Below are 54,340 nucleotides of genomic sequence, written 5' to 3'. Positions count from 1 at the left end.
GTTGTTACTACTAAGCGCTGACGAGACCTCCCCGGGTAAGAACGACAACCTTCTGCTCATGTCACTGCTCCATTTACTGTACAGGATTCGGGCAGTATCGGACTTCGCTTTGTTTGGCAAGCTCATCCGTCCTGATTCAGCCTTTGTATGAAGTTTCTGTTCGTCAGTGCAAGCATTTGCGTCCGTCTTCCTTCAGATTCCGCCTCACGGCGGACACCCTTGACTTTCGCTAACAGTTCCTACTGCCAAGTCTGTAGTGGACTTTCACCACCAAGTTGTCGCCCATGCCGGGCGCACCAAAAAAAGAGCTGGGGTTTCCCCAGCTCTTTCACTTTAATTTATTGGTAAATCTACTGAAACAGTTTTTTCTTTTTGTAAATTTTCACTTAATTCTTCAACATAATTAAAGACTGCATTTCCTGCAAGACTTCCATCACCCACTGCTGTGGCGACTTGACGTAATGGAGTTTTTCTAACATCTCCAATAGCGAAGATACCTGGGATTTTTGTCTCCATCGTCTCATTCGTTTCAATCCAACCCTCTGCATCTGTAATACCTAAAGAACGGAATTGATCTGAATTTGGCAACAATCCAACGTAGATAAATACGCCATCAGCTGGGAATTCTGTTGTTTCATTTGTTTTTACATTACGCAAATGAACTGCATTGGTTTTGATAACGTCGCCCTTGATTTCTTCTACAACCGTATCCCAAACAAATTCAACTTTATCATTATTAAATGAACGTTCTTGAAGGATTTTTTGTGCACGTAATGCATCTCTGCGATGGATAATTGTCACTTTGTTTGCGAATTGTGTTAAATAGACTCCCTCTTCGACTGCGGAATCTCCTCCACCCACAACTACAATGTCTTTGTTGCGGAAGAAAGCACCATCACAAACAGCACAATAAGAAACTCCACGGCCATTGAATTCAGCTTCTCCAGGAACACCCAGTTTTTTATGCTCTGCTCCTGTAGCAATGATGATTGAACGAGTCTTGAAAGTTTTATTGCTTGTTACAATTTGTTTAAATTCTCTTCCATCGATGATTTCTTTCACATCACCGTAGGCATATTCTGCTCCAAACTGTTTCGCACCTTCGAACATTTTTGTTGAAAGGTCTGGCCCCATAATACTTTTAAACCCTGAATAGTTTTCAATTTCAGCAGTATTGTTCATTTGACCACCGGGAAGACCTCTTTCTAGCATTAAGGTTTTCAAGTTAGAGCGAGATGCATACAATCCTGCTGTTAACCCACCTGGTCCTGCACCGATTACGATAACATCATAAATTGTTTCTACTGTTTCCATTCTTACAAAAATCTCCTTTCAGTCTACCTACTACTTATATTTTTTGGATTGCTCTGGTTACATTCCGGACATTTCGTATTCAATCATTTCTTTAATTTCTTTTGCTTCATCTAAATATTGTCCATCCGGATCGGTACGAATATATAACTCTGTTAAATGCAGTGCCTTCTCATAATTTTCTACAAAAGCGTAATTGTTTGCTTGAAAAAAATACAACTCAGGATACCGAGTCGGTTTTTCTTCTAGTAATTCATTTAACATATCAATGGATACTTGAAAGTTACCATTATGTTGATATAATAATGCAAGTTGACACTTACCGAAAATTCTATCGTCTTCTGTTTCTGCCAGCGAGACGCCTCTTTCAAAATATTTTTGCGCTTTATCAATATGATTTTCATCATAGGCTTTTAGCCCGCGGTCATAATAAAGACTACTTGAAGGGACTACATGAATAATTGTGCTTTTATTATCTTTAACCACTCTTTTTTCTCCTTTGTCGACCCAAAATTATTATACCACAAAAATACCCCCAAGGGTAGTCTTTTTTACAAAAAGTAAGTAAACGGACGATAGCATCAGAGCTGGGAAAGTTTAATTTTTCCCAGCTCTATTGCACCGATTCTCCCGCAAGAATTACTTTTTATCTTTTTTTGTGCTTTTATGACTTTTTGCCTTCTCGTCCACATTCAGTTGTGTTATGCCGTCAAAATGGGTATCGATTTCCCCTTTGTCTTCTAATTCTTTTGATAATTCTAGGATGAATGCTTTTAAATCGTCCTTGATTTGTGGATGAGTTAATCCGTACTGAATACTCGTTTTCAAGAATCCAAACTTGTCCCCAACATCAAACCGGTCGCCCTTAAATTCATGAGCAAAAACCCTCTGTGTTTTGTTTAAGGTATCTATCGCATCAGTTAACTGGATTTCTCCTCCAGCACCGGGTTCTTGTTTTTCCAAGATATCAAAAATCTCTGGAGTAAGCAAGTACCTTCCAATAATTGCCAAATCACTTGGTGCATCATCTGGATTTGGTTTTTCCACAAACTTACGCACGTTATACAATCCGTTTTCCAGTTCTGTTTCAGGATCAATAATACCATAACGAGAAGTCTCTTCATGTGGAACTTTCATTACAGCAATATTGGATGCATGCGTTTTTTCATAACTATCAATTAATTGTTTTGTTAATGGCACATCGTCTTTCATGATATCGTCACCTAACATGACCACGAAAGGTTCATTGCCTACAAATGCTTTCGCTTGTAAAACTGCATGACCCAAACCTTTTGGATAAGATTGACGGACAAAAAACAAGTTTAACCCAGTAGTTTCTTCCACTAATTCAAGCAAGTCCAGTTTATCTTTTGCTCTTAGGTTTTCTTCCAATTCAGGGTTCGAGTCGAAATGATCTTCAATCGGACGTTTACTTTTTCCAGTGATGATCAAAATATCCTCTATACCTGAATTTATGGCTTCTTCTACAATAAACTGAATAGTTGGTTTATCCACAATAGGTAACATTTCTTTTGCCATCGCTTTTGTGGCAGGTAAAAATCTTGTACCAAGTCCGGCTGCGGGAATAACCGCTTTTCTTACTTTTTGCATAACTAAATCCCTCCATGAATTATTCTGATTTTCCTTCTCTTTGCATCAATTTTAATACGGTGTCTTTCACATCTGCGTCTTTATACAATACATTATAAATTGCGGTCGTGATTGGCATATCAATTTCTTTTTCTTGGGCCATTTCATAGACGGCTTTAGTTGTGTACACACCTTCAACGATCATGCCCATTTCATCTAATACTGTATCCAGATTTTTCCCTTTTCCCAACATATTTCCTGCTCGCCAGTTGCGCGAATGGATACTTGTACAGGTAACAATTAAATCACCTACGCCACTTAAGCCTAAAAACGTTATGGGATCTGCCCCAAATGCCACACCTAGGCGACTGATTTCTGCTAAGCCTCGAGTCATCAAAGCTGCTTTTGCATTATCTCCGAACCCGAGTCCATGAAGGGCGCCAGCTCCTATAGCAATAATGTTTTTAAGCGCGGCACCTAATTCCACCCCTACAATATCTTTATTCGTATACACTCTGAAGTAATCGTTCATGAATAGTTCTTGTACTTCTATTGCTGCTTTACTATCAGTTGAGGCGGCTGTAATGGTTGTAAGATCTTTTTTTGCAACCTCTTCAGCATGACTAGGTCCAGACAAGGCAACGATTGCTTTCCTTTTTGCTGCTGGAATTTCTTCACTTAAGATTTCAGAAATCCGTAAGTACGTATTTTGTTCCAAGCCTTTACTCGCATGAATGATCAGTTTAGGTTCAGTTAATAGTGCTTGCACTTGCTGAGCAACTGAACGCATTGCCCCTGTTGGAACAACGAACAAGATTGCATCCGTATCTGCTAATGCTTCTTTCAAATCCACTGTAGCCTTAATTTCTTTCGGTACCGTAAAGTTTTTTAGGTAGTGTGTATTGGTATGTTTTTCATTTATTTCTTTTATCTGTTTAGTATTATTTCCCCACAAGCGAACGATATGTCCATTTGCCTGTAAAACAGTAGCTAATGCTGTTCCCCAAGACCCTGCTCCTAAAACAGTAATTGTTTTTTTCATTATATTTCCCCTTTTCATCTCATTCATTGTGGGTAAAGGAAAGTCCTTTTTCAATTAAAACGGACAAATCGGCCATCGATTCGATGACTGCATCCGGTTGAAATTGTTCTATTTCTGCCACTGTTTTTTGTGACCAACGAACAAAAACACCTGGAATACCGGCATTCTTAGCCGCTTGAATATCATGTCCATTATCCCCCACCATGATTGTTCGTCCATGTAAGGCATTCAATTCAGCCATAGCGCAGTAGATAGGTTCCGGGTTCGGTTTATAATACGTATAATCATCCCCCCCGATAACTACAGCAAAATACTCATGTAGTCCTAGCACATCAATTCCTTTTTGTAGAACGTCTTTACGTTTAGTAGAAACTATAGCCAAGGTTACACCCTGGTCTTTTAGCCTGGCTAATTCCTCTGCTACACCATCAAATAATTGAATCATGTCATCATGTAATTCGGCATTGTATTCCCGGTAACGCCGGATCAACTCTTCTGCATGATCGGGGTCGAGTAGGCCATAAACATCGTCCAAAGAAGGACCATTGAACTGCCGAACCGATTCTTCATTGTATACTCCTGGAAACCGTTCATTTAGCACTCTCAGATGTGTTCGATTGATTAACTCATTACTATCAGCCAATGTGCCATCAAAATCAAATAATATCGTGTCGTAAATCATTTCTTCTCCTCATTCATAAACTATTTTTTTGCCTTTTCTTCATAAAAGGGCACGGGCGGATACATTTGTGTTCTGCGATAGTACATAATCGCTGCTGCTCCAATAAACAAGAATACTGAGAGGATTTGAGATACCCGTATAGAAGTACTGAAGAAATATAGGCTATCCGTACGCATTCCTTCGATAAAGAAACGTCCAAAGGAATACCACATTACATAAGCCAACGCAACTTCGCCCCTCCTAAAGAAGTGCTCGCGATTTCGCAAGACGATCAGTAAACCGATCCCTATCAAACTCCACAGAGATTCGTATAGGAAAGTCGGATGGTAATATGTCCCGTTAATATTCATTTGATCAATAATAAATTCTGGCAAGAATATACTTTCTAAGAAATCACGGGTAACTTCGCCTCCGTGAGCTTCTTGGTTAATAAAATTTCCCCATCTTCCAATCGCTTGTGCCAGTAAAACATGAGGGGCCAATATATCAACAATCAGCCATGGTGAATAATTTTTCTTTTTACTATATACGAGTAAAGTGATGAATCCAGCTATCAATCCTCCGTAAATGGCAATACCACCTTCCCAAATAGCTAAAATACTACTTGGATTTTGAAGGTAATAATCCAATTCGAAAATGACATAATACAATCGCGCTCCGACGAATCCAAATGGAATGATCCATAAGGCTAAGTCGATTATACTGTCTTCTTCCAATCCTAATTTTTCTGCTTCGCGAATACTTAGCCATACAGCTAAAAAGATACCGAGAGCAATAATAACGCCATACCATTGAACCGATAGTGGGCCCAAGGTGAATGCTGTTGGATCAATAGCTCCTAAAATTGTTTGCATGAATCAACGTCCTCCAAAATTATATATTTTCCATAGAATTCTTCTGAATCAACTTTTCCAAGTTGCGTTCAAATGTCCGTGTAGCATCGTAACCCATCGCTTTTGCTCGCGTGTTCATTGCTGCCATTTCAATAATAATAGCAAGATTGCGACCAGTCCTAACGGGTATGTTTATTTTTTGAACATCCACATTAAAGACCCGTAGACTATCCAAATTCGAACCCAACCGATCGTATTCTTTATTGCGATCCCATAATTCTAAATTCACGACCAAGTCGACTGATTTAGTTAAGCGTACTGCTCCCACTCCGAATAAGTTGACTACGTCAACGACGCCAACTCCTCTAATTTCAATTAAATTTCTTAAAATTTCAGGTGGTTCTCCCACGATCCGGCGTTCGTCTAACATATACAATTCGACTCTATCATCTGCAACTAAACGGTGTCCACGTTGAATAAGTTCCAAGGCTGTTTCACTTTTTCCTATTCCACTATCTCCTGTAATAATAACACCCATTCCATAAATATCTACCAGTACCCCGTGAACAGACAATCTTTCAGCTAACTTTTCTTCTAAAAAATTTGTGATATTGCTTGCTAAACGAGTTGTTGAACGAGGGGATGACAGTACTGGGATTTCTTTTTCTTTAGCAGCTTTAATCAATTCTTCTGGTGGGATCATTCCCCTAGCAATGAGGAAAGCAGGTGTCTCATCTTGACACATTTTCCGCATGACAATTGTCCGCTCTTCACTCGTCATCTTATCTGTGAATGAGATTTCTGTTTTCCCCAATAATTGAATGCGGTCTTGGGGATAATAAGAAAAATAGCCAGTCAATTCCAACCCTGGTCGCGATAAATCACTGACGGGTATATTGCGATTCAAATATTCTTCTCCACTTATTACAGTGATGTCTTCCATTGCGTCCACTAGTTGTTTGACGGATACACTATTCGTCATATTTAATTCCTCTTCTCTATTTACTTGTTTATCTGCTGATTAAATCGTATACATAATCCATTCTATCATATTCCATCGGTCGATTATAGCCGAACTTCTTAGCTTCGATTGTATTGTGCTTTTGATCCCTGTTCGCTTTTTCAAGTTGACATTCAATCAATTAGAATGGTCGTATTAAATTAAAAAAAGACTTGAGGACATGTCCTCAAGTCTCCCTATTATATTCTGTTCGCCTGACGATCACTCTTTCATCGATTGTATGAAGGTATTCAAGATAGACAATGATAAGGCTACAAAAAGCGAAGCCCCAAAGGATGCAAATGCAAAACCGGAACCCACAAAAAAGGCGGTTAAGTTTAACATGATTGCATTTATCACAATACTAAACAGCCCAAATGTAATGAGTGTAATTGGCAAAGAGAGTAAAAACAAAATCGGTTTTACAACCAAGTTTAGGATCCCTAAGACAATACTTGCTCCGATAGCTACCCAGACGCTTTCTACATAAAATCCACCGTACAATCCAGCTAGCGTTAAAAACAAGATTGCATTAATTAAAATCCTTTGCCACCATTTCACTTAAAAATCACTCCAGTCGTCTTCGTCGACGCCTTTAACTTCTTTCCGTTTTCTCTCTGTAGAATCTTTTTGAGTAAAAGCTGTTTTTTTATTTGATTTTTTCTTAGAAATATTATCTTCAGGCAATAAGATCGCCAGTAATATATACAATGGAATAGTGGAACCTACTCCAATAAAAGTCATTACTGCTACAATCACACGAAGAATGGTTGGGTCAATACCAAAGAATTCGCCAATTCCTCCAATTACTCCAAAAAACACTTGATCATCTGATGATTTTGTTAATCTTTTCCCCATTTTTATTCACCTCTGTTAATTAGTATACCAAAAAAATTCGAGTCTGTATTCTCCGAAGAAGTTTGGTTTCAAAATTTTATTTATCCGCATCTTTTAATAATATATTTCCTGCTGTTGTTTTTAGCTCTAATTTTAAAACGTCACCAACAGTTGTTCTTCTAAATTTCATATATTGATTCGTTTTTTCTTTCTTCTCATCTACAATTTCACAGTCACTAATACGATTGTAAATTTTACCAAAATTTGTTTTGGCTTCTCCTTCAACTTCAAATTCTTTAGGAATTGCAATTTTTATCATTCCATTGACTGAGGTAGCTTCCAATCTTTTAAGGTTTTCACCAGTTAACGTTGCTCGAATTGTTCCATTAATTGTTGAAAGTTGGCTACCTATAGAGGATCCTTTCAACACGATATCCCCGTTGATCGAACTAACGAGTAAATCACGTATTTCGCTATCCACTATCACTACGTTTCCATTTGTCCCTTTTGTTTCTAGCATGACAACAGAAAATTCTTCGAATTTCATATCTCCATTTGTGCTCTTGACATAAACGTCTTTTCCTTCAAATTCTTTAAAGGAAACATCTCCGTTCAACATATTTACTGCAGTATAGTCATATATACGTTTAGGAAGATACACAGTTAGGTTGACGCGGACCCGTTTATTAGGAACATAGAAAGTAAATTTATCTTCATCCACTTCCACCGTGCTTCTCTCTTCAAAAGCCGCTTCTGGAGTGGCTTCTTCCATTTTTCCATACAATTTTACATCTGCTTGAATTTTTATTTCTTGGCTATCATGTGCAAAAAACTTTACATTTCCATTTGCAATTTTGAAATCTAAAATGGTAGCTTTTGTATCCTTGAATGAAAATGTTTTAGAAAACTTTGTTGTGGCTATTTTAGGGACGCGTATATTCATTTCTTTCCAATCAACATTGTCCACAACATTTCCAAAGGTCTCTTTCATGACTTTTGAAAATTCTGTTCCGGCTTTAGTTACTTTATCACTTACTTGGCTTACTGTTTCGTTTGCCGTTTCTTTCCATTCAGTTGGAATATCTACTTTTTCAGAAAAACGTTTTGCTTGTGTTTTCCACTGCTTCATTTTTACTGAATGCAATTTTTCCACAAACTCCTCTTTTTCTTCTAGCAGATCATCTTTCTTTTCATCCAAATCTTCCAACTGTTCCGTTAATTCTTCCATCTCTGATGAGTCTTTTCCCTGACCATCATCTAAATCTTCCTTTGTTTCATAAACAAGTATCTGCTCTTGAATTTCCATACGTTCTGCTTCTACCTGATTGATCTCTCTATTTAGACGATCCAATTCAACTGAATAGGCAGATGCCTCATTTGCTAATGCTTCAATTTCTTTCTCATAATCATGCAATTTCTTTTTCGTTTCAACTGACTGTTCAGACTTCATTTCTTCTTTCTCAACATCACTTGAATCAAACTCGTCCTCAACATTTGTTTTTGATTTCTTCATTGTTGTTCCATTTGAAGAAGCTTTTTTACTTTTTTCTAAATTTTCTAGTAAATCTAAGGCTTCCTCAGTCGACAATACGCCCGTTCTTACTAATTCCAAAATCCGTTCACGTTCTTGCATGGATGATTCCTCCTTTAAAAAATTCAATCTAGCCATTATTTTATCGTTATATACAGTATGGAGGAAATTATTATTTTTGTCATAGGTCTTAAGAATGATAAATTTTAGAATTATTTTACCTGCCTATGATAATTACTATTTTATAGGACTATTTTTTGGATATTAAATTTTTTCTACAATAAAATACAAACGGAGATGAACCATTGGTCCATCTCCGTTTGTATTGTAAGTTTATTTTTTTTTCTTGCTTCGTTCCTGATTTCTTAACGTTCGTTCTAAAACTTCTTTTAAATAATGACCTGTGTAACTTTCTTTTACTTCACTTATTTCTTCTGGTGTCCCAGTAGCTAAAACCTTTCCGCCACCTGCTCCGCCTTCAGGTCCCAGATCGATTAAATAGTCGGCTGATTTGATCACATCTAAATTATGCTCAATTACTAAGACCGTATTACCCGCTTCAACTAGTCTATCTAATACTTGTAACAATCTTGCAATATCATCAGTGTGTAAGCCAGTCGTTGGTTCATCTAAGATATAGAAATTTTGTCCGTTGGAACGTTTGTGCAATTCACTCGCTAATTTCATCCGCTGAGCTTCTCCACCTGATAAGGTAGTCGCAGGTTGACCAAGTGTCATATACCCTAAGCCAACATCAATGATCGTTTGCAATTTCCGGTGAATTTTTGGAATGTTTTCAAAAAAGTCTACCGCTTCTTCTATAGTCATATCCAATACTTCTGAAATGTTTTTCCCTTTATAACGAACTTCTAATGTCTCAGAATTATACCGCGTCCCATGACAAATTTCACAAGGAACATAGACGTCCGGTAAAAAGTGCATTTCGATTTTCAAGATGCCATCGCCTTTACATGCCTCGCAACGACCACCCTTAACATTGAAACTAAAACGTCCTTTTTTATATCCACGAATTTTTGCTTCGTTTGTTTTAGCAAATAAATCGCGGATATCATCGAATACGCTTGTATACGTAGCCGGATTGCTCCTCGGTGTTCTTCCAATCGGACTTTGATCGATACTGACCACTTTTTCCAAATTTTCATATCCGGTAATCTTTTTAAATTTACCCGGACGTTGTTTCGAGCGACCGACTTCTCTGGCCAACGCTTTTTTCAACGTCTCATTCACCAAAGTGCTTTTTCCAGAACCGCTTACACCGGTCACAGCAATAAAACGACCCAATGGAAAATCGACAGAGATGTTCTGAAGATTATTAGCTTCTGCACCTTCAATGCGAATCGTACCTAGGTCTTCTCTCCTACGTTCAGAAGGAACTGGAATAAATTTCTTACCTGACAAATAGGCACCGGTCAAAGATTTTTTATTCTTTTCAACATCTTTAGGGGAGCCTATGGCAACAATTTCTCCACCTTTTTCCCCGGCTCCTGGTCCGATATCAACAAGGAAATCTGCAGCCCGCATTGTATCCTCGTCGTGTTCGACAACTATCAGCGTATTTCCTAGATCACGCATTTTTTTCAAAGAATCAATTAAGCGGTTGTTATCACGTTGATGCAAACCAATGGATGGTTCATCCAAAATATACAATACCCCGGATAAATTTGACCCGATTTGGGTGGCTAATCGGATTCTTTGGGCTTCTCCACCAGATAAAGTTCCTGCTTTGCGGCTTAATGTTAAATATTCTAATCCAACATTCTTCAAAAAGTGCAACCGATCCAATACTTCTTTTCGAATGGGTTGAGCAATAGTCTGATTTTTTTCACTCAAGTCAAGTCCTTCGAAAAATGAAATTGCCTCATCAACAGAGTACAAACTGACTTCACCTATACTTTTTTCTTCAACCTTTACAGAAAGTGCTTGAGGATTTAAGCGTAGTCCCTGACAACTTGGACAATTTAGTTCGGTCATATATTGTTGCATTTGATTACGTGTATAATCGCTATTTGTTTCATGGTAGCGACGATGTACATTGTGAATGACACCTTCAAATGGAATATCTGTATCTCGAACATTGCCAAATTCATTTTTGTAAAAAAAATGAAATTTTTTATTGCCCGAACCATATAAAACGAGATCTTTATCTTTTTTTGGTAACTCCTTGAATGGAACACTCATATCAATAGAAAAAGTTTCACACGCTTGTTTTAACATTTGTGGGTAATACTGTGTGCTGATCGGATTCCATGGAAGTAAAGCGCCTTCCTCTAAACTTAATTTTGAATCGGGGATGACAAGTTCTAAATCTACTTCTAATTTTGTCCCCAACCCATCACATTCCGGACAAGCTCCAAAAGGTGCGTTAAAAGAAAATAGGCGTGGCTCTAAATCCGGAACCGTAAATCCGCAATACGGACACGCGTAATGTTCACTGAATAAAACTTCCTCTTGGCCGACTATATCGGCAATGGCATAGCCATCAGCAAGTCCCAGAGCTGTTTCCAAGGATTCGAATAATCGTGACCGTATTCCATCTTTCAAAACGATCCGGTCAATGACAACGGATATGGAATGCATTTTGTTTTTATCTAATTCAATTTCATCTGAGATATCGTACATTTCTCCATCAATTTTTAAACGGACATAGCCACCTGTTTTGATTTTTTCCAAAACTTTTTTGTGCTGTCCTTTTTTTTCATAAATAATAGGCGCTAATATTTGAGCCTTCGTACGTTCTGGATATTCCATTAAACGATCGACCATTTGTTCGACTGATTGACTGGAAATTTCTATTCCATCATTGGGGCATATTGGTGTTCCGACTCGAGCGTACAGCAAACGAAAATAATCATTTATTTCTGTAACGGTCCCCACGGTAGAACGTGGATTATTACTAGTTGTTTTCTGATCAATAGAAATTGCCGGACTGAGCCCATCAATACTATCAACATCAGGTTTATCCATTTGGCCTAAAAATTGGCGTGCATAAGAAGACAAACTTTCCACATAGCGGCGTTGGCCTTCTGCATACAATGTATCAAAAGCCAAAGAACTCTTCCCAGAACCTGACAGACCTGTCATGACCACTAGTTTATCTCGGGGAATTGTTAAGTCAATATTTTTTAAATTATGCGAGCGGGCACCATGCACTACTATTTTGTCATTTGCCATTTCCTGTACTTCCTTTACTTTATATAAATTTTATTCATTGCTGAAAGAGCAAAGTTGAAAAAATTTACAACTTCTAGTTATTTTACAACTGTTGTCCCTTCACAATGTGCTCTATAGAGCAGACTTTACGTTCGCTTCACGATACTGCTTTAGCAGTTCAAAGATAACCATATATTCGCAGAAGTAAAGTTTCCGGATCTGGAAACTTTCGGACAGAGTATGGGGATTCCTATGATGGTCTGAAAGCTTTTTCCACTCCGGTCCCTGCTTATATCTATTGTTATTTTAGCATAATCAAATATCAATTGCGAACGTTTGTTCCACTTCGTGATCTGAAAGGATCTGCTTTGAAAGAGTGTGGAGTTCTTCTTGATTAGTGAAATCTCCACTCAACAAATCTGGCAACACACTCTTTAAAAAATATTGAACACTATTCATGCTTTTAAACAATAATATTGTAGTGAGCGATTCCTGGAAAATTTCCGTGAATAATTTTTCAGGATTTCCTTTTTGTATTTCTCCAAAGGATTCATATAGCAAGTCGATTTTATCTGCGACAGATAAAATTTTCCCCTCTAATGTTTCATCCTTCCCTTCTTTCAACCGTTTAGTATAGATCGCTCTATATTCAGTAGGAATTTCATTATAAATAAAAGACTGGGTCATCGACTCTTCTACATTAGCCAAATGTTCTCTTAACGCAGGGTCTGCATATTTTACAGGTGTCTTGATATCTCCAATAAACAATTCTGTATAATCATGGTTTAAAGCTTTCTCATAGAGTCTACGCCAGTTAATTTCTGATCCTTCTCGCTCTTCAACTGTACCAAGGAATTGGGCTATTTGCGTCACCTTGAATGAATGAGCCGCTACAGAGTGTTCTTCATATTTAAACTTCCCTGGACACCGGTAAATATTTTCCAAATCACTTAAACTTTTAATGTAATGATGCATTCCCATATTGCTCCATCCCCTTCATGAGTAAATTTTTACAATATTAGCACACGTACAGAAATAAAGCAAAGTTTTCATTGGATAATACTGGTAATTCACCTTTTATTCTACTCTGGATCACTTTGTCCGTTCTTCATCATCCCCAATCTATTCGTTTGTGAAGTGCATCGTTTTGTAAGGAAGAAGGAGCCCGCTATTTTTTGACTTTCTCATGACTGTCTACCGTTGTCTCCCTGACACTCACTTTCGCTGAGACAATACCGATAAAACACATTTCCATCTAGGCTACAACCTCTTCAAGCGTGTACAGGTCGAGTGTAGTTTCATTCGTAGAAGATACTCTTCTTGTTAATCATGTGTAAAATGTATTTGCTCCTATTGCAACAAAAGATAAGTAGATGCTTATCTGGAATCTCCAGGATCTACTTAGAACGTCTTTAATATATATTAGTTCGTATGAAATCCAAAGTATTTTTAGACGGATAGTTAAATAAAAAGGGGCGAAAAAGTATAAACTACCCTTTTCGCCCCTTTGTTCAGTTGTTTAAATCATCAATATTATGGTGTGTATTCAATTCTTGTATTTTTCCAGAATTTAAGTACAAAATCCATTCAGAAATGTTCGTAACATAATCCCCTATTCGCTCAACATACGTACTTGCCAACATGTAATCTGTAGCTCCAAGCACAATATCTGGATCTTTTTTCATTTCTTCGATAGATATCCGATGAATATCTCGCGTTAATTCATCAATTTCCAGGTCCTCATTTGCTACTCGGATAGCTTTTTCATCATCAGAATCGACGAAAGCATCTAAAACTTCTTGGACCATTTTCTCTACTCTGTCGCCTGCTTCAGAAATCATTGCCTCTATTTCGTAAATCCGTTTGCTCCCTTTAACTCGGATAGTAGATTTACTAATGCTTACTGCATGATCTCCCATGCGCTCTAAATCCGCACTTGCTTTCATCACAGTAATTATTTTTCTTAAATCGGTTGTTACCGGTTGCTGTAAAGCAATTAATTCAATGCACGCTTGTTCTAATTCATGTTCCATTTCGTTAATTTCTTTATCTTGTTCAATGACTTTTTTAGCTAGTTCTTTATCGTGATTAACAAAAGCTTTGACAGATTGGTGAATGGCTTCATTAACTGCACGCCCCATACGGAAGAAGCTTGCATGGAGTCGATTCAATTCTTCTTCATACGCTCGTCTCATATATTCTCTACCACCTTTTCTTTTCTATTATACCTCAACTATCCAAATCTTCCAGAAATGTAATCTTCGGTTTCTTTCTTTTCAGGATTCGTAAAAATTTTCCGGGTATCATCAACCTCAATCAAATTCCCATCTAAAAAAAAGGCTGTTCGGTCGGAAATACGTGAAGCTTGTTGCATGTTATGCGTAACAATAATAATTGTATATTCTTTTTTTAATTCTTCAAGCATTCTTTCAATTTTTCCACTAGAAATGGGATCTAACGCACTAGTCGGCTCGTCTAAAAGAATTACATCAGGTTCAATAGCCAACACCCGAGCAATGCAGACTCTTTGTTGTTGTCCGCCTGATAAGGCTAACGCATTTTCATCCAGTTTATCCTTTACTTCATTCCAAATCGCTGCTTTTCTTAAACTTCTTTCGACAATTTCATCGATTTTATTTTTATCTTTCATTCCAGCAATTTTTAATCCATATGCCACATTTTCATAAATAGAAAAAGGAAAAGGATTGGGTTGTTGGAATACCATTCCTATTTTTTTTCTTAACTCTACTGTATCGGTGCCTTCATCGTACACATTTTTACCATCGTAATTTACTTTTCCGGTTATCTTCACTCCTGGTATTAAATCATTCATTCTATTGATTAATCTTAGATACGTAGACTTTCCACAACCAGATGGACCAATTAATGCGGTGATTTGGTTATCGTAGAATTCCATTGAGATTCCTTTTAATGCTTCAAAATCACCGTAATATAAATGTACGTTTTCCGTAGAAACGATTTGTTCATTCATCTGCCTCCTCCTTTCTAACCATAATGTCCAGACACGTAATCTTCTGTTGCCTGAATAGTCGGATTCGTAAAGATTTTTCTTGTTTCATCATATTCAAGTACGTGCCCCAAATAGAAGAAAGCTGTTCGGTCACTTATCCGTGAAGCCTGTTGCATATTATGTGTGACAATAATAATAGTATAATTTTCTTTTAATTCAATTAAAGTTTCTTCTACTTGACTCGTTGAAATCGGATCAAGCGCACTAGCTGGTTCATCTAACAACAAGATTTCAGGTTTCAAAGCGATAGCTCGAGCAATACATAACCGTTGCTGTTGCCCGCCTGACAAAGCTAAGGCACTTTGATTGAGTTTATCCTTAACCTGGTCCCATAGAGCCGCTTGTTTCAGACTTGTTTCCACAGCTTTATCAAGTGTTTCTTTCCCCTTTACTCCATGTCTTTTTAAACCAAAAGCAATATTTTCATAAATTGACTTGCTAAATGGATTCGGACTTTGGAATACCATTCCAATTTGTTTTCGAGTCGTATAGACATCCACTTCTGGATCATTGATATTCACATTCTTATACAAGATTTCTCCTGTTACTTTTGCACTTGAAATTTCATCATTCATTCGGTTTAAAGAGCGCAGATATGTCGACTTTGCGCTCCCACTAGGACCAATTAGAGAGGTGATTTTATTTTTTTCGAACTCCAATGATACCCCTTTAATTGCTTCAAATTTCCCATAATAAACATGTAAGTCTTTAGTCGAAATAGCTAAGGGTTCCTTCTCGTTCAACGTAACAATATGTTTTTTATTTAAATCAGTTTCTTCCGGATTGACCGCCATCCCATTTCCTCCTTAGTCTACTTCTATGCTGAAGTAATTTTTTTCTGTATTTTTTTCCCTAAATAACGCGCAAGTAAATTAAATGAGAGCACAGCCAATATTAATACGGCTGAAGCTCCAGCTGAGACATCAGGTCCGTCCGGCATCAATCCTTCACTATTGATTTTCCAAATATGGACTGCCAATGTTTCGGCTGGACGCATAATATTCAATGGACTTGTAATCGACATTGGATTCCAATTTGTAAAATCTAGCGCTGGAGCGCTTTGCCCTGCAGTATAAATCAAAGCAGCAGCTTCTCCAAAGATTCGTCCGGCAGATAAAATTACACCGGTAATGATTCCAGGCATTGCTGCCGGGAGGATTATGCGTGTGACTGTTTCCCATTTTGATAACCCCAAAGCTAACCCACCTTCTCTTTGAGAAGAAGGAATTGCCGTGAGGGAATCTTCAATGGTGCGCGTCAATAAGGGGAGATTGAAAATCATTAATGCCAACGCACCAGATAATATTGAAAAACCAAGTTTAAACTGAACTACAAACATTAAAAATCCGAAAAGTCCCACAACAATTGAAGGGAGAGAACTTAATACTTCAATCGCTGTACGCACAAATGTCGTAAAGGAATTTTGAGGTGCATATACCGAAAGATAAATAGCAGCACCCATTGCTACAGGTGTACTAATTAATAGCGTAAGCAAGAGTAGATAAAAGGAATTATACAATTGGATAATGATCCCTCCTCCTACTTCGAAAGTTTTAGCAGGTTGAGTAAAAAATTCTATTGAAAATTGAGGGACTCCGCGAACTAGTATATAAGTAAGTAAACTCGCTAAAATCAGAACAATGATTCCTGACAAGCCATACAATACATTTACCGCAATTTTATCAGCTTTTTTAGGTGTCATTACTTCATTGCTCCTTTCTTGCCTATCCATCTTGTCAATATATTAAAGAACAATGACATGAACAGTAAGATAGTGGCTAAAGACCACAAGACATCATTTTCTAAAGTTCCCAACACAGTATTCCCCATGTTCATAGTTAAAATACTTGTCAAGGTTGAAGCAGGTGTTGTGAGACTATCAGGGACCAGCGCCGCATTCCCAATAACCATTTGGACAGCCAAAGCTTCTCCAAAAGCACGCGCCATTCCAAAGATCACAGCTGTCAGCAAACCTGGACTTGCTGCTCTTAAAACAACCTTATAGATCGTTTGCCAACGGGTGGCTCCCATTGCAAAAGACGCTTCTCGGTAATATCTAGGAACTGCATTCAACGTATCTACAGCCATACTGGTCGTTGTAGGTAAAATCATAACAAATAGCACTAAAGTAGCTGCCAAAACCCCGAACCCTGTTCCGCCAAATATTTGTCTTATAAAAGGAACAATAACTGTTAATCCAATAAAACCATATACTACAGAAGGGATACCCACAAGCAATTCAATGACCGGCTGCAAATATTTTTTCCCGGTTTTCGGAGAAATTTCGGTCATGAATATGGCTGCACCCAATGCAAAAGGAGTAGCTAGTAATGCCGAGAAGATAGTTACTAAAAATGATCCAGCAATCATAGGGAATGCTCCGACTAAAGGTTCACCTGCATCACTCACTTCTCCTGGGCGCCAAGCAGTTCCTGCAAAAAAATCAATTGCAGAAACTCCGTGTTCGGTAAAGGTGCGTAACCCTCTACTGGCTACAAAAAATAATATTGAAAAAACAATGCTTACTATAAATATCGTGGCAACTAAACTAATCGTTTTTCCAAAACGTTCTTGTTTTCTTTTAGGTGAACGTTTTTTAAAATGCTGTACTGTTTCTTCCATGATCAAATTCCTCCTTTGTTAACGATCAACTAAATTATTGCTTGTTATTTCTCAATATCTGTTACATTCCCATCTAAGTCACGTTCCACTTCCATTTTAGAAACTGGAATATACCCCACACGAGGGACTAGATTCTCTTGAGTCGTGTCACTTAGCATATAGTCTATAAATTCTTTTGTTAATCCTTCCGCTTCACCATTAGTATACATGTGTTGATAGGCCCAAATCACCCAATCATTCGTATAAACATTTTCATCAACGGGTTCAAATCCATTAACATGTAACGCCTTGATGGAGTCATCAAAATACGGAAAAGCAACATAGCTGATTGTTCCTGGGGTAGAAGAAACGATCGAACGCACAGTTCCATTGGCTTCTTGCTCTTGAGTGATCATGCTTTTTTGGCCTTCTTGAAAAATGATAGACTCAAAAGCCCCACGTGTGCCACTTCCACTTGCGCGATTGATTACGACTATTTTTCGATCTTTTCCACCTAATTCCGACCAATTTGTAATTTCCCCTGTGAAAATTTTTGCCAGTTCATCTAAGCTAACGTCGTCGACATCTACCTCCGGATTCACGATAGGACCAATCCCTACAACTGCTACCAGATGATCTTCTAATTTTGAGGCATCAATCTCATCTTTTTGTTCAGCAAAGACATCTGAATTCCCAATATCAACGGCTCCAGCAGAAATTTGGCTTAGCCCTGTCCCACTTCCGCCACCTTGCACATTTATATATTTACCTAGATTTTCAGATGAAAATTGTTCTCCGGCAGCTTCAACTAAAGGCTGCATCGCTGTTGACCCTACTACTGTGATAGATTCTTGTTCAACAACCGGTCCACAGGCACCGAGAAATAGTCCTGCTATAGTAATTGTGGTCGTGGTAATCATCCGTTTTAATTTCATATAAAAACCCTCCTGTGAGCTATATTATTGCAGTCTTTTTTAAGTGTACGAAAAGTTTGTAAATTATCTATATAAAGAATGTAAATTTTATGTAAAGAATATTAAAGTGAGCAAAAAGTAAGGGGAAATCAAAAAAATATCTTCGCTTATCATTAGTATACCAACGACAAGCAAAGATACCTATTAATTTACTCTTTATAGAATAATTAGCTTATTATTTTCTATCTATATAATTATGTGTATTTAACTCGACGATCTCTCCAGTACGCAAGAAGACGATCCATTCGCAAATATTCGTCACATAATCTCCAATCCGTTCTAAATATCCGGATACAAGGATGTAATCCGTTGCTCCTAAAACAATTTCGTTATCTTGTTTCATCTCTTCTATGGAAGAGTGATAGATAGAGTAAGCTAAATCATCTATTTCTTTATCTTTAGAAGCAATTTTTTTCGCTTTTTCTTCATCATATTGTATAAAAGCTTCCGCAACTGATTCAACTCTGTTTGTAACTATTTCAGATAAATTAGCTATGTCCTCTTCAATTGAAAAAGTACGTTTGTTTCCTTTCACTCGAATAGTTGATTTTGCAATGCTTACTGCATGATCTCCCATTCGTTCCAAATCTGCACTAGCTTTCATCACGGTTATGATTTTTCTTAAATCCGAAGATACAGGTTGCTGCAAAGCAATCAGCTCGATACTTCTTTTTTCTAATTGTGATTCCTTTTGGTTAATTAGCGGGTCATTTTCAATCACTTGTTTAGCTAATTCTTTATCGTGATTTACAAAAGCTTTTACAGCCATGTGTATTGCCTCAATTACATTCATACTCATTTGTATATAGCCTTCGTGTAACGCATCTAGTTCTGATTCAAAAGTTTTTCTCACATTTTCACTCCTAACCAAATTTTCCTGAAATATAATCATCTGTTCGTTTGTCATGAGGATTTGAATACATTTTTTCAGTCGCATCAAATTCTATTACTTCTCCATTTAAGAAGAATGCTGTCTTATCTGAAATACGGGCAGCCTGTTGCATATTGTGTGTCACGATAATGATACTGTAATCATTCTTCAATTCATGAATCAATTCTTCCACTTTAGCGGTTGATAGGGGATCTAACGCTGAAGTTGGTTCGTCCATCAAAATGACTTCTGGTTCAACTGCCATAGCTCTGGCTATACATAACCGTTGCTGTTGGCCACCTGAAAGACCGAATGCATTTTCATTTAATCGATCTTTTACTTCTTCCCACAAGGCTGCGCCTTTCAAACTTTTTTCAACAACTTCATCAAGAGTTTTTTTATCTTTAATTCCATGAATGCGTGGTCCGTATGCAATGTTATCATAGATTGATTTCGGAAAAGGATTTGGTTTTTGAAAAACCATCCCTACTTCCGTACGTAATGATTCAACTTTTGCATTGGGTTTAAATATGTCCTCATTTTTATAGTGAATGGAACCTTCCATCTTAACAGAAGGAATCAGTTCCACCATTCGATTTAAAGTTTTAATAAAAGTAGATTTACCACATCCGGAAGGTCCAATTATTGCAGTGACTTGTTTTTCTGGAATTTCTAGCGAGATATTTTTTAGAGCCTGCGTCTCTCCATACCACAAATTAAAATCTTTAATCGTATATACTGGATGGGTATTTTTTACATCATTCATGCTCTTCCTCCTATTAATAACGTTTTGAGTATTTGTTGCGAATCAAAATTGCCAAGGAATTCATTATAATTAGAATCAGGAGTAAAACAATACTCCCTGCTGCTGCGACAGATTGGAACTCAGCTTGTGGTCTACTTGCCCAATTAAATATTTGAATAGGCAAGACAGTAAATCCGTCTAACACCGAATCAGGAACATAGGCTATGAATGTCATTGCTCCAATCATGAGTAATGACGCTGTTTCTCCTACTCCTCTAGATAAGGAAAGTATAGCCCCAGTTAAAATTCCTGGTGTAGCTGCAGGAATCACAACAGTTCGAATAATTTGCCACTTTGTAGCACCCATTGCATAGGCAGCTTCATATTGTTCCTGAGGGATAGACCGTATTGCTTCTTTAGATGCCACAACGATGACGGGCAATATGAGCAGAGCCATTGTAAATCCTCCAGCAAGAATACTTCTACCCATTTGGAAAAAGCGAACAAACATAGTCAGACCGAGCAGACCGAAGACTACTGATGGAACTCCAGCCAAATTAGCTAGATTCAATTCAATAAAACGTGTAAACTTATTTTTTGGAGCATATTCTTCTAAATAAATTGATGTGCTCACACCCAATATCAGGGAGACGGGGATCGTAATAGACATGACCCAAATAGTTCCCATGATAGCAGCTTTAATTCCAGCATCTTCTGGTCTTCTGGAAGCATAGTTGGTAAGGAAATCAATATTCAAATAGCCGATTCCCTGTGTCAAAATCCGAATGATCAATGTCGCTAAAACAACCATCCCGAAGAGTGTTGCGGCGAAAAAGATTCCTTTTGCAAATTTATTTTTTAAAATCCTTTTTGAGATTTGCTTTTCATTTGGTACAATTATTTTATTTTTCATCAATAAACCTCCCTATATCGACGCGAAATATGGTTGGCCAGCACATTCATTACCAATGTAAATATAAATAACGTCATTCCGACTGCATAAATACTGTAATAGATCGTCGAACCATACGTAGCATCGCCCATACTTACTTGAACGATATATGAAGTCATTGTCTGGATAGATTCTGTTGGAGTAAAGCCCAAATTTGGAGTTGATCCTGCAGCAGTTGACACAATCATTGTTTCACCAATTGCACGAGATAAACCTAAAACAAGCGAAGAAACAATCCCACTGAACGAGCCCGGGATAACAACCTTTAAGGCAACTTCTAATCTTGTTGCTCCAAGAGCGAAGGCAGCATCGCGCATGGATTGAGGAACAGCATTCATTGATTCTTGAGACAATGATGTGATTTGAGGAATGATCATTATTCCTACCACAATTCCTGGACTTAATGCATTAAAAATAGACAAATCTTCTATAAATGTTTGAAGAAGAGGTGTTACGAAAGTTAATGCAAACAAACCGTAAACAACCGTTGGTACGCCTGCCAGCACTTCTAAAATGGGTTTCAATATTTTTCTTTTTCTTTCGCTCGCATATTCACTAAGATAAATTGCCGAAGCTAAACCAACAGGTACTGCCACTAACATTGCGATTGCAGCTATTGTAAATGTACCTGATAGTAAAGGCCAAATACCATAGCTTGGATCATTTCCAAAAAAAGGATACCATTCTGTCCCAGTTATAAAATCAATAAAAGAAACCTCTGAAAAAAACAATACGGTTTCTTTAAATAATGTGAATATGATTCCAACCGTAACAAGAATTGAAAATGATGCCATCAATAAAAATAATTTTGGCATGATCACTTCGATCTTGTTCAGAGATGATTGTTTGGCTTTATTTTGTTTGATCCTTTCTCGTATGGGTGATTGCACAATTTAACACTCCTTAAAGATAAGTAAAATGTCCAACGAGGAACTCCACGATGGACATTTTTCTCTACATTACTCATCGATTCATTTGGTCTTCATTCTATATTTTTTATTCGCTTAATTGTTTCGATCCATTCTATTCTCTTAAGTTTTCGAGAGTTTCTAAACTTTCTGTATAAATGGAATCTTCCAAGGCAACATAGCCAACTTCCGTAGCCATATCTCCTGCCATTTCTAAGGTATATTTAGTGAACTCATATACTGTATCATCTTTTATGGATTCGTTATTCACATAGAAGAATAAAGGTCTTGATAATGGTTCATACGATCCATCTTGAACAGTTTCACTACTAGGTGTCACTACTTCGCCTTCACCATTCTCTATTGGAACAATTTTTACATTTCCTTCATTTTCTGCGTAATATGCATAACCGAAGTATGCCAATCCATTTTCAGATCCCATTACGCCTTGAACTAAAATGTTATCATCTTCGGATAAAGAAGCTTCTCTATCAATTTGTTCCCCATCTAAGATTACTTCATCAAAATAATCATAGGTTCCAGAATCTGTTCCAGGACTAAACAATTCAATTTTTTCTTCTGGCCATTCACTTCTCACATCTGCCCAAGTTTCTACATCACTTTCTTCAAGCCAAATGGATTTCAATTCTTCTACAGTAAGATAATCGACCCAGTCGTTGGAAGGATGAACAACTACGGATAATCCGTCAAGAGCAATTCTGAATTCTGTAGACTCGATTCCTGCTTCTTCAAGCATCGTAGCCTCTTCTTCTTTCATTGGACGAGAAGCATTGCTGATATCTGTTTCTCCAGCGATGAACTTTTCCATTCCTCCGCCAGTTCCGGATACACCAATGGTCGCTTGAGCTTCAGGGTATTCCATTGAAAATTCCTCTGCAACAGCTTCCATAATAGGAAATACCGTAGATGATCCATCTACTTGTACTGAACCAGAAAGGCTATTTGTTGTTTCGCCTTCTGCTTCGTTCGTGTCTCCATTCGTCGCTTCATTTCCACATGCTGCTAACACCAAAGTTACTCCTAAGGTTGTTGTCAATTTTGCAATTTTATTCCATTCCATTTTTCATACCCCTTTTATTTTAGATTCGGACAACTCTCTCGTCCACAACTCTTATACTAAAGGTTTGTTATAAATATCGAACGAATTTCCTGTAAACATTCTGTAAACATTTGTAAAAATATAGTTAATTGACTAATTTAAATGTGTACAAGAAAAAAAGACTGAACACATTTTTGTGTCACAGTCTTTTTTATTATGCATTTTTGTATGGCAACGCAGTTTAACTCTATTAGTCCAGAGGTAATCGCACAGTAAACGTCGAGCCTAACCCAAGTTGACTTTTTACTTCGATTTCACCTCTTAGGTTTTCAACTAAATACTTAACAATTGAAAGTCCGAGCCCTGTCCCTCCAGAATTTCGACTTCTTGCTTTATCCACACGGTAGAAGCGTTCAAATATACGCGGTTGTTCCTGTAAAGGTATTCCCATCCCAGTGTCACTGATTTCAATTATGGCTTCTGTTGAGGTTTTATCAATGACAACTGTTACCGTTCCATTTTCTGAAGTGTACGTAACTGCATTCGTAATTAAATTCATCAATATTTGGTTTAGTTGATTGGGATCTACTCGCAGTTTAAAAGATTCTATCTCCCGTACTTGGAGAGAAATCTGCTTTTCCATTGCTTTTTGTTTTACAATCTCAAAAACTGATTCCACCGAATCTTTTATCGATACTTGTTGTTTATTTAAAGGTATTTGATGATGTTCTAATTTAGATAACTGCAGAATATCATTCACCATTAAATCTAACCGTGTGCTTTCTTTATATATGATATTTAAAAATTCAATCAATGTTTCACGATCCTCAAGAGCACCATCTAACAGAGTCTCTGTAAATCCTTTTAGAGCTGTAATGGGTGTTTTCAATTCGTGAGAAGCATTCGCAACAAAATCAGTTCTCACTTTTTCTAACTGCCTGATTTGAGTAATATCATAAAGCAGAACGATTAATTGAACTGTGTTTTTCTCTCGATCAGAGATAGGCAGCACATTTGCATCCACAATTTTTTCATTTGGATAGTAAAAATAGATTTCATCGTGCTGATTTTCCCCGGAAGTATATGCTTCCTCAATTAGACGAGCCAATCCAGAACTTTTAATAATTTCTACATAAGATTTACCGATTTTATCGTATGCATTTTCTGTAAGAACCCCGTTCATCGCAGGATTGACCATTTCAATATTTCGTTCTTCGTCTATCAGTAAAACGCCAATAACCAGATGGTTGATCAATTCTCTTAACTGTTCGTCATTCCGTGTGATTTCCTCTAATTGACTATCTAAACTCGTAGCCAATTCATTCACAGTGTTTCCTAAAGCATCAATTTCTCCAAATGACCTTCCCATATAGCGTGAAGAATAGTCATGATTAGCTAAGTCTTCTGCTACATCTTTTATTTCTTCAATGGGACCAGCTATCTTTTTGGTCCAGCGTGTTGTAAAGAGAGTAGTAACCACTAAAGAGATTCCAACGAATAAAACTAGTGATTGTTCAATTTGAGACACGACCTCACTCATCTCATCAATCGGCTTAGATAATCGTATGATTCCTTGAATTTGATTTTCCACGTCCCGAAGAGGTTCTGCTACATAATACAGTTGCTCATTCGTACTTTCACTTATTCTTGTATCCGTTCCTTTTTCACCTGTATTCAATGCATCTTGTACTTCATCTCTGTCGAAGTGATTTTCCAGAGTAGCCACTTCTGCGTGACTATCATACAAAACGACTCCAGCCAAATTTATTAGCGTTACTCGCTCTGAAATGGCTTGAGAAGCCCACTCCAGATTTTTATTTAATTCTGAAATCGACGCTCCACTATCTAACTCCAAGTTTAATTGACTCGTCAATGTTGCTAATTGATTTTGCACAGATTCTTTCTGCTGTTGAAAAGATGTCTCCTCAACGAGAGAAATAGCATAAAAACCAAATAAAATAGCAAACAGAGAAAAAATACCTAAAGAAATCAATATAATCCTTTTTCTAAGTTGTCTCATTCTTTTGGAACCTCAAATTTGTAACCAAACCCTCGTGCAGTCTTAATATATAGGGGGGTTTTCGTATTCTCTTCGATTTTTTCTCTAAGATGGCTGATGTGCACATCAACTATACGTGTTTCACCAGCAAAATCGATATCCCAAATCGCATTCAAGAGTTGCTCTCTACTTAGAATGCGATTTTTCCTTTTCACTAAATACACAAGCAGTTCAAATTCTTTGGGCGTAAATTCAATCTTGTCTCCACGTACAATCACTTCATACTGGGTCGGATAAATAACGATATCGCCTACACGAATTTCTTCTTGCTGATCCTCTGCTTCTTCCGGTTTGCTTTCATCGGAAGGAGAATTGTTTTTACTTCTCCTCAAAATTGCTTTCATACGTGCAAATACTTCTCTGGGACTAAAGGGTTTAGTCATGTAATCGTCGGCGCCAATTTCCAAACCGATTATCTTATCGATTTCACTATCTTTTGCGGTTAACATCAAAATGGGTGTTTCAATTTTATCTTGTCTCAAACTTTTACAAATTTCCATGCCATCCATTGTTGGGAGCATCAAATCCAAAATGATGAAATCATACTGATTTTTCTTAGCAAGTTGATAGCCTTCTTGTCCGTCTAAAGCTGTATCTACTGCATACCCTTCTTTTTTTAAATTAAAAGATAATAAAGTGAGAATCGACTGCTCATCATCAACAATCAGTACTTTTTTCATGTCATTCCTACTTTCTTGGTATAGTTATTTGAGACAGTGTAACAATTCCCATATCATGAGGGGCGTCATCGTAAACTGCGGTCTCTGCTAATCGCAACTCTCCATCGGCTTGCTTGATTTTCAAATGACAATAAACGCTTGTTTGAGATAGTGCTTGGTATAAAGAGTCGGCATCATATACCTTCTGGTTGTTGCAGACGACAATAGTATCCCCAATCTGTAGTCCCATTTTGGCAGCGGGCGTATCTGGTCTTATGGCAATGACCTTTACACCTTCTTCAGGAGGTCCAAATCGAAAACTCCATTCGCGTTCGCGTAAACGGTGACGGTAAAAAATAATAAACGTTAACAGAAATACCACTCCGGCATTAACTAGACTGAGTATCGGCATCCAGTAAGAAGCGACTAATAGTGCTCCGCTTATTAAAGCTGTGGGAATTAATTCTTTGATGATTTTATCTGTGGCTTCAATTGGGTGTTGTGCTTGAGCCGTATAGCGGAATCCTGCTAATATAGGTAAAAAGAAAAATGAGAAGGTTTCATTTCCTATAGAGAAAACTGGCCACCAATCAAAGAGTGCACCAAAACTTTCGCCTGGAACAACTAAGAGTAACGGTATCAACCAAAAAGGTTTCATTTGATAATTCGCAATGATTTTCCCACGTTTAGAAGAGCGAAAATGAGGGGTATAGTTTTGAGAAGCTACTTTTTTTAATATCATTAATGAAAATAGTAGAAACACCAAAGTGAGTATACCTGTAGACTGACCCAAAGTGAATAGGGTAGCCATTCCCTGATTGATCGGGCTAAACCAACTTGTGGCTATAAACTGTAGACTATTTGGTTCAATCAAATATGTGGCACTTGCCAGTATCAGTGTAGTCAACGAAAAGCTAAAGAGTGGATGGATAAATCTATATCCCATACCAAGTAAAAGAATATTAATGATCTGAAACAATATGATCCAGTCGAGTGTGAACGGCATCCCAATGCCCAATGCAATAAGTGACCCAACCAATCCAGCTACCAAACCTCCCATTAGAAACAGTCTCACTTCTCTATATTCCCGAAAAATAGCTGTACGCATAGTTAATCGTTCATATTTCAATCTTCTTTGTGCTGATAAAATCGCTAATACTATTCCCACAATAAATGTAGGTTGAATAAAAAATAATCCTATTGCGGTCAGTATATTTCCAAACATTACTTGCACCATCCTCATAATTTATAAAAATCTGAATTGCTTTTTAAGGTACATTTCTTCTTAATCTATTGTACCCATAAATAAATAGAATTAAAACAACAAAGTTATTCTCCTGATTTCATTTATTACTATGCGACAAGAACAAAAAAAGAGCAGATTTAATGTCTGCTCTTTTTATCGCTCTACTCATTCATTTTTTAGGGGGATTTTTATGAAACTCGGCCAACAGAACTTAAATTATTAAACCAATAATCCGATTGAATATTTTCCACTACGACACCCTTTGTCGGTTGTGCACTAATAAATTCGTCATTACCTAAATAAATGCCTACATGATCTATTCTTCCCGTCTGATTAAAAAAAACTAAATCTCCGGGTTGCATTTCTATTTGGTTCACTTTCTCGACTTGCATGAGTTGGGAAGAAACAGTGGATTGCATATCGAAACCTGTTTCTTTAAATATATATTCTACCAGACCGGAACTATCAAATCCGTCTTGCGATGACCCTCCGAATACATACTCTATACCAATAAGGTTCACTGCCTGAGCTACTAACTCATTTGATTGTGGTTCATCAAATATTTTTCTGGAAGATACTTCATCTTTTTTTTCTTCGATCTGTTCTTCAGTCTGTTCTTCTATCTCGATATCTTCTTCTTCTATCTCTTCGGAAATATTTTTCATTTCTTCATAAGCAGCTTTTTCAATAGCAGAATTAGTAATGATATCTTCTCTGAACTGAGTAAGTTCATCCGATTGATTCTTGACTCTTTCCAACTGTGCTGCAATGATCCTCAATTCGTTTCCTATTGTAGTGAGTTGATAATCAAAGTCCTCTAGCGTCATGTCCTCTTTTTCTTTTCCATCAGTTTCTTTTTCTGGAACTAAAGGAAACTGGGAAAAGATTTTGGATAAGAATGTTTCCTCTTTTTCAGCTTCAACTGCGGCCTTTTGGGCCTGGCTCCACTGTTCTTTTTCCTTTTTCAATTCGGTATGTCTTTCTTCTGCTTCATGGTAGTGCTTTTTCCATTTTTTTTGCCGTTGTTCTACTTTGTTCTTTGCTTCTACTAACTGCTGTAATTTTACATCTTTATCTATTTCAACTTGCTCTTCAGTTGAGAGATCCCAAAAGTATTCAACTCCATTTGGAAAATTCGTCTGATTTTCTTCAGCTTGAACAGATTCAACTGTTTGGAAAAAGAACATTCCGCTACAAGCTAAAACGATAAGCGATTTGGCAATTGACAGTTTCACTTGGATCCCTCCTTAAATGAATCTTGAGTGAGTCTACTTTCACACTTTTTATACTTTTAAAAATTTTCTGATCGATAAGATAGATCCAATAGCTCCTATTAATATTCCTATCCCTAGCATGAGTGCATTTAAATAAATAAGGAAAGGAGCTGGATTGAGCAACGAAAAGTAAGTCCCGGCTAAATATTTCATAATGGTATCAAACCCATTAATATAAACGAAAGTTATAATACTCACGGGAACCAATGCTCCAATTAAACCGATTATCGCGCCTTCGATAACAAATGGCCAGCGAATGAACCAATTCGTAGCTCCTACTAATTTCATGATTTCAATTTCAGTTCTTCTAGAAAAGATTGTGATTCGGATCGTGTTCGAGATTAAGAACACAGCTGTAAGGATCAACGCTAACACAACAATTGCTCCTACATTTCTTGCTGTACCCATTAATTCAAAGAGTCTATCCGCTTCAGCACCGCCGTAATTTACTTCAGCCACATTATCCATTTCTGCTACCTCACTGGCAACTTCAGCTGTGTCTTCCGGTTTAAGCGTATTGATAATATAGACATCTCGCAATGGATTGTCGTCTCCTTCGAATAAATTAAATTCATCTCCGTATGAACCTACTACTTGATCCAGTTCATTTTTTTTAGAAGAGTATTCGATTGACTCTACTTGTTCGATCTTTTCAAGATTTTCTCCTAAAGCTACTCGTTGTTCTTCGTCAGCAGCTAAATCGACATACACTCTTACACTGACGTCATTTTCTATATCGGATGCTAGCTTGTTAACGTTAAAAAGAATCGCAATAAAACTTCCGACCAATAATAATGTAACTGCTACTGCACTAACTGCGGCTAAAGACATCCAACCGTTCCTTTTCACACTTTTAAACGCTTCTCTAATGTGTCTTCCTGATGTTCTAGCTCTCATATCCGTATTCTCCTTCCGCTTGATCTCGGACAATACGTCCATTTTCAACTGCAAGAACGCGATGCTTCATGCGGTTAACAATGGTACTATTATGTGTAGCCATAATAATCGTTGTGCCTTGATTGTTGATTTCTTCTAAAACTTCCATAATTTCCCAGGCTGTCTCAGGATCTAAGTTTCCTGTTGGTTCATCAGCAATTAGAATACTTGGCATGTTTGCGATGGCCCGTGCTATTGCAACACGTTGTTGTTCTCCCCCAGATAATTCATTTGGGAACATGCGAACTTTGTGCTTCAGACCGACTAATTCAAGAACTTCTAAAACTCTTTTTTGAATGACTTTAGGATTTTTTTCTACTACTTCCATGGCATATGCTACATTTTCATAAATTGTTAAACGGGGAAGTAATTTAAAGTCCTGAAAGACTACTCCCACATATCTTCTTAAATATGGAATATCTTTTTGTTTCATATTTACTAAATTAAATTTACCTACTTGAATTTTTCCTTGGGTGGGTACTTCTTCTCTGTACATCATCTTGACGAAAGTAGATTTCCCTGCTCCGCTGGGTCCAACTACATAGACAAATTCGCCCTGGTCTATCTTAATATTCAATCCATTGATTGCTGTAATACCATTTGAATATTTTTTATAGACATTAGACATTTCAATCATTCTATCACCTATCTACTTTTTAGATTTTTTCTCTCTATCCTACAATTTTCTTCCTATTGCAATTGATCGACTGACAAACTCTTCCCTTAACCTTTCTAATTATATCATTTTTTAAAAGAAAATCTGTTTAAATCATATTACATTCTTATTTCAGTATAAAAAGCAACTGTTATATTTTCGGCAAGTAAATCTTGGCCCTTAATAACTAACTAACATTTCACCATTTCACCGCTAAAAACTGTTTTTTTTGGGTTTTCGTGTTTAATTTATTGTTTTTTTAGTATTTTTATTGGGAATTGAGCACTGACACAAAATATATATAGCAAAAAACTGACAAACAAATGTTTGACAGTTTTTCGACAAATTAGAATCAATTTAATTTGCTTCGCAAAAATGCTTCTATGAATGGATCTAAATCTCCATCCATTACATTATCAATATTACCCGTTTCTTCGTTTGTTCGGTGATCTTTTACCATTGAATACGGATGGAATACGTATGACCTGATTTGTGATCCCCAACCTATTTCCATTTGTTCTCCACGTAATTCAGCCATTTCTCTCTCTTGTTCTTCTACTTCTTTTTGATAAAGTTTTGCTTTTAACATACTCATTGCTTGTTCTTTATTTTTCAACTGAGAACGACCGGCTTGACTGGAAGTCACAAATCCAGTCGGAATATGTGTCAAGCGTACGGCTGAATCTGTTTTATTGATATGCTGTCCTCCAGCACCACTTGCTCTAAACGTATCCACTCGTAAGTCATCGGCATTAATTTCTATATCGACGTCATCATCAATTTCGGGTACAACATCAACCGAGACAAACGAAGTATGTCTTCGACCAGCAGAATCAAATGGAGATATCCGCACCAAACGATGGACTCCCCTTTCAGCTTTTAGAAACCCATAGGCATTATGCCCTTTTATTAAAAGAGTAGCCGATTTTATTCCAGCTTCTTCACCGTCTTGATAATCTAAAGTTTCAACCTTAAATCCTTTTTTATCTGCCCAGCGCATATACATACGCAACAATAAACTTCCCCAGTCTTGCGATTCCGTACCGCCAGCTCCTGGATGCAATTCAAGGATCGCATTATTTTTATCATACGGCTCACTTAATAACATATCTAATTCATATTCTTGGATTTCATGATCTAACTTTTTGATTCCGGATTCCAATTCATCTCTTAATTCCGGATCTGCTTCTTCAGCTAGCATTTCTACTAACATATTTAGTTCTTCTATTTGTTTTTCTAATTTTTTGAATGCTTGATGTTTTTCTTTGATGACGTTAGCTTCATTAATAACTTCTTGAGCATGTTGGGAATCATCCCAAAAACTTGGCTCAGCCATCCGTTGATTGTACTCATCTATATCTTGTTCAATTTTCTCTAAGTCAAAGAGACCCCCTAAAGTCAGTTATTTTTTTTTCGGCATTTTCCAATAAATTTCTAATTTCGCTCATTTCCATTAATAAAATCCTCCTAAAGTGTATTAAAAAGAAAGAGAAAGAGCATTTGCTTTTTCTCTTTCTTTTTATTCTGCAATATTATCCACCCATTGTTGAATTGCGTTCTTGATTTAAAATCGGGCCTTTTTTCCGTTGGTTATCTGTTGGTTGTGCATGCACCGGTCTAGTTGTTCGTTTACCACTTTGCTCTCTTTGAAGATTCTGTCTAATTTGAGATTTCATTAACAAACGAGTAACTTCAAAATCAATAGCCGCAATCATTTCTTCGAATAATTTAAATCCTTCTTGTTGGTATTCGGTCAATGGATTTGTTTGTCCATATGAACGAAGTCCGATTCCTTGGCGTAATTGGTCCATTTGGTCAATATGATCTGTCCACTTACTATCAACTACACGCAAGATGACTACTTTTTCAAATTCAAGAATTTGTTCTTGGCCGTTTAGTTGTTTTTCTTTCTCTGCATAGACATCTTCGGCAATAGAAACGAGCAACTCATTTATTTCTTTAGCAGATTTACCTTGTAGCTCTTCTTCCTTTAAATCTTCCGGAAGACAGATAGACGCATGTGCAAAATCCGCGATGTGTCTCAAGTTCCATTGTTTTTGTTCACCTTGTGTATTCAACTGAACGATTCGTTCAATAGTTCGTTTAATCATAGGCATCGATACATGTTTAAGAGATTCTTCTTCCATGATTACAGTCTGTCTTTCACCGTAAATAACTTCCCTTTGTTCACGCATGACATCATCATACTTCAAGACATTTTTCCGTGTATCGTAATTATTTCCTTCTACACGTTTTTGTGCAGACTCAACTTGGCGACTGATCATTTTGCTTTGAATGACTGCATCGTCTTCTTGAATTTTTAATTGTTGCAATACATTTTGAATGCGTTCAGAACCAAATCGTTTCATTAATGTATCTTCAAGGGAAAGATAGAATTGAGAAGCACCAGGATCTCCTTGACGACCCGAACGACCACGTAACTGATTATCGATCCTCCGTGATTCATGACGCTCTGTGCCTATGACAGCTAGGCCACCTAGTTCTTTTACTCCTGCACCCAATTTGATATCAGTCCCACGACCGGCCATGTTGGTCGCTATTGTTACTGCACCTTTTTGACCTGCACTAGTAATGATTTCTGCTTCTCTAAAGTGATTTTTTGCATTCAATACGGCATGCGGAACCCCCGCTTTGTCCAATTGTTTACTGATATATTCTGATGTTTCTACGGCAACGGTCCCAACCAGAATTGGCTGTCCTTTTTGATGTCGTTTTTTTATTTCTTCTACTACTGCCTTAAACTTACTTTCTAATGTTGGGTAAAGTAAATCTGGTTTATCATCACGAATAATCGGACGGTTGGTGGGAATAGCGACCACATTCATATTATAAATTTCGCGGAATTCTTCTTCTTCTGTTTTAGCTGTTCCGGTCATGCCCGATAATTTCCGATACATTCTAAAGAAGTTTTGGAAGGTAATAGTTGCCATTGTCTTGGATTCATTTTGGATTTCTACGCCCTCTTTTGCTTCGATGGCCTGATGTAACCCATCTGAATAACGACGGCCTTCCATAATACGTCCAGTAAACTGGTCAACGATTTTTATTTGATCCTCATCAACTACGTAATCAATATCCAAAAGCATAATATAGTTCGCTCTTAAACCTTGATCAATATGGTGAACAAGCGTTTGATTTTCAATATCATATAAATTATTTACACGGAATGTTTTTTCAGCTTTTTCAATTCCTTGTTCTGTTAAGGAAACAGTTTTAGATTGGATATCTATCATAAAATCGTCTTCCTCTTTCAAGCCTTTGACGAAAAAATCACAGCGTGTATAGAAGGTTGTCGATTTACTTGCTTGACCAGAAATAATCAAGGGAGTACGTGCTTCATCCACTAATATGGAGTCCACTTCATCGATGATCGAAAAATTCAAGGGGCGTTGGACCATTTGTTCCTTATAGACGACCATGTTGTCTCTAAGATAGTCAAAACCTAACTCATTGTTTGTGGTGTATGTGATGTCAGCTAAATAAGCATCACGTTTTTCATCTGTTGATTTAGAGTTGAGATTTAATCCCACTCTCATCCCCATCCAGCGGTATAACTCTCCCATGTCCGTTGCATCACGTGTAGCAAGATATTCATTGACCGTTACAACGTGTACACCGTCCCCGGAAAGAGCATTCAAATACACAGGCATGGTTGCAGTTAAGGTTTTCCCTTCACCAGTTTTCATTTCTGCAATATTTCCTTCGTGTAAAGCAATCCCACCCATTAATTGGACCTTGAATGGATACATACCTAAAACACGTTTCGCAGCTTCTCGAATCGTAGCGAATGCTTCTGGCAATAATTGTTCTAAATCTTCACCTTGTTGATACCGTTGCTGAAATACAGGTGTCTTTGCTTTTAATTCTTCGTCTGACAATGCAGCCATTTCATCTGCAAAACTTTCTATTTTCAACGATATTTTTTCATAGCGCTTTAACTCTTTTTTATCGTTTTCAAATAGCCTACGCAAAAAATTAGCCATCTAAATTCTCCTCTTTCATCACTTTCTATACTGAAATTATCTACAGTCGTGTACTTGGGTCAAACTATAAACTGACCCACTTTTTCATACTGTTACATTCTAACACTTTCACGAGTTAAAAAAAAGAACGGAATCCATTCTTTCTCCGATATTCCGTGAAATCAACTCTCCTTTTTATGTAAAAAAGAAAAGAAGGTCAAGACTTTCGCCTCAACCTTCATTTCTTTGGAATAAATGTCTGTTTAATCTGTTTCAATTAAACCATACTTCCCATCTTTACGTTTATAAACAATGCTTGTCCCATTTGTTTCGGCATCTTCAAAAATGAAGAAATTATGCCCGAGCATATCCATTTGCAAAACAGCTTCATCTGCACCCATGGGTTTCAAAGATAAGCGTTTTGTTCTTACAATAGCTGCGTCAAAATCTTCTTCACCTTCAGCTTCATCTCCGAGATTATCAAATTCATAAGTGGGTTGTTCAACCAATCCAGTAGTTCTCGCTTTACGATTAATTTTTGTTTTATACTTACGCATTTGACGCTCTAATTTATCCACAACCAAATCTACACTCCCGTATAAATCTGGAGAAGTTTCTTCCGCACGCAAAACAATGTAAGGGAGCGGAACTGTGACCTCGACTTTTGCTGTTTTATCAGAATATGTTTTTAAATTAACGTGAGCATTTGCTTCTGGTACATCATGGAAATATTTTTCAATTTTCCCGACTTTTTTCTCAACATATTCCCTTATAGCTTGTGTCACCTCTATATTTTCTCCGCGGATATTGTATCTTAACATCACGATCTCCCCTTTCACTGATTTTTCATCAGGTCAAGCATTGGCAATCGGACCACTCGATTGCTTATGCTTAACCTCATTATATATGATAGCGTTTTATAACTCAAGAAATCCAAATGTTAAATTTCAGTTTTCTCATTTCATGCTAAAGTAAAAAGTATCAGTTGCTTTACTTTTTTCTCAAAACACAAATCAATAATCGCCTGATATTCTTCACTATTTTCACCTTCTATAGAAAAGAGGATAAGGGATCGGTCCTTTAAATCAATTGATTTCTTTTCTGTTTGGCTGGATTTATTCATAATATAAAATGTGTCTTCGATTGCCCCTTCTGTTTCTTTCTGATGATTTATTCCTACATAAGACAGTTGAGCAAAATTTAAAAGAGATTCGTTAAGTTCGTAACCAATTTTTCCGTATTTCTTAAATGGATTAGGAACGGGGAAAAGCAAACTATCTCTATTTTTAAAAAAGACAGCGTTGAGTTGTTCAGTCATCACTTTTCCTATTTCATAATCTCCTAGAATTTGATAGCGATAGAGCCAATCTTGAAAGAATGAATTATTTTGGTACAGTATCAGTTTCCGATCGTGTACTTCTTGATAACAAAGTAATCTGTCCGATTCAGCGGTGTGATCATATTGATCTAAAGAAGTATACACTCGCTTTTTTAAATCTACCTGTACCATTTCCGTGGATTGGAATAATTTTGAACACCGTTCACAACATTGTTTTTCCGGAAATGAATAAAATGAAACAATCTTACTTATACTTAACTTTTCTTGAATAATACTTCCACATAATAGACAATCCATCATTGTTCTAAGTATCCTTCTTTCCTAGCCAAGGCATTCATTCTTTTAATTTGTTTAATAGCTTTTCGAATAGCCGTTGTCATCCCTTCGTGAATAAATACGATCTCACCTGTAGAAAAATCCGCATTTCTTCCAACTCTACCTGCGATTTGAACCAGTGAGGACTCTGTAAAGAGATGATTTTCCGCATGTAGTACAACTACATCAATATTTTTGAATGTAACTCCTCTCTCGAGAATAGTTGTTGTCATTAAAAAATCTAGTTGTTCCTCTCTCATTATCCTTACCGTTTCTTTTCTTTCAGTAGATTCAGAGCTCACAGTTTTAAAAACCGCTTCCGGAAAAACTGTTTCCCAATATTTGGCACACGTATCCATCACTTCAATAGAGTGAAAAAATATGAGAAACTTCTTTTTGTTTTCCATTTTCATCTGCATCCATTTGAATAAGTATTGATTCGTATTTCGAGTTAGTAATTTTCGATCTAAGTTTCTTATATATTTTACTTGCGGAACAACCAGTGGCTTTTGATGATAGCGCACAGGAAGTTGGACGGAATCCATTTGATGAGCAAAGATTTGCTTTTGAACCGCTTGATTGGGAGTTGCTGTCAAATAAATCAAAGCAGAGATGCTTTTTCTCGCTGTTTGACTTGCATAGTGTAGACTCTCATCTCTCTCATAAGGGAATGCGTCCATTTCGTCAATAATCAGAACATCGAATGCTTGTTTAAATCGAAATAGTTGATGTGTGGTGGCAATTACAAGTGGGGTATACTGATAATTTCCCTCCATTTTTCCATGCAAAACACTAAGCGGAACCTCTTTAAAAGCTTCTTTTATTCTGGGGGCTAATTCTAAACACACGTCTAAACGGGGAGAAGCTATGCATATCCGTTTGTTGTGTATCAAGCCCCATTCGATACCTTCAAACAGCATCTCTGTTTTCCCTGCTCCGGTCACAGCCCAAACTAATTGCTCATTGTTTTCTTGAATTGCTTTTTTTATGATTTGTGATCCTCGGTATTGTTGTTTAGACAGGCTGCCTATCCATGTTAAACAGGGGGCAGAAACGAAGAAATCATTTTTTTCCTCTTGACTATAGAACATACTACATTTTTTCACCCTCCCCATTTGAATACAGTTCTTACAATAAAAACAGTCCTTTCCACATGTACACGGGACATTTCCACGCATTTTTTCCTTTTCTTCACCACAGCGATTGCATTTCCAGCTTCCCTCTATTTTTGTGAATCCAGATATTTTTTTTAAAATGGCATTGTCTTCCCATTTATCTTCATTTACGCAATTTTTCTCTATTTCTTCTTTTAATAATTGACGGCCCATGAGCAGATTTTTTTGCATACTATTTCCTCCATAGTGTGATAAAAAAATATACGAAAAAAGACTTCAGCAAATTTTGCTGAAGTCCTTTTTATCCCTCAATTTTTTACTCTTTATCTTCAGTCCATGTTAATCCAAGAGCATTTTCACCGACGTGCACACCAATTACTGGTCCAAAATGACTAATTTCAAAATGAACGGCAGGATAGCTAGCTTCTAATTTTTCTTTCCATTCTTTTGCTTCTTCAAGACAGTTTGCATGCACAATAGCCGCTCGAATGGGATAATTTACCTCACTAAGGTTTTGTGCCAATTGCTTTTCGATTCGAGCTAAAGCTTTCTTCTTTGTCCGAATTTTTTCAAAAACTTTTATTTGCTCTTCTTCAAAAGTCAATACTGGTTTTATTTTTAATAATGTCCCCATTGCACCGGCTGCATTCGATAGACGTCCACCTCGAACGAGGTAAGTTAAGTCATCTACCACAAAATATATTCCTGTTTTTTCTTTTAATTCCGTAAGAGTTACTAAAATCTCTTCAACTGTGGCTCCTTTTTCGGCCATCAATGAGGCTGTTCGAGCCATAAATCCTTGCGCAGCACAGGTTAATCCAGAGTCAAATGGAAAAATATTGATTTCTTCTAACATATCTGCAACACTGCAAGCATTTTGATAAGTTCCACTAATTTCACTTGATAAATGTATACTAATAATTGCATCATACTCTTTCGATAACTGAGTATATAATTTAACCATTTCTCCTACAGAAGGTTGCGAACTCGTTGGCAAAACATCTAATGTTCGTGTTTGCTCAAAGAAGCTTTTTGCTGTGATATCTACTTCTTCTTTATAGACTTTTTCATTGAGAATGACAGACAAAGGTAGCTTAAAGATAGTATATTTTTCATATTGTTCAGTAGTTAAATAAGCCGTACTATCAGTGACAATAGCAATTTTCATCTAGATGTCACCTCCTCTTTTGTTTTTCGCCTAGTTTTTACCTAGACAGCAATGGTATGATTATAGCACAGATTATTCTTTATATGGAGGAAAACAAACGGATGTTAGAAAAATTTAAGACTATCAGAACAGACGGCTCACATGAAATAATTTTAAAAAAATCTCGTTTTATTTGTCACTTAAAAAGAACAGCAACCGAAGAAGAAGCAACAAGATTTATTCAACAAATCAAGCAAAAGGAAAAGAAAGCCAACCATAATTGTTCTGCTTACATTATTGGTGAACACGATGAGCATCAACGTGCTCATGACGATGGAGAACCAAGTGGGACTGCTGGAGTTCCTATGCTAGATGTATTAAAAAAACAAGAATTAAAAAATGTGACGGCAGTAGTTACACGTTATTTTGGTGGAATAAAATTGGGCAAAGGCGGTTTGGTTCGTGCATACAGCACAGCTGTCAGTGAAGCAGTAAAGGAACTTGGGGTAGTGGAACGTTCTCTTTATCAAGAAATCCATTTAACCGTTCCTTATACTCTGAGCGGTAAAACAGAAAATTCTTTGAAAGAGTCTTCTTATATTTTACGTGATATCCAATACACAGACAAAGTAACATTTGTCTGTTACGTTCCTATTGTTCAAACCCAAAATTTCATTTCAGAAACGACTCAGTGGCTAAATGATCAGGGAAACTATCAATTAAAAGAGAAAAAATATATGGAGATCCCAATTTAAATCTTATAGTCTGACTATTGAAGGAAGTCATTAGTTGAAAGGATTAATTACAATGCCAAAAAAATCAAAATATACACAAACAATGTGGTCATGGATCCTTATTCCCCTTTTCATAATTATTTTAGTATCAGCTATCTATGTAGCAATAATGTTGGCCACCGCTCAAAAGACCGTATCCAATTCTTATCAAGAAGTTGAGCGATCAACGAAGGTAGTTGTTAATCCAATTGAGGAACCCACTTCTTTTTTGATCATGGGGATCGACAATAATGAATCACGCCAGCTACCTAATACTCGAGCGGATGCGCTGATTTATGTCGTCATTAATCCACAGACCAGCGAATTGAATATGGTAAGTATACCCAGAGATACTCTAACTGATATCTATTCTCACGGACAAATAATTGGAGAAAACCGAGTGAATTTTGCTTACCAAGAAGGAGAAGAACAAGCAACAATTGAAACCGTAGAAAATTTATTGGATGTTCCGATCCACTACTATATAACTTTGAACTTTGATGCTTTTATTGATGTGGTAGATGCTATCGGTGGTGTGGAAATGTATGTTCCGATAACTTTTTCTGAGAAAAATACGCATAACAATCCTAACCCTCTTAAACTAGTAGAAGGAACTCAAGAACTAACTGGAGAACAGACTTTAGCGCTTGCTCGCACAAGAAAAATTGATAATGATGTAAAACGAGGCGAACGGCAGCAGTTGATTATTGAAGCCATTCTCAAAAAAATGGCTCGCTTGGACTCCGTTCCAAACTATACAAAAGTAATTGAAGCAGCCGGCAAGAATATTAAAACTGATTTAACTTTCAACGAAATCGTTTCTGTTTCTAAAGTAGCTTTATCTGAGGATTTGTCTATTTCTACTCATACGTTTGCATGGTATCCTATAGAAGTTTATGGTGCAAGTATGCTACAAATAGAGCCCGATAGTTTAGGTGACATTCAGGCAATCCTAAAAGAATCTTTAGAAATTCGCGGAACCCAAGATTCTTCCTCCAGCGAATGAACTAGTTATTCTATACAATTAAAAAGAGAGCAGAATTTTTTTCTGCTCTCTTTTGGCTTTTCCTTTATGACTCTGTCAAAACAGATTGAATAGTTTTTCGAACTGCTCCATATTCTTTGATCATTTTTTCAAAATGTTTTTCGATTGTAATATTCAATCCAATCTTATATAAATCGACACCAAAGATTTCACTTCTACTCAAAATAGGCCGGAGTTGTTCGGTAACATTTCCTTTATTTCCAACTTTCAGATTCTTAAGGTGAGGGCGCAAATCATTCAATAAGGGATCTGGGCTTATGTCAAATACGTTTCCATTATCATCCACACCCATTAGATATCTACACCATCCAGCTATTACGAGCGGAATGAAATCTAAAGTTCTTACATCTTTATCTTCTCTTTCCACATAAGATTGAATCGTTTTACCAAAACGAATAGCCATTAATTGAGAAGTATCTGTTGCTATCCTTTGCGGAGTATCCGGAATATATGGATTCGAAAATCTTAATAACACCTCCTCCAAAAACACCTTTGGATCAATTATTTTTGGATCTTCTACCACGGGCAGAGCTTCCTCATAGGCCATTTTGGTAACAAAGCCTCTTAGGTCCTGATCCTTCATCTCTTCTGAAATCGAAGTAAAGCCTAGTAAAGAACCAAAAATAGCTAAACTCGTGTGTAAAGGATTTAAGCAAGTCGTTACTTTCATAGTTTCAACTTTATGAACTGTCTCTTGATCAGTAAATATGACGCCTACTTTCTCAAGTGGTGGTCTTCCGTTTGGAAAGTTATCTTCTATCACTAGATACTCTAATTCTTCTGTATTAACATACGGAGCAGTCGTTGTGTGAGAGCTTGTTACAACGAGATCCATATTTTCTATCCCGTCTTTCTCTAGCATTTTTTGGATATTTCTATCCGGATAAGGTGTGATTTTATCGATCATTGTCCATGGAAAAGATACTTGGCTTTCATCTTTTATATAATTCACAAATGCACGAGAGACGGAGTCTCTCTTTTCCCACTCTTCGGCAATTCCGATTACATTTCTTTTTAAGATAGAACCATTTTTAGAAATGTTGTCCATACTAACTAAAGATATCGGGTACGCACCCTCCAAAAACCGCTTGTGCAATAATGCAGAAATCTTTCCCATGTAACTCTTGGCTTTATTCGGGCCTTCTTTTATATCTTTCCTAACTTGAGCAATATAATCCCCTTGATTATTTTTTATGTTATATCCTTTTTCAGTAATGGAAAAACTGATCATCTGTAGAGAGGGCTTAGAAAAAACTTCAATTACCCGTTGATAGTCTGCACTTTGCATATCTAATGCTTCAGCGACATTCCCCAATACATGCTTTTCAAAATCCCCATCTGCTTTCAATATTACGACAATACTTAAATTATCGTAGGGTGCGTATACTTTGGGTATGATTTCTGTATCATATCCTTCTATTGCAATCAAGCCAGTATCCGTATAGCCTCGATTTAGTAATTCTTGGTTTAACCTTGCCTGATATGCACGAAATATATTTCCGGCACCAAAATGAACCCAAGTAGGATTCTGAATCGTATTATTCCTTATTTCTTTCACATCGTATTGAGGTAATTCAAATCCTCTATCTTGCCAATTTGCTTTTTCCTGCAAACTATTTAAATTTAATTTCACCACGTTAACTCCCCCTTCTATTTGAATTATAAAACAAGAGATTCCACAAACCTATTATTTTAAATTGGTTTGTGAAATCTCTTGTTTGTTTTATTTATTTTCCAATTCTGCTTGACGAACAAGTACTTGTTCGCTAATTTTCAAGAATGGTAAATATACTAGAACACCCAGTGTGATTAAGATTATTTGCAACACCGAGGCCCGCCAGTCTCCCCCAGTTGCTAGCCAGCCACTGATGACTGGTGGGGTGACCCAGGGAATATACACAACCGTTCTACTGATCAAGCCTGCTGCAGTAGCTGCATAAGCGATCAATGTCTGTATTATTGGAAGTAATACAAAGGGAATCATCATCGGTAAATTAAAAACGATCGGAAGCCCAAAAATAATCGGTTCATTGATTTCAAATATACCGGGCGCAAGAGAAAGTTTTGCAATTTCTTTGTATGCGGAAATTTTTGAGAATATAAATACAGCAATGATAAGCGAAATGGTAGAACCTGTTCCACCCATTTGAGCAAAAGCTGTCTGGAAACTCAACGTTAAAATGTGAGGTACCTCAAGTCCTTCGTTAAATGCCGTCATATTTTCATTGATGTTTTGTGTCATAAATGGTTCTGTAAAAGGTCCATTGATAACAGATTGATGGATGCCAAAGGAGAAAAGTAAATTACCCAGACTATAAAGTAATAGATATCCTCCTAAACTTGTCCCGATTTTACGCAATGGTTCTTGTATCAAGTTTACTATAAGCGAAATTAGATCCATTCCAAAAACTAAACTTAAGAATAAGGATACTCCTGCGAATAACGATATAGTGAAAATAGCGGGAAGTAACACATTAAATGATTTCGCTACAGCGGAAGGTACTTGTTCTCCCAAGTTAATTTTTATTGCTTCTATTTTATTGAATTTCAATAATACTTCGGCTGCTAATAGCCCGATAATAATACCGGCAAACATGGATTGAGTTCCTAAATTAGAGAAACTAAGGTAACCATCAAGTTCCACCTCGACCCCTGCTGTAGAAGTTCCCATCAATTGCAAAGGCATCATGGCGATAAACGTTGCCAAAGAAATAACTGCGACAGAAATAGGATTATCAAATTTTTTGTTTTTCGCTAAAAAATAGGCTATCGTAGGTGCAAGTAATAACCCGGCAATGTCTAAAGTTCCTCGCGTTATGCTGGTACCAAAGCGTTGCGCAGTAACGAGTGCATCTTCTGATAAAAACCAAGGTAAAACTGCCCAATTAACTAAAACAGCTAGCCCTGCTAAAATAAACAGCGGAATAATTGTGGCAAAAGCATCCCGAATCGATCTTAAATGTACTTGATTCCCAATTTTAATTGCTATATTTACAAAAGCTTCCATAAATTTTTTGAGCTTTTCTTTCATTTTCTTTCACTCCTTTTTATAGTTCTTCTCCATTTGAATGAATAACTTTTTTCAACCATTTATAACTCTTTTTAGGGATACGTGCTAAGTCTTTCAAATCTTTATTGTCCCGGTTCACATAAACGACTCCATATCTCTTCCGCATATCTCCTTTGGAACTCAATATATCTATTAGCCCCCAACCTAGATAACCTAATACATCAACACCATCTATTTGTATAGCATCTTTCATGGCTTGGATATGTTCACGGTGATACTCAATTCTGTAATCATCTTGGATTTCGTTCTTCCCATCCCATTCTTCCATTACTCCGATACCATTTTCAGTAGGAAAAACAGGTACATGATATCTTGAATACATTTTGTTCAATACATTTCTAAAACCTTTTGGATCGATTTGCCAGTTCCATTCGGTTGATTCCAAATAGGGATTATCCACTTTCCCATATTCCAAATATTCTCCTGGCAGAGCATCTTTGGGTATTTTAGTGTGATCGAGAACATTGGATGCGTAATAACTAAACGTTAAATAGTCTGAACGCAATCGTTTCAATGCATTCCATTCTTTTTCTGAAGTGTCCACTTCAATATTATTATTTTTTATATACGCATGGTACGAATCCAGATATCTACCATTGACGAAGGCTTCCAACAAATTAAAATTCACATACTCATCAAATTCCCTAGTTAAGAATACATCTTCTGGATGAGAGGTGAGCGGATAGACTTCTTGATAGGCTAACATCCCACTAATCTTACAATCCGTATGATCATGAATATAATTTGCCACATATGTGTGTGCCATCATCGTATTGTGTTGAATCTGATAGACTTCTTGCGTAGTTTTTTCACCCTTTAGATAACCTGAAGCTTCGAATACTTCTGGTAAAATATAAAAAACGGTTTGCTCATTAAAAGTTAACCAGTGCTTCACTTTATGTCCAAATCTTTTAACCATTTCAATGCCATATCTTTCAAAAGCATCCACTGTATCTTTTGAAAGAAATCCATTGTTTTTCTCGGCTAAATCAAGTGGCATATCAAAATGATAGAGGCAAATCATTGGTTCGATACCTCTTTCAATTAATGCATCAATAAATCTATCGTAATGCTGAATACCTTCTTCGTTCCATTCACCGTCTCCAGTAGGATTGACCCTGCTCCACGATATTTGGAATCTATACATATTCATGCCCAAATCTTCCATCAAATCAAAATCTTCTTCGTAACGATTGTACTCATCAATAGCTACCTTCCAATCGGATGAATTTTCAGTAGCTTTTTTAATATCATAAACCGACTTGCCTTTACCTGCTGTATCCCATGCTCCTTCAGTTTGCATACTTGATACAGAATTACCCCAATAAAAATCTTTTTTCATTGTATATCCCCTCCTTGTCTTGAGTATACCAGTGATTCCACACTGTACTGTTTCAATAGATGAAAGCGGTATCTTATTATGAAATTTGTTTCATGTAAAAACAGGACCAACTGAAATATGTTATAATCGAGCTATCTAAAAAAACAGGATTTCAAAACATAAATAAAGGAGAATAGTGGATGAGTGGAGGATTAATATCTATACTTCAAAATATTATAAATGTTTCACCTACTGACTCTGATATCGATATCATCATCGCCAAATATCTTTTGAATAATTTGTATTTAAAGGATTTAACTATAAATAAAATTGCAACTGAATGTCATATCTCTAAAGCAAGCGTTACAAGATTCACGCATAATTTAGGATTCGACGGTTTCAGCGGATTTAAAAAAAGCTATATGGAAACTTTTATTGAAAGAGAAGAAATGAAAATTGATTTAAAAGCGAGTCAGACCGATTCTTATACTAATCCTCAAGCTTTTAAAAAAGATTTAGAAAAAGTGACTGAAGATTTAGGAGATTTCATTCAGAAAATTTCCTTAGAAAAGTTAGATGGCATCTGCAATCAGATACACTCTGCAAAAAGAGTGCATATCTACGCCACATTTATTCCGGGTACCATGGCTGAAATATTGCAACACATGCTTTTAACAAATGGTAAACTAGTTGAATATTATCCCCAATTAAGCAATCAATTGATTGCTAGTCGATCTTTAGATAAAAATGATTTAGCTATTTTTATTTCTTTAGAAGGTTCATATGTCATGCAGAAGGATCTGACACTAGCTATAACTTCATCGAAAGCCACATCTTTATTGATCACACAAAATCCCGAAATGAAGATGGCCTCTTTATTCGATGAAATAGTTCAATTAGGTAACCATGATAAAGAGCAAAGTGGTAAATATAAATTGCTCATGTTCATCGAGATCCTGATGCATAGATATTACAAATTATACGAATAGTAAACAGGATACTATCTTTATATACTGCACAAAAAAAAGACTGAAAAATTCTCAGTCTTTTTTTATTTTTTTGCTTCCAAATAAAACTCGAAGCGATTACCTGCATATTGTGTTCGAACGTATTCTATTGGCTGGTTCATTTGATCAAAACTAACTTGTCTTAAGCGTAAAATGGCCTCACCTTTCTTTAAATCAAGTAATTCTGCAGTACTTTCTGAAGCCAACATGGCAGATACCGTTTGTTCTGCACGCTTAATACTGATGTTTTTTTCATTTTTGAGTGTGTGATACAGTGATTGAGTTATCTGTTTTTTGTTCAGGTTTTTAATAATGGCTAAAGGAATCGAGGCGACCTCGTAACAGATGGGAATATCATCAGCAAAACGAATACGTTCCATTTTCAACACCTCTGCCCCTTCTTTTATCTGAAGTTTATCGCTCTCACTCGAGCTTGCAGGTTTTACGTGGTATGCCATTACTTTACTTGATGGTACTCTTCCTTGCTGTAATATAGTGTCAGTAAATCCTTGTATCCCGCTCATTTTCTCTTTTACTTTTTCTCTAGAAACAAAGGTTCCCGAACCGACTTTTCTTTCCAGAATCCCTTCTTCAACAAGGGACTGTACGGCTTGTCGTACAGTCATTCTACTAACTCCAAAGTCAATTGCTAAATCTCTTTCTGAAGGGATTTTATCGCCTACTTCCCATTTATGAGATTCAATTCTGTTTCGGATATCGTTATGAATTCGTATATAAACAGGCGTTTTCTTTGGCACTTTTTTTCCTCCTAATTGTTAACTCAACAATTTCGCTGCTTGCTCATCCAAAATGATCGTTACATCCGGATGTGTTTGAAGAGCACTTGCGGGTATTTCTTCGGTAACGGGTCCCTCGATCATTTGTTTTACAACATCAGCCTTTTGATCACCATAAGCTAGTAGAATCACTTTTTTTGCTTCAAGTATAGACTGGACCCCCATTGAGTATGCTTCTTTCGGAACATCTTTTTCTCTTTCGAAGAAACGTTTATTTGCTTCAATCGTTTCCTTTGTCAATTTGACTTTATGTGTCCTCAAATTGAAAGGGGTATGGGGTTCATTAAACCCAATATGACCGTTTGTTCCGATCCCCAAAATTTGTAAGTCGATTGGATTTTTCTCCAGGATCTCATTATACCGTTCAATTTCCTCTTTTGCATCAGCCATGCCATCCGGTAAATAGCTCTTTTTAAAGGGTTTGTCGTTAAATAAATGCTTCTGCATGAACATATGGTAACTTTGTGGATGATCTGCAGGTATTCCTACATATTCATCCAAATTTATAGAAATAGAATCAGAAAAATCAATATCACTCTTTCTTAATTCCTCGTACAAAGTTTCCGGACTACTTCCTGTTGCTAATCCAAAAACACCTGCTCCTTTATCTAGTTCATTTTTCACTATGTCACAGGCTTTTTTTCCACCTTGAATTTTATCTTTCATTATAATTACTTCCATTATCTTTCATCACCTTTCAGATTTGATCGGTCAAACACTCTTTTTCCTAAACTAATTGTTTCGAGGACCGTAAATAAAGAATCCATTAATACTAAGTCAGCATCTTTCCCTATCTCCAATGTTCCCTTCTGAATTAAAGAAAATTCTTTTGCTTGATTTACCGAACTCATTTTTACAGCCTCTTCAACGCTGCAGCCTGTAAATTTGATCATATTTTTAAATGCATCAGAAAATTCTAATACACTTCCAGCCAATACTCCATTCTCTAAGCGGGCTTGTTTGTTTTTCACGATTACCTTTTGACCACCAAGTTCGCTTTCACCTTCAATAAGACCCTTTGCACGCATTGAGTCAGTGATCAATTCAATGCCATCTGCACCCTTGGCTAAATAAGCTAAACGAACCATATCGGGATCGATATGAAATCCATCTACGATCATTTCTACAGTTACTGAATTTTCAAGTAATCCATGCCCGGTTACACCCGGTTCGCGATGATGTAACCCCCTCTGAGCATTATACAAATGTGTCACATGACTAACTTTTGAATCCTTTAATAATTCGCGTTTGGCATCGGAATGCCCAACAGAAAGGACAATATTATTGTTTTGGCAGTAGTTTTCAAAATCACTTACATCCCCAGTTTCAGGAGCATAAGTAACTAGACGAATCAAACCTCCACTTGTTTCAACCCATTTTTTCATTTGTTCAGCGTCAGCAACTTTGATAAACTGTTCAGATTGAGCTCCTTTATGTACAGGTGAAATGTACGGACCCTCTAAATGAATCCCTTGTATGACGGGGTTTGTTTGGGCAGCTTCCCTAATTCCAGCTAATGCTTTTTCTATCGCTTCCGAAGATTGTGTCATGGTAGTAGGAAAGTAACTCGTAATTCCTTCTTGAAACATTTTTTGTATCATTTCATTGATTTTCTTGGGATCTCCATCCATGCTATCAATTCCATATCCTCCATGACTGTGGACGTCTATGAAACCCGGGACAATCGAAGTAGCGGTGCTAGAAATTTCTTCATCATCCGAATGTTTCACGAAGTCCTCCATTGTTCCTAGTGCAACTATCTTATCATCGAATCGAATATATCCATTTTCTATTTTCTCTATTCCTGTAAAAATCGTCTTATTTGTAATTAGTCTTGCCATTTTGCATTCTCCTTTGCGAAATAGACTTCGTTTATAGTATAAATGGTCTATACCAAATTAGCAATAGTTACAATCACGTATAGTTAATTTTTTTCATAAGAATGCACCAGAGGGATTTTTCTACACTAAACAAAAAAAACACCTCTTCACTCAAAAAAGTGAAGGCGGTGTAAAAAATTTTCTCCTTTTATTACATCATATTGAATAGCATGCAACTGCTTTAACAATAGCTGTCCTCTCCCACTCAGCAAAGACTCATCTTCCACGAATCTACTGGTTGTCTTATCATAATACATTCCTTTTTCAAAAGCAGGAACTTCTTTAGATAAAGTTTTTAAGAATGCCTGGTAAGGAGTTATCTTTTGTTTTTTCATATCCAGTAGTTCTATATAGAGAAACTGTGGACTGATCCATTTATTTTCATTGGTTATCTTTTCTATTTTTTCTGAAGAAAAAATAAAATAAGGTGTCTTGTACTGTTCTTCTTGAATCATTGCAGATTTCACTTCTTCTCCATAGATACTCGGAAGATGATCTCCCCAGAATACGATGACCATTTCTTCTGGATAGCTTTCAGCGGCTTCAATTAATTGTTTGAGAGCTAAATCGCTATGATGTAAATCTTGAAAATAGCCTTCAATTTGTTTCCGATTGGAACGAGATTCAAACACGAGTTCTTCTTCATCATATTTATTAGCATAAGGTGTGTGATTCTGCATTGTTACCAAATGAATAAAGTCTTTTTCCACAGTTTGTTCCATGACATGGAAAATTTCTTTGTAGGCAGAACGATCCGAAATATAGCCATCTTTTGATAGTGTAGCAGTATGCGTCATCGTATCATCATAAATAAACTCATCAAACCCTAGTTTTTCATAGGCTTCTCTTCGTTTATACATTGTAGTATTAAATGGATGAATCGCTGTTGCATATAACCCTTTCTCTTTAAAAGATTTAGCTAAAGAAGGCATATTGTCTAGTTCCGATACTAATTGGGTATACGGTGTCGAAATAGTTGGCGCTAATGGTTCTAAAGAGAAACCAGTCAATGCTTCAAACTCACTGTTTGCTGTTCCGCCCCCATAAGCCGGAGCCAATGTAAATCCACTAACTGTTTCTCCTGCTATTTTTCGATAATACGGAATAGGATCATTATATTTGGTCATTTTTGAAATTTCATAGGGATCACTAAAACTTTCATTCATGATAAATATGATGTTTGTATCATCTAAGGTTTCCATTCTATCTTGATTTACTTCTTCTGCCACTTTTTGATAAGTACTGGCTATCTCTGCTATTGTTTTCTTCGAATACTGATCAGGATTTCCAATACTTTCTCCGGATAAATTATAAAGAAACCCAGCAACGAATCCGTTATTATAATAATTCATATCTTGAGAATAGGGTATCCAATATGCGTATTGATCGTAGACAGCTCTAACTTTATTTGTTTGATTATTGAACTGACCCACATAATAAAGTAACAGTGTAGAGAGTATGAATAAGAGAACACGTCTTTTTTTATGCTTCTTATAAAAAGTTATTTGCTGTAATCCTGAAGTCTTCTTTTTCCACAGTATTGCTCCAATAAATATACTCATTAATACTATTCCTAACATCACTGTTGTTAGAGGACCAGCCATCTTCAATAAAAACGAAACTTCATTGATCATCTCTATATCAGAAGGATACAAGGGCTCCCCACGCATTGACATTTTTTGTAATGTTATTATTCCAATGACGAGCGTTGTGATCAAATAGATCATACTTGTTAAAACAATGTGACCTATTAGACTGTACAGCCATATAAATACTATAAAAAGGATAAATGAACTTAACAAAAAAAGTTCCACATGCCATTGGAACGCAAAAGCTACTGCCACAGAGAAATCGAAATCGTTTTGAAAGGTTTGCAACAATAGATGTCCAATGGTGACTATCCCGATTACCGTTCCCAGTATCACGAACCATCTAGGCTTTTTAAATAGATTTCTCAATTCCTGCATTTTTTCATTCCTTTCAAAAAAGGAGCGTGAGCATATACTCACACTTCCTAATCCTTAACTGATTTACAATTTTAAGTTTTCCAAAAATCATCGAAGATTGTAATCGGCATATGTCGTTTGTGTTTCGTTTGTTCAAACCATTTCTCAATTATCTTTGCATCTTTCTCGGATACTTCTTTTCCCTCTAGGTAATCATCAATGGCATCATACGTAACTCCCAAGGCTACTTCATCAGCTAGTCCAGGTCGATCATCTTCTAAATCTGCTGTGGGAACTTTATCTATCAGATGTTCTGGTGCTTTTAAATAACGCAGTATTTCTTTTCCTTGACGTTTATTTAAGCGAAATAATGGATTTAAGTCTGTTCCACCGTCCCCATATTTTGTGTAAAATCCGGTAACACTTTCAGCTGAATGGTCGGTACCTAAAACAATTCCTTTTTTATCGCCTGCTATTGCATATTGAACGATCATCCGTTGGCGTGCTTTGATATTGCCTTCATTAAAATCACTGATCACTATTCCTGAATTCTGCAAAGATTTTGTCGTATGATCGACCGCTTTTTGGATATTCACACGGTAAGTTACATCTGCTTGCATCCATTCAATTGCATCCATTGCATCAGACTCATCCACTTGTTCCCCATAGGGTAAGCGAACGGCGATAAATTGATAATCGCTATTTCCCGTTTCCTTACGCATTTCTATCATTGTCATTTGAGCCAGTTTACCTAAAAGGGTAGAATCTTGTCCTCCGCTGATCCCGAGTACAAATGTTTTTAAAAAAGGATGCTTTTTTAAATATTCTTTCATTAAGTCTATTGTATTTCTTGCTTCTTTTGCTGGAACAATTTGAGGAGAAACTTTCATTTTCGCAATGATTTTCTTTTGCGTTTCTGAAATCATGGATTCATTCACTCCTTAGAAGTTGAGGATAAAAATTATTTGTAATTTTTTATTTTATTTTTAAAGTATTGAATAGTTTCCAGTTTGACATCAAATAGCGTTTGCGATAAATCAACTGGATATGGCTCTGGATTTAAAATGCGCGTGTGTTCTTCCCAAATGGCAGAAAGACTTGCTTGTGCATAAGCCTTGATATCAAGTAAATCAGGTAACTCCTTAACAATTTCTCCATCTATGATTATGTCCTCCATTAATGGTTTTGCTTCAAAATTGGAAACAGTTTTATTGATATACGTATATTGAGGGTGGAACATAAAGATTTCTTTTTGTTTTTCTGGTTCTTCTTCCTCTAGTGCAACATAATCTCCTTCAGACTTTCCATCTTCTTTATTGATTATCCGCCAGACTTGTTTTTTACCGGGAGTAGAAATTTTAGAAGCGTTACTGGTCAACTTTAATGTGTGTTGCATTTCACCTTCATTATCTTCTATGGAGACTAATTTATATACCGCTCCTAGTGCCGGCTGATCAAATGCCGTAATGAGTTTGGTCCCTACACCCCAAACGTCTATCTTAGCTCCTTGCATCTTTAAGTTCAAGATGGTTTCAACATCTAAACTATTTGAAACGTAAATTTTTGCATCTGGAAATCCTGCTTCATCTAACTGTTGACGTACACGTTTGGATAAATAAGACAAATCTCCACTATCTAAGCGAACACCCAAAAAGTTGATTTGATTTCCCATTTCTTTAGCAACTTTTATGGCATTCGGGACACCTGTTTCTAAAGTGTCGTAGGTGTCTACTAAGAAAACACAATCTTTATGAGTTTCCGCATACGCTTTAAAAGCACTGTACTCATCTCGATAAGCTTGCACAAGAGAATGTGCATGGGTTCCACTTGCTTTCATGCCAAAAATTTTCGCTGCCCGTGTATTACTTGTTGCATCACATCCGCCTATGAAAGTAGCTCGAGCACCCCAAATAGCTGCATCCATTTCTTGCGCACGGCGGGCACCAAATTCTAGTACTGAATCTTTCCCAGCCACACTTTTGATTTGCGCAGCTTTTGTGGCGATCAATGTTTGAAAATTCACAATATTTAAAATGGCTGTTTCTACTAATTGACAGTCGGCTAAAGGCCCTTCAACTTGTATAATGGGTTCATTGGCAAATGCTACTTCACCTTCTTTAAACGAACGTACTGTACCTTTAAATGTCCAATTCCGTAAATAATCCAAAAAATCCTTAGGGAAGTTTTCTTCTTCTCTCAAGTAAGCTAGGTCGGATTCAGAGAAGTGTAACTCTTTCAAATAATCAACTATTCGTTCTAGTCCCGCATAAATGGTGTAGCCGATACCAAAAGGATTTTCTCTATAATAAACTTCAAACACCGCTCTCTTGTTCGCATTTCCTTTTTCCCAATAGGTTTTCATCATATTGATTTGATATAGATCAGTATGTAACGCCATACTGTCATCGATATATTTTCGTACCATTTCTTTTTCCTCCCTTTAATCACTCATTATGTGTATAATCATAGCATATATTTCACACAAATATACTGTGATTCCGTTCAAACCAGACAAAATACAAAAAGCGTCTGAGTAAATAGTTTTCCTATCCAACCAGACGCTTTTTTATAAAATTACTACTGTATTTCTTGTTTTTACTCTTTTAGAATAATCAAATTGACTGATGTACACTTTGCGTTTTTTTAATAGGAGAATCAATTTCTCCCGCTTTAGTCAATGCAATTTTTGTTGCCAATGGTCCAACGATTGCACACACTAACGTCCCCACTAAAACTACTGCTTTTATTTGTGGAGCATAAAGAGGAATAAGCGTCTCTGCAACAGAAGTTAACCCAATGGCGACCCCTGCTTGAGGAATTAATGTAGCTCCCAGATAGCGACTTACCTCTTTAGGTGCATGAGCAACTTGTGCACCAACATAAGTTCCTAACATTTTTCCGACAACTCTTAAAACAATATACACCGAACCGACTAATCCTACTGAAGGAATAATTGCAATATTGAGTTCTGCTCCAGCAATTACAAAAAACATCAGATATAACGGGGGCGTTAAACGATCTGCCAAGTCTCCTATAGTGTTCGAGACTGAAGAAACGTTTGTTAAAATTGCACCCATCATCATCGTAGTAAGCAATTCAGATATACCCATCAATGATGATATTCCGCTAGACAAGAATACAAAAGCAATGAGAATACCTAATTGATTTCCATTTGACTGAAAAACCTTTAATGGCCATTTCATTGCCCATCCTAATAGCCCGCCCAATATAGCCGCTAAAAAGATATCAAGAAACGGTTGCAATATTGAAAAGAAGACTGAAAATTCTCCTTGAACCTGCATAAAGGTTTTTGCTAAAGTAGCTGCGAAACCAAATAGAATTAAAGCAATTGCATCATCTAATGCAACAACGCTCATTAACATGTCAGTAACAGGACCTTTTGCCTTAAATTCCTTAATAACAAGAATCGTTGCGGCTGGTGCGGTTGCGGCTGCAATCGCTCCTAAAACAATGGCAAAGGCAGGATCCAATCCGATAAATAAAAGTCCACTGGTAACAATAAGAACAGCAAAAGTAGCTTCAGAAAAAGCAATAACCACTGGCTTAAATCCTACACGTTTAAAGTAACTTTTTTTAAACGATAGACCAATTGTAAAGGCAATAAACGCTAATGCCATTTCCGAAACAACCCCAAAATGTTCCAACATTTCTGTAGTTAATCCATTAAAAAATGAGGGCCCTGCTATCAATCCACCTATTAAGTAACCTGTTACACTTGGTAAATGAATTATCGTCGCTAAACGGCCAAACAATAACCCAACCAAAAGAATAATAGCAATATACAACACAATCGATATTTCCAACTTTATACCTTCTTCATTTTATTTTTTTATAATTGAATGCCTTCTTGAAATATTAAGGGTAAAGCAAACATAATCCCTGTATTTGGTTTTTCAATGTCGCTCAGGACTTTCCGTACTGTTTTCCGTGCTTCCTGCAAACTCGCGCGTGGAATCACACTGTAGATAGTTTTGTTCTCCGCTTGATCGGAAATAATTAATGGTCTCAAGGTCGCAATTATTTGCGGTTCACTTAATTGAGACAAACGTTGTGCCATTCCGACAGAATCGATCACTGTCGCAGCTTGACCAACATTATCATTAAACGCAAGTAACAAATCATCCAACAATTCTAATCGATTTAATACAATTACAAATAATACATTCTCTTCCATTTATTAGTCCTCCTTCCCTGTCCAACCTCAATCATACGCTCAATATTATTAATTTCAAGTCGTGTTGGCGGTTACAATCAGATTTCTTGAAAATAATCACTGTTTATTTTCATTTTTCGAATCGAGTAGGAGGTAAATAATTAATTTATTTACCGTCCTCTCACACCACCGTACGTACGGTTCCGTATACGGCGGTTCAATATCTTAAGTAAGCAGACTCTGCCAGGTTACGTAGTGAAACTACGTTCCACCGGTAGAGTCTTTTCGTTGTAAGCACCCAATGAACCTCAGGTGTTTTTGACAGTCTCCAGTATTTCTTTCTGGAGTAGCCAATACGCTTAGCACTGTCCATATCTAGACCTAAGCGCATTAATCTGCTAATCTTAGTACGTGGATTTTTCCATCTCTTTAAAATTAGTTGCCTGATTCGGTGATGGAG

49 protein-coding genes are annotated in these 54,340 nt (G+C 36.8%); 3 read left to right on the top strand and 46 right to left on the bottom strand.

The window, feature by feature from the left end; genetic code table 11:
- Positions 1-333: 333 nt before the first annotated feature.
- The 35 genes from trxB to H626_RS0107725 form a co-directional block, all read right to left on the bottom strand.
- A complete protein-coding gene (gene trxB / locus H626_RS0107900) occupies positions 334-1,314 on the bottom strand; it encodes a thioredoxin-disulfide reductase (protein ID WP_027108882.1) in 981 nt (326 codons plus the stop codon).
- Between the two features lie 57 nt (positions 1,315-1,371).
- On the bottom strand, positions 1,372-1,797 hold the full coding sequence (locus H626_RS0107895; RefSeq protein ID WP_027108881.1) for a tetratricopeptide repeat protein: 426 nt from the start codon (positions 1,795-1,797) through the stop codon (positions 1,372-1,374).
- 153 nt (positions 1,798-1,950) lie between these two features.
- Positions 1,951-2,922 (bottom strand): UTP--glucose-1-phosphate uridylyltransferase GalU, encoded by a 972-nt coding sequence (gene galU, locus H626_RS10940; RefSeq protein WP_084140199.1) that lies wholly within the window; start codon positions 2,920-2,922, stop codon positions 1,951-1,953.
- A 19-nt stretch (positions 2,923-2,941) separates the two neighbouring features.
- Positions 2,942-3,943 carry an NAD(P)H-dependent glycerol-3-phosphate dehydrogenase gene (locus H626_RS0107885; protein ID WP_027108880.1) on the bottom strand — a complete coding sequence of 334 codons (1,002 nt, stop codon included), beginning with the start codon at positions 3,941-3,943 and terminating at the stop codon, positions 2,942-2,944.
- Positions 3,944-3,962: 19 nt separating this feature from the next.
- Positions 3,963-4,625, bottom strand: a complete 663-nt coding sequence (ppaX, locus tag H626_RS0107880) for a pyrophosphatase PpaX (protein WP_027108879.1) — start codon at positions 4,623-4,625, stop codon at positions 3,963-3,965.
- 20 nt (positions 4,626-4,645) lie between these two features.
- Positions 4,646-5,479: a prolipoprotein diacylglyceryl transferase gene (gene lgt, locus H626_RS0107875; RefSeq protein ID WP_027108878.1), complete on the bottom strand. Its 834-nt coding sequence runs from the start codon at positions 5,477-5,479 to the stop codon at positions 4,646-4,648.
- Positions 5,480-5,498: 19 nt separating this feature from the next.
- Positions 5,499-6,440, bottom strand: a complete 942-nt coding sequence (hprK, locus tag H626_RS0107870) for an HPr(Ser) kinase/phosphatase (RefSeq protein ID WP_027108877.1) — start codon at positions 6,438-6,440, stop codon at positions 5,499-5,501.
- 240 nt (positions 6,441-6,680) lie between these two features.
- Positions 6,681-7,019: a phage holin family protein gene (locus H626_RS0107865; protein WP_027108876.1), complete on the bottom strand. Its 339-nt coding sequence runs from the start codon at positions 7,017-7,019 to the stop codon at positions 6,681-6,683.
- Entirely contained in the window at positions 7,020-7,316 is a 297-nt protein-coding gene (locus tag H626_RS0107860; RefSeq protein ID WP_027108875.1) for a PspC domain-containing protein, read from the bottom strand. It lies immediately after the preceding gene.
- Between the two features lie 76 nt (positions 7,317-7,392).
- Positions 7,393-8,928: a daptomycin-sensing surface protein LiaX gene (liaX, locus tag H626_RS0107855; RefSeq protein ID WP_027108874.1), complete on the bottom strand. Its 1,536-nt coding sequence runs from the start codon at positions 8,926-8,928 to the stop codon at positions 7,393-7,395.
- 231 nt (positions 8,929-9,159) lie between these two features.
- Positions 9,160-12,018, bottom strand: coding sequence for an excinuclease ABC subunit UvrA (gene uvrA, locus H626_RS0107850; protein WP_027108873.1), 2,859 nt, complete (start codon positions 12,016-12,018; stop codon positions 9,160-9,162).
- A gap of 294 nt (positions 12,019-12,312) precedes the next feature.
- A complete protein-coding gene (locus H626_RS0107845; RefSeq protein WP_027108872.1) occupies positions 12,313-12,978 on the bottom strand; it encodes an HD domain-containing protein in 666 nt (221 codons plus the stop codon).
- A gap of 530 nt (positions 12,979-13,508) precedes the next feature.
- Positions 13,509-14,192, bottom strand: a complete 684-nt coding sequence (gene phoU / locus H626_RS0107835) for a phosphate signaling complex protein PhoU (protein WP_027108871.1) — start codon at positions 14,190-14,192, stop codon at positions 13,509-13,511.
- A gap of 38 nt (positions 14,193-14,230) precedes the next feature.
- The gene (pstB, locus tag H626_RS0107830; protein WP_027108870.1) at positions 14,231-14,989 is read right to left on the bottom strand and encodes a phosphate ABC transporter ATP-binding protein PstB; all 759 of its coding nucleotides are present in this window, start codon (positions 14,987-14,989) and stop codon (positions 14,231-14,233) included.
- A 14-nt stretch (positions 14,990-15,003) separates the two neighbouring features.
- Positions 15,004-15,822: a phosphate ABC transporter ATP-binding protein PstB gene (gene pstB / locus H626_RS0107825; protein ID WP_027108869.1), complete on the bottom strand. Its 819-nt coding sequence runs from the start codon at positions 15,820-15,822 to the stop codon at positions 15,004-15,006.
- Between the two features lie 23 nt (positions 15,823-15,845).
- Entirely contained in the window at positions 15,846-16,730 is an 885-nt protein-coding gene (gene pstA, locus H626_RS0107820) for a phosphate ABC transporter permease PstA (protein WP_027108868.1), read from the bottom strand.
- Entirely contained in the window at positions 16,730-17,650 is a 921-nt protein-coding gene (gene pstC, locus H626_RS0107815) for a phosphate ABC transporter permease subunit PstC (protein ID WP_027108867.1), read from the bottom strand. The genes pstA (H626_RS0107820) and pstC (H626_RS0107815) overlap by 1 nt, the downstream gene beginning before the upstream one ends.
- A 44-nt stretch (positions 17,651-17,694) precedes the next feature.
- The gene (locus H626_RS0107810) at positions 17,695-18,564 is read right to left on the bottom strand and encodes a phosphate ABC transporter substrate-binding protein PstS family protein (protein ID WP_035618993.1); all 870 of its coding nucleotides are present in this window, start codon (positions 18,562-18,564) and stop codon (positions 17,695-17,697) included.
- A 214-nt stretch (positions 18,565-18,778) separates the two neighbouring features.
- Complete coding sequence (phoU, locus tag H626_RS0107805) at positions 18,779-19,456, bottom strand: phosphate signaling complex protein PhoU (protein ID WP_027108865.1); 678 nt, start codon at positions 19,454-19,456, stop codon at positions 18,779-18,781.
- Between the two features lie 10 nt (positions 19,457-19,466).
- A complete protein-coding gene (pstB, locus tag H626_RS0107800) occupies positions 19,467-20,240 on the bottom strand; it encodes a phosphate ABC transporter ATP-binding protein PstB (RefSeq protein ID WP_051237910.1) in 774 nt (257 codons plus the stop codon).
- 13 nt (positions 20,241-20,253) lie between these two features.
- Positions 20,254-21,132 carry a phosphate ABC transporter permease PstA gene (pstA, locus tag H626_RS0107795; protein WP_051237909.1) on the bottom strand — a complete coding sequence of 293 codons (879 nt, stop codon included), beginning with the start codon at positions 21,130-21,132 and terminating at the stop codon, positions 20,254-20,256.
- Positions 21,132-22,061: a phosphate ABC transporter permease subunit PstC gene (pstC, locus tag H626_RS0107790; protein ID WP_211221969.1), complete on the bottom strand. Its 930-nt coding sequence runs from the start codon at positions 22,059-22,061 to the stop codon at positions 21,132-21,134. The genes pstA (H626_RS0107795) and pstC (H626_RS0107790) overlap by 1 nt, the downstream gene beginning before the upstream one ends.
- 133 nt (positions 22,062-22,194) lie before the next feature.
- The gene (locus tag H626_RS0107785; RefSeq protein ID WP_027108861.1) at positions 22,195-23,160 is read right to left on the bottom strand and encodes a PstS family phosphate ABC transporter substrate-binding protein; all 966 of its coding nucleotides are present in this window, start codon (positions 23,158-23,160) and stop codon (positions 22,195-22,197) included.
- A 229-nt stretch (positions 23,161-23,389) separates the two neighbouring features.
- Positions 23,390-25,159 carry a two-component system histidine kinase PnpS gene (pnpS, locus tag H626_RS0107780; protein WP_027108860.1) on the bottom strand — a complete coding sequence of 590 codons (1,770 nt, stop codon included), beginning with the start codon at positions 25,157-25,159 and terminating at the stop codon, positions 23,390-23,392.
- Positions 25,156-25,878, bottom strand: a complete 723-nt coding sequence (locus H626_RS0107775; protein ID WP_027108859.1) for a response regulator transcription factor — start codon at positions 25,876-25,878, stop codon at positions 25,156-25,158. The genes pnpS and H626_RS0107775 overlap by 4 nt, the downstream gene beginning before the upstream one ends.
- Positions 25,879-25,885: 7 nt before the next feature.
- On the bottom strand, positions 25,886-27,082 hold the full coding sequence (locus H626_RS0107770; protein WP_027108858.1) for a PDZ domain-containing protein: 1,197 nt from the start codon (positions 27,080-27,082) through the stop codon (positions 25,886-25,888).
- A 209-nt stretch (positions 27,083-27,291) separates the two neighbouring features.
- Positions 27,292-28,338 (bottom strand): C40 family peptidase, encoded by a 1,047-nt coding sequence (locus H626_RS0107765; protein WP_027108857.1) that lies wholly within the window; start codon positions 28,336-28,338, stop codon positions 27,292-27,294.
- Positions 28,339-28,386: 48 nt separating this feature from the next.
- A complete protein-coding gene (ftsX, locus tag H626_RS0107760; RefSeq protein ID WP_027108856.1) occupies positions 28,387-29,274 on the bottom strand; it encodes a permease-like cell division protein FtsX in 888 nt (295 codons plus the stop codon).
- On the bottom strand, positions 29,264-29,950 hold the full coding sequence (gene ftsE / locus H626_RS0107755; protein ID WP_027108855.1) for a cell division ATP-binding protein FtsE: 687 nt from the start codon (positions 29,948-29,950) through the stop codon (positions 29,264-29,266). The genes ftsX and ftsE overlap by 11 nt, the downstream gene beginning before the upstream one ends.
- 370 nt (positions 29,951-30,320) lie before the next feature.
- A protein-coding gene (prfB, locus tag H626_RS0107750) for a peptide chain release factor 2 (protein WP_156883276.1) occupies positions 30,321-31,422 on the bottom strand; the annotation gives its coding sequence in 2 pieces (ribosomal slippage) (positions 30,321-31,349 and positions 31,351-31,422; 1,101 coding nt in all).
- A 78-nt stretch (positions 31,423-31,500) separates the two neighbouring features.
- Positions 31,501-33,972 carry a preprotein translocase subunit SecA gene (gene secA / locus H626_RS10935; protein ID WP_051237908.1) on the bottom strand — a complete coding sequence of 824 codons (2,472 nt, stop codon included), beginning with the start codon at positions 33,970-33,972 and terminating at the stop codon, positions 31,501-31,503.
- Positions 33,973-34,214: 242 nt separating this feature from the next.
- A complete protein-coding gene (gene hpf / locus H626_RS0107740) occupies positions 34,215-34,772 on the bottom strand; it encodes a ribosome hibernation-promoting factor, HPF/YfiA family (protein WP_027108853.1) in 558 nt (185 codons plus the stop codon).
- Positions 34,773-34,912: 140 nt separating this feature from the next.
- Positions 34,913-35,590 carry a hypothetical protein gene (locus H626_RS0107735; RefSeq protein WP_027108852.1) on the bottom strand — a complete coding sequence of 226 codons (678 nt, stop codon included), beginning with the start codon at positions 35,588-35,590 and terminating at the stop codon, positions 34,913-34,915.
- Positions 35,587-36,951, bottom strand: a complete 1,365-nt coding sequence (locus tag H626_RS0107730) for an ATP-dependent helicase ComFA (protein WP_027108851.1) — start codon at positions 36,949-36,951, stop codon at positions 35,587-35,589. Before H626_RS0107730 ends, H626_RS0107735 begins: the two co-directional genes overlap by 4 nt.
- Before the next feature lie 85 nt (positions 36,952-37,036).
- The gene (locus tag H626_RS0107725; RefSeq protein ID WP_027108850.1) at positions 37,037-37,888 is read right to left on the bottom strand and encodes a DegV family protein; all 852 of its coding nucleotides are present in this window, start codon (positions 37,886-37,888) and stop codon (positions 37,037-37,039) included.
- A gap of 101 nt (positions 37,889-37,989) precedes the next feature.
- Here H626_RS0107725 and H626_RS0107720 point away from each other — a divergent pair, with 101 nt between their 5' ends.
- Positions 37,990-38,622: a YigZ family protein gene (locus H626_RS0107720; RefSeq protein ID WP_027108849.1), complete on the top strand. Its 633-nt coding sequence runs from the start codon at positions 37,990-37,992 to the stop codon at positions 38,620-38,622.
- A gap of 52 nt (positions 38,623-38,674) precedes the next feature.
- Positions 38,675-39,646 carry an LCP family protein gene (locus H626_RS0107715; RefSeq protein WP_051237911.1) on the top strand — a complete coding sequence of 324 codons (972 nt, stop codon included), beginning with the start codon at positions 38,675-38,677 and terminating at the stop codon, positions 39,644-39,646.
- 64 nt (positions 39,647-39,710) lie between these two features.
- On the opposite strand, the gene H626_RS0107710 is transcribed toward H626_RS0107715, so the two are convergent.
- From H626_RS0107710 to H626_RS0107700, 3 genes are all read right to left on the bottom strand, one after another.
- On the bottom strand, positions 39,711-41,321 hold the full coding sequence (locus tag H626_RS0107710; protein WP_245570090.1) for a mannitol dehydrogenase family protein: 1,611 nt from the start codon (positions 41,319-41,321) through the stop codon (positions 39,711-39,713).
- Positions 41,322-41,408: 87 nt separating this feature from the next.
- On the bottom strand, positions 41,409-42,716 hold the full coding sequence (locus H626_RS0107705) for a PTS sugar transporter subunit IIC (RefSeq protein WP_027108846.1): 1,308 nt from the start codon (positions 42,714-42,716) through the stop codon (positions 41,409-41,411).
- A 16-nt stretch (positions 42,717-42,732) separates the two neighbouring features.
- On the bottom strand, positions 42,733-44,097 hold the full coding sequence (locus H626_RS0107700) for a glycoside hydrolase family 1 protein (RefSeq protein WP_027108845.1): 1,365 nt from the start codon (positions 44,095-44,097) through the stop codon (positions 42,733-42,735).
- A gap of 179 nt (positions 44,098-44,276) precedes the next feature.
- Between H626_RS0107700 and H626_RS0107695 the strand changes: the two genes are divergently transcribed.
- On the top strand, positions 44,277-45,065 hold the full coding sequence (locus tag H626_RS0107695) for a MurR/RpiR family transcriptional regulator (RefSeq protein WP_027108844.1): 789 nt from the start codon (positions 44,277-44,279) through the stop codon (positions 45,063-45,065).
- A 62-nt stretch (positions 45,066-45,127) separates the two neighbouring features.
- Here H626_RS0107695 and H626_RS0107690 read toward each other — a convergent pair whose 3' ends face one another.
- From H626_RS0107690 to H626_RS0107655, 8 genes are all read right to left on the bottom strand, one after another.
- Entirely contained in the window at positions 45,128-45,841 is a 714-nt protein-coding gene (locus H626_RS0107690) for a GntR family transcriptional regulator (protein WP_027108843.1), read from the bottom strand.
- An 18-nt stretch (positions 45,842-45,859) separates the two neighbouring features.
- Positions 45,860-46,561: a glucosamine-6-phosphate deaminase gene (locus H626_RS0107685; RefSeq protein WP_027108842.1), complete on the bottom strand. Its 702-nt coding sequence runs from the start codon at positions 46,559-46,561 to the stop codon at positions 45,860-45,862.
- On the bottom strand, positions 46,561-47,721 hold the full coding sequence (nagA, locus tag H626_RS0107680; RefSeq protein ID WP_027108841.1) for an N-acetylglucosamine-6-phosphate deacetylase: 1,161 nt from the start codon (positions 47,719-47,721) through the stop codon (positions 46,561-46,563). The genes H626_RS0107685 and nagA overlap by 1 nt, the downstream gene beginning before the upstream one ends.
- Positions 47,722-47,867: 146 nt before the next feature.
- Positions 47,868-49,727, bottom strand: a complete 1,860-nt coding sequence (locus H626_RS0107675) for an LTA synthase family protein (protein ID WP_027108840.1) — start codon at positions 49,725-49,727, stop codon at positions 47,868-47,870.
- Positions 49,728-49,798: 71 nt separating this feature from the next.
- Complete coding sequence (gene nadE, locus H626_RS0107670) at positions 49,799-50,632, bottom strand: ammonia-dependent NAD(+) synthetase (RefSeq protein ID WP_035618983.1); 834 nt, start codon at positions 50,630-50,632, stop codon at positions 49,799-49,801.
- Positions 50,633-50,667: 35 nt separating this feature from the next.
- Positions 50,668-52,131, bottom strand: a complete 1,464-nt coding sequence (locus tag H626_RS0107665) for a nicotinate phosphoribosyltransferase (RefSeq protein ID WP_027108838.1) — start codon at positions 52,129-52,131, stop codon at positions 50,668-50,670.
- A 187-nt stretch (positions 52,132-52,318) separates the two neighbouring features.
- Positions 52,319-53,530, bottom strand: coding sequence for a cation:proton antiporter (locus tag H626_RS0107660; protein ID WP_027108837.1), 1,212 nt, complete (start codon positions 53,528-53,530; stop codon positions 52,319-52,321).
- A 26-nt stretch (positions 53,531-53,556) separates the two neighbouring features.
- Positions 53,557-53,901, bottom strand: a complete 345-nt coding sequence (locus tag H626_RS0107655; RefSeq protein WP_027108836.1) for a hypothetical protein — start codon at positions 53,899-53,901, stop codon at positions 53,557-53,559.
- Positions 53,902-54,340 lie beyond the last annotated feature (439 nt).

This window comes from Lacticigenium naphthae DSM 19658 (assembly GCF_000425865.1).
Lineage (GTDB): Bacteria > Bacillota > Bacilli > Lactobacillales > Carnobacteriaceae_A > Lacticigenium > Lacticigenium naphthae.
The sequence above is the reverse complement of the archived record's forward strand: the minus strand, read 5'-3'. Positions and strand labels throughout refer to the sequence as shown.

What these genes read in the sequence shown, in the direction of transcription:
- ppaX (WP_027108879.1), bottom strand. Translation starts at nt 4,625, where the DNA reads ATGATTTACGACACGATATTATTTGATTTTGATGGCACATTGGCTGAT.
- H626_RS0107675 (WP_027108840.1), bottom strand. Translation starts at nt 49,727, where the DNA reads ATGCAGGAATTGAGAAATCTATTTAAAAAGCCTAGATGGTTCGTGATA.
- hpf (WP_027108853.1), bottom strand. Translation starts at nt 34,772, where the DNA reads ATGTTAAGATACAATATCCGCGGAGAAAATATAGAGGTGACACAAGCT.
- H626_RS0107720 (WP_027108849.1), top strand. Translation starts at nt 37,990, where the DNA reads ATGTTAGAAAAATTTAAGACTATCAGAACAGACGGCTCACATGAAATA.
- H626_RS0107735 (WP_027108852.1), bottom strand. Translation starts at nt 35,590, where the DNA reads ATGATGGATTGTCTATTATGTGGAAGTATTATTCAAGAAAAGTTAAGT.
- pnpS (WP_027108860.1), bottom strand. Translation starts at nt 25,159, where the DNA reads ATGAGACAACTTAGAAAAAGGATTATATTGATTTCTTTAGGTATTTTT.
- H626_RS0107730 (WP_027108851.1), bottom strand. Translation starts at nt 36,951, where the DNA reads ATGCAAAAAAATCTGCTCATGGGCCGTCAATTATTAAAAGAAGAAATA.
- pstC (WP_027108867.1), bottom strand. Translation starts at nt 17,650, where the DNA reads ATGGAAGAAACAGTACAGCATTTTAAAAAACGTTCACCTAAAAGAAAA.
- pstB (WP_051237910.1), bottom strand. Translation starts at nt 20,240, where the DNA reads ATGAATGATGTAAAAAATACCCATCCAGTATATACGATTAAAGATTTT.
- ftsE (WP_027108855.1), bottom strand. Translation starts at nt 29,950, where the DNA reads ATGATTGAAATGTCTAATGTCTATAAAAAATATTCAAATGGTATTACA.
- H626_RS0107860 (WP_027108875.1), bottom strand. Translation starts at nt 7,316, where the DNA reads ATGGGGAAAAGATTAACAAAATCATCAGATGATCAAGTGTTTTTTGGA.
- H626_RS0107810 (WP_035618993.1), bottom strand. Translation starts at nt 18,564, where the DNA reads ATGAAATTAAAACGGATGATTACCACGACCACAATTACTATAGCAGGA.
- pstB (WP_027108869.1), bottom strand. Translation starts at nt 15,822, where the DNA reads ATGGCGGTCAATCCGGAAGAAACTGATTTAAATAAAAAACATATTGTT.
- H626_RS0107705 (WP_027108846.1), bottom strand. Translation starts at nt 42,716, where the DNA reads ATGAAAGAAAAGCTCAAAAAATTTATGGAAGCTTTTGTAAATATAGCA.
- H626_RS0107775 (WP_027108859.1), bottom strand. Translation starts at nt 25,878, where the DNA reads ATGAAAAAAGTACTGATTGTTGATGATGAGCAGTCGATTCTCACTTTA.
- H626_RS0107695 (WP_027108844.1), top strand. Translation starts at nt 44,277, where the DNA reads ATGAGTGGAGGATTAATATCTATACTTCAAAATATTATAAATGTTTCA.
- H626_RS0107655 (WP_027108836.1), bottom strand. Translation starts at nt 53,901, where the DNA reads ATGGAAGAGAATGTATTATTTGTAATTGTATTAAATCGATTAGAATTG.
- galU (WP_084140199.1), bottom strand. Translation starts at nt 2,922, where the DNA reads ATGCAAAAAGTAAGAAAAGCGGTTATTCCCGCAGCCGGACTTGGTACA.
- phoU (WP_027108871.1), bottom strand. Translation starts at nt 14,192, where the DNA reads ATGAGACGAGCGTATGAAGAAGAATTGAATCGACTCCATGCAAGCTTC.
- hprK (WP_027108877.1), bottom strand. Translation starts at nt 6,440, where the DNA reads ATGACGAATAGTGTATCCGTCAAACAACTAGTGGACGCAATGGAAGAC.
- pstA (WP_051237909.1), bottom strand. Translation starts at nt 21,132, where the DNA reads ATGAAAAATAAAATAATTGTACCAAATGAAAAGCAAATCTCAAAAAGG.
- uvrA (WP_027108873.1), bottom strand. Translation starts at nt 12,018, where the DNA reads ATGGCAAATGACAAAATAGTAGTGCATGGTGCCCGCTCGCATAATTTA.
- pstB (WP_027108870.1), bottom strand. Translation starts at nt 14,989, where the DNA reads ATGAATGAACAAATCGTTTCTACGGAAAACGTACATTTATATTACGGT.
- lgt (WP_027108878.1), bottom strand. Translation starts at nt 5,479, where the DNA reads ATGCAAACAATTTTAGGAGCTATTGATCCAACAGCATTCACCTTGGGC.
- H626_RS0107665 (WP_027108838.1), bottom strand. Translation starts at nt 52,131, where the DNA reads ATGGTACGAAAATATATCGATGACAGTATGGCGTTACATACTGATCTA.
- trxB (WP_027108882.1), bottom strand. Translation starts at nt 1,314, where the DNA reads ATGGAAACAGTAGAAACAATTTATGATGTTATCGTAATCGGTGCAGGA.
- H626_RS0107785 (WP_027108861.1), bottom strand. Translation starts at nt 23,160, where the DNA reads ATGGAATGGAATAAAATTGCAAAATTGACAACAACCTTAGGAGTAACT.
- H626_RS0107770 (WP_027108858.1), bottom strand. Translation starts at nt 27,082, where the DNA reads ATGTTTGGAAATATACTGACCGCAATAGGATTATTTTTTATTCAACCT.
- H626_RS0107885 (WP_027108880.1), bottom strand. Translation starts at nt 3,943, where the DNA reads ATGAAAAAAACAATTACTGTTTTAGGAGCAGGGTCTTGGGGAACAGCA.
- H626_RS0107685 (WP_027108842.1), bottom strand. Translation starts at nt 46,561, where the DNA reads ATGGAAGTAATTATAATGAAAGATAAAATTCAAGGTGGAAAAAAAGCC.
- pstA (WP_027108868.1), bottom strand. Translation starts at nt 16,730, where the DNA reads ATGACACCTAAAAAAGCTGATAAAATTGCGGTAAATGTATTGTATGGC.
- secA (WP_051237908.1), bottom strand. Translation starts at nt 33,972, where the DNA reads ATGGCTAATTTTTTGCGTAGGCTATTTGAAAACGATAAAAAAGAGTTA.
- ftsX (WP_027108856.1), bottom strand. Translation starts at nt 29,274, where the DNA reads ATGAGAGCTAGAACATCAGGAAGACACATTAGAGAAGCGTTTAAAAGT.
- nadE (WP_035618983.1), bottom strand. Translation starts at nt 50,632, where the DNA reads ATGATTTCAGAAACGCAAAAGAAAATCATTGCGAAAATGAAAGTTTCT.
- nagA (WP_027108841.1), bottom strand. Translation starts at nt 47,721, where the DNA reads ATGGCAAGACTAATTACAAATAAGACGATTTTTACAGGAATAGAGAAA.
- H626_RS0107700 (WP_027108845.1), bottom strand. Translation starts at nt 44,097, where the DNA reads ATGAAAAAAGATTTTTATTGGGGTAATTCTGTATCAAGTATGCAAACT.
- liaX (WP_027108874.1), bottom strand. Translation starts at nt 8,928, where the DNA reads ATGCAAGAACGTGAACGGATTTTGGAATTAGTAAGAACGGGCGTATTG.
- H626_RS0107725 (WP_027108850.1), bottom strand. Translation starts at nt 37,888, where the DNA reads ATGAAAATTGCTATTGTCACTGATAGTACGGCTTATTTAACTACTGAA.
- H626_RS0107715 (WP_051237911.1), top strand. Translation starts at nt 38,675, where the DNA reads ATGCCAAAAAAATCAAAATATACACAAACAATGTGGTCATGGATCCTT.
- H626_RS0107845 (WP_027108872.1), bottom strand. Translation starts at nt 12,978, where the DNA reads ATGGGAATGCATCATTACATTAAAAGTTTAAGTGATTTGGAAAATATT.